This window comes from Clostridium sp. K04 (genome assembly GCF_019734375.1).
In the GTDB taxonomy this organism is placed as follows: Bacteria; Bacillota; Clostridia; order Clostridiales; family Clostridiaceae; genus Clostridium; species Clostridium saudiense.
This window is the reverse complement of the sequence record NZ_JAASHD010000015.1, coordinates 1-57671: the sequence shown is the minus strand read 5'-3', so window position 1 is coordinate 57671 and position 57671 is coordinate 1. Positions and strand designations below refer to the sequence as shown.

General features: G+C 27.2%; 61 protein-coding genes and 2 riboswitches (1 of these 63 running past the window's edge). Of the genes, 53 read left to right on the top strand and 8 right to left on the bottom strand.

Going from position 1 to position 57671, the window contains the following annotated elements:
• A protein-coding gene (locus tag HCG70_RS08110) for a TRAP transporter large permease subunit (RefSeq protein ID WP_042394943.1) crosses the window boundary here: on the bottom strand, positions 1–188 show its start. The gene continues 1210 nt to the left of window position 1, outside the view; 188 of the gene's 1398 nt are visible here — the first part of the coding sequence; its start codon is at positions 186–188; its stop codon lies beyond the left edge, outside the window.
• Positions 189–465: 277 nt separating this feature from the next.
• Between HCG70_RS08110 and HCG70_RS08105 the strand changes: the two genes are divergently transcribed.
• The 3 genes from HCG70_RS08105 to HCG70_RS08095 all read left to right on the top strand — a co-directional run bounded on the left by HCG70_RS08105 (position 466) and on the right by HCG70_RS08095 (position 2467).
• Positions 466–1602, top strand: a complete 1137-nt coding sequence (locus tag HCG70_RS08105) for an NAD/NADP octopine/nopaline dehydrogenase family protein (RefSeq protein ID WP_221697677.1) — start codon at positions 466–468, stop codon at positions 1600–1602.
• Positions 1603–1700: 98 nt separating this feature from the next.
• Positions 1701–2177, top strand: a complete 477-nt coding sequence (locus HCG70_RS08100; RefSeq protein WP_042394938.1) for a hypothetical protein — start codon at positions 1701–1703, stop codon at positions 2175–2177.
• Positions 2178–2311: 134 nt separating this feature from the next.
• Positions 2312–2467: a hypothetical protein gene (locus HCG70_RS08095; protein ID WP_156327858.1), complete on the top strand. Its 156-nt coding sequence runs from the start codon at positions 2312–2314 to the stop codon at positions 2465–2467.
• Between the two features lie 56 nt (positions 2468–2523).
• Here HCG70_RS08095 and HCG70_RS08090 read toward each other — a convergent pair whose 3' ends face one another.
• The gene (locus tag HCG70_RS08090; RefSeq protein ID WP_042394935.1) at positions 2524–3804 is read right to left on the bottom strand and encodes a dicarboxylate/amino acid:cation symporter; all 1281 of its coding nucleotides are present in this window, start codon (positions 3802–3804) and stop codon (positions 2524–2526) included.
• Positions 3805–4059: 255 nt separating this feature from the next.
• Here HCG70_RS08090 and HCG70_RS08085 point away from each other — a divergent pair, with 255 nt between their 5' ends.
• Positions 4060–4470, top strand: coding sequence for a hypothetical protein (locus tag HCG70_RS08085; RefSeq protein ID WP_055277119.1), 411 nt, complete (start codon positions 4060–4062; stop codon positions 4468–4470).
• A gap of 38 nt (positions 4471–4508) precedes the next feature.
• On the opposite strand, the gene HCG70_RS08080 is transcribed toward HCG70_RS08085, so the two are convergent.
• Positions 4509–5255, bottom strand: a complete 747-nt coding sequence (locus HCG70_RS08080; protein WP_042394931.1) for an FAD-binding oxidoreductase — start codon at positions 5253–5255, stop codon at positions 4509–4511.
• Positions 5256–5549: 294 nt separating this feature from the next.
• Between HCG70_RS08080 and HCG70_RS08075 the strand changes: the two genes are divergently transcribed.
• The 9 genes from HCG70_RS08075 to HCG70_RS08035 all read left to right on the top strand — a co-directional run bounded on the left by HCG70_RS08075 (position 5550) and on the right by HCG70_RS08035 (position 14006).
• Positions 5550–6347: a MerR family transcriptional regulator gene (locus HCG70_RS08075; protein ID WP_221697676.1), complete on the top strand. Its 798-nt coding sequence runs from the start codon at positions 5550–5552 to the stop codon at positions 6345–6347.
• Positions 6348–6409: 62 nt separating this feature from the next.
• On the top strand, positions 6410–7747 hold the full coding sequence (locus HCG70_RS08070) for an MATE family efflux transporter (protein ID WP_221697675.1): 1338 nt from the start codon (positions 6410–6412) through the stop codon (positions 7745–7747).
• Positions 7748–7881: 134 nt separating this feature from the next.
• On the top strand, positions 7882–8781 hold the full coding sequence (locus HCG70_RS08065; RefSeq protein WP_055292130.1) for a D-alanine--D-alanine ligase: 900 nt from the start codon (positions 7882–7884) through the stop codon (positions 8779–8781).
• Between the two features lie 13 nt (positions 8782–8794).
• On the top strand, positions 8795–10240 hold the full coding sequence (locus tag HCG70_RS08060) for a PLP-dependent aminotransferase family protein (RefSeq protein WP_154820538.1): 1446 nt from the start codon (positions 8795–8797) through the stop codon (positions 10238–10240).
• 31 nt (positions 10241–10271) lie between these two features.
• A complete protein-coding gene (locus HCG70_RS08055) occupies positions 10272–10772 on the top strand; it encodes a flavodoxin family protein (RefSeq protein WP_221697674.1) in 501 nt (166 codons plus the stop codon).
• Positions 10772–11413, top strand: a complete 642-nt coding sequence (locus HCG70_RS08050; RefSeq protein ID WP_055277129.1) for a hypothetical protein — start codon at positions 10772–10774, stop codon at positions 11411–11413. The genes HCG70_RS08055 and HCG70_RS08050 overlap by 1 nt, the downstream gene beginning before the upstream one ends.
• Before the next feature lie 127 nt (positions 11414–11540).
• Entirely contained in the window at positions 11541–12887 is a 1347-nt protein-coding gene (locus tag HCG70_RS08045; protein ID WP_042395193.1) for an MATE family efflux transporter, read from the top strand.
• A 238-nt stretch (positions 12888–13125) separates the two neighbouring features.
• Complete coding sequence (locus tag HCG70_RS08040; protein WP_042394920.1) at positions 13126–13449, top strand: hypothetical protein; 324 nt, start codon at positions 13126–13128, stop codon at positions 13447–13449.
• A gap of 200 nt (positions 13450–13649) precedes the next feature.
• Positions 13650–14006: a hypothetical protein gene (locus HCG70_RS08035; protein WP_042394917.1), complete on the top strand. Its 357-nt coding sequence runs from the start codon at positions 13650–13652 to the stop codon at positions 14004–14006.
• A gap of 231 nt (positions 14007–14237) precedes the next feature.
• Here the strand turns inward: HCG70_RS08035 and HCG70_RS08030 are convergent, their stop codons facing one another.
• Both HCG70_RS08030 and HCG70_RS08025 read right to left on the bottom strand, forming a co-directional pair.
• Positions 14238–14885 (bottom strand): HAD family hydrolase, encoded by a 648-nt coding sequence (locus tag HCG70_RS08030; protein WP_042394915.1) that lies wholly within the window; start codon positions 14883–14885, stop codon positions 14238–14240.
• A gap of 19 nt (positions 14886–14904) precedes the next feature.
• Positions 14905–15762 carry a choline/ethanolamine kinase family protein gene (locus tag HCG70_RS08025; protein WP_221697673.1) on the bottom strand — a complete coding sequence of 286 codons (858 nt, stop codon included), beginning with the start codon at positions 15760–15762 and terminating at the stop codon, positions 14905–14907.
• Positions 15763–15875: 113 nt separating this feature from the next.
• Between HCG70_RS08025 and cobT the strand changes: the two genes are divergently transcribed.
• From cobT to HCG70_RS07950, 15 genes are all read left to right on the top strand, one after another.
• Complete coding sequence (gene cobT / locus HCG70_RS08020) at positions 15876–16976, top strand: nicotinate-nucleotide--dimethylbenzimidazole phosphoribosyltransferase (protein WP_221697672.1); 1101 nt, start codon at positions 15876–15878, stop codon at positions 16974–16976.
• Positions 16977–16984: 8 nt separating this feature from the next.
• Positions 16985–17569: a bifunctional adenosylcobinamide kinase/adenosylcobinamide-phosphate guanylyltransferase gene (locus HCG70_RS08015; RefSeq protein ID WP_055277138.1), complete on the top strand. Its 585-nt coding sequence runs from the start codon at positions 16985–16987 to the stop codon at positions 17567–17569.
• Positions 17570–17600: 31 nt separating this feature from the next.
• Positions 17601–18386 (top strand): adenosylcobinamide-GDP ribazoletransferase, encoded by a 786-nt coding sequence (locus tag HCG70_RS08010; RefSeq protein WP_042394906.1) that lies wholly within the window; start codon positions 17601–17603, stop codon positions 18384–18386.
• Between the two features lie 46 nt (positions 18387–18432).
• Positions 18433–18810 carry a bifunctional adenosylcobinamide kinase/adenosylcobinamide-phosphate guanylyltransferase gene (locus HCG70_RS08005; protein WP_042394904.1) on the top strand — a complete coding sequence of 126 codons (378 nt, stop codon included), beginning with the start codon at positions 18433–18435 and terminating at the stop codon, positions 18808–18810.
• A gap of 265 nt (positions 18811–19075) precedes the next feature.
• A complete protein-coding gene (locus HCG70_RS08000) occupies positions 19076–19678 on the top strand; it encodes a histidine phosphatase family protein (RefSeq protein ID WP_042394899.1) in 603 nt (200 codons plus the stop codon).
• Positions 19679–19697: 19 nt separating this feature from the next.
• Positions 19698–20645 carry an adenosylcobinamide-phosphate synthase CbiB gene (cbiB, locus tag HCG70_RS07995; RefSeq protein ID WP_042394895.1) on the top strand — a complete coding sequence of 316 codons (948 nt, stop codon included), beginning with the start codon at positions 19698–19700 and terminating at the stop codon, positions 20643–20645.
• A 12-nt stretch (positions 20646–20657) separates the two neighbouring features.
• Positions 20658–21731 carry a threonine-phosphate decarboxylase CobD gene (gene cobD / locus HCG70_RS07990; protein WP_042394893.1) on the top strand — a complete coding sequence of 358 codons (1074 nt, stop codon included), beginning with the start codon at positions 20658–20660 and terminating at the stop codon, positions 21729–21731.
• Positions 21732–21755: 24 nt separating this feature from the next.
• Positions 21756–21937, top strand: a riboswitch (cobalamin riboswitch).
• Positions 21938–22255: 318 nt separating this feature from the next.
• On the top strand, positions 22256–23185 hold the full coding sequence (locus HCG70_RS07985; RefSeq protein ID WP_055292136.1) for an ABC transporter substrate-binding protein: 930 nt from the start codon (positions 22256–22258) through the stop codon (positions 23183–23185).
• The gene (locus HCG70_RS07980; RefSeq protein ID WP_042394888.1) at positions 23166–24197 is read left to right on the top strand and encodes an iron ABC transporter permease; all 1032 of its coding nucleotides are present in this window, start codon (positions 23166–23168) and stop codon (positions 24195–24197) included. The genes HCG70_RS07985 and HCG70_RS07980 overlap by 20 nt, the downstream gene beginning before the upstream one ends.
• A 12-nt stretch (positions 24198–24209) precedes the next feature.
• The gene (locus tag HCG70_RS07975; RefSeq protein ID WP_042394887.1) at positions 24210–24965 is read left to right on the top strand and encodes an ABC transporter ATP-binding protein; all 756 of its coding nucleotides are present in this window, start codon (positions 24210–24212) and stop codon (positions 24963–24965) included.
• A gap of 3 nt (positions 24966–24968) precedes the next feature.
• On the top strand, positions 24969–25631 hold the full coding sequence (locus HCG70_RS07970; RefSeq protein WP_042394884.1) for a diphthine--ammonia ligase: 663 nt from the start codon (positions 24969–24971) through the stop codon (positions 25629–25631).
• Entirely contained in the window at positions 25624–27099 is a 1476-nt protein-coding gene (locus HCG70_RS07965) for a cobyric acid synthase (RefSeq protein WP_042394882.1), read from the top strand. Before HCG70_RS07970 ends, HCG70_RS07965 begins: the two co-directional genes overlap by 8 nt.
• A gap of 403 nt (positions 27100–27502) precedes the next feature.
• Entirely contained in the window at positions 27503–28885 is a 1383-nt protein-coding gene (locus tag HCG70_RS07960; protein WP_055292138.1) for an ABC transporter substrate-binding protein, read from the top strand.
• An 89-nt stretch (positions 28886–28974) separates the two neighbouring features.
• The gene (locus tag HCG70_RS07955; RefSeq protein WP_042394879.1) at positions 28975–29817 is read left to right on the top strand and encodes a carbohydrate ABC transporter permease; all 843 of its coding nucleotides are present in this window, start codon (positions 28975–28977) and stop codon (positions 29815–29817) included.
• Positions 29817–30692: a carbohydrate ABC transporter permease gene (locus HCG70_RS07950; RefSeq protein ID WP_042394878.1), complete on the top strand. Its 876-nt coding sequence runs from the start codon at positions 29817–29819 to the stop codon at positions 30690–30692. Before HCG70_RS07955 ends, HCG70_RS07950 begins: the two co-directional genes overlap by 1 nt.
• Before the next feature lie 48 nt (positions 30693–30740).
• Here the strand turns inward: HCG70_RS07950 and HCG70_RS07945 are convergent, their stop codons facing one another.
• Positions 30741–32117, bottom strand: a complete 1377-nt coding sequence (locus HCG70_RS07945; RefSeq protein ID WP_042394876.1) for a GntP family permease — start codon at positions 32115–32117, stop codon at positions 30741–30743.
• Between the two features lie 223 nt (positions 32118–32340).
• On the opposite strand from HCG70_RS07945, the gene HCG70_RS07940 reads away from it, so the two are divergent.
• The 3 genes from HCG70_RS07940 to HCG70_RS07930 all read left to right on the top strand — a co-directional run bounded on the left by HCG70_RS07940 (position 32341) and on the right by HCG70_RS07930 (position 34479).
• The gene (locus tag HCG70_RS07940; RefSeq protein ID WP_172676168.1) at positions 32341–32478 is read left to right on the top strand and encodes a hypothetical protein; all 138 of its coding nucleotides are present in this window, start codon (positions 32341–32343) and stop codon (positions 32476–32478) included.
• A gap of 208 nt (positions 32479–32686) precedes the next feature.
• A complete protein-coding gene (locus HCG70_RS07935) occupies positions 32687–33085 on the top strand; it encodes a GntR family transcriptional regulator (protein ID WP_042394874.1) in 399 nt (132 codons plus the stop codon).
• 2 nt (positions 33086–33087) lie between these two features.
• Positions 33088–34479, top strand: coding sequence for a PH domain-containing protein (locus tag HCG70_RS07930; RefSeq protein WP_042394870.1), 1392 nt, complete (start codon positions 33088–33090; stop codon positions 34477–34479).
• 193 nt (positions 34480–34672) lie between these two features.
• Here the strand turns inward: HCG70_RS07930 and uvsE are convergent, their stop codons facing one another.
• Entirely contained in the window at positions 34673–35635 is a 963-nt protein-coding gene (gene uvsE / locus HCG70_RS07925) for a UV DNA damage repair endonuclease UvsE (protein WP_042394867.1), read from the bottom strand.
• Positions 35636–35894: 259 nt separating this feature from the next.
• Here uvsE and HCG70_RS07920 point away from each other — a divergent pair, with 259 nt between their 5' ends.
• The 21 genes from HCG70_RS07920 (at position 35895) to HCG70_RS07820 (ending at position 56426) form a co-directional block, all read left to right on the top strand.
• Positions 35895–36461 carry a zinc dependent phospholipase C family protein gene (locus HCG70_RS07920; protein ID WP_042394864.1) on the top strand — a complete coding sequence of 189 codons (567 nt, stop codon included), beginning with the start codon at positions 35895–35897 and terminating at the stop codon, positions 36459–36461.
• A gap of 145 nt (positions 36462–36606) precedes the next feature.
• Positions 36607–38562, top strand: coding sequence for a translation factor GTPase family protein (locus tag HCG70_RS07915; RefSeq protein ID WP_221697671.1), 1956 nt, complete (start codon positions 36607–36609; stop codon positions 38560–38562).
• Between the two features lie 13 nt (positions 38563–38575).
• Entirely contained in the window at positions 38576–39406 is an 831-nt protein-coding gene (gene nudC, locus HCG70_RS07910) for an NAD(+) diphosphatase (RefSeq protein WP_221697670.1), read from the top strand.
• A gap of 139 nt (positions 39407–39545) precedes the next feature.
• Positions 39546–39725 carry a bacterioferritin-associated ferredoxin gene (locus tag HCG70_RS07905; protein ID WP_042394858.1) on the top strand — a complete coding sequence of 60 codons (180 nt, stop codon included), beginning with the start codon at positions 39546–39548 and terminating at the stop codon, positions 39723–39725.
• A gap of 18 nt (positions 39726–39743) precedes the next feature.
• On the top strand, positions 39744–40307 hold the full coding sequence (locus HCG70_RS07900; protein WP_221697669.1) for a hypothetical protein: 564 nt from the start codon (positions 39744–39746) through the stop codon (positions 40305–40307).
• A 173-nt stretch (positions 40308–40480) separates the two neighbouring features.
• Positions 40481–41347, top strand: coding sequence for an SDR family oxidoreductase (locus HCG70_RS07895; RefSeq protein ID WP_042394852.1), 867 nt, complete (start codon positions 40481–40483; stop codon positions 41345–41347).
• 271 nt (positions 41348–41618) lie between these two features.
• Positions 41619–43706: a molybdopterin oxidoreductase family protein gene (locus HCG70_RS07890; RefSeq protein ID WP_055277156.1), complete on the top strand. Its 2088-nt coding sequence runs from the start codon at positions 41619–41621 to the stop codon at positions 43704–43706.
• Between the two features lie 13 nt (positions 43707–43719).
• On the top strand, positions 43720–44127 hold the full coding sequence (locus HCG70_RS07885) for a 4Fe-4S dicluster domain-containing protein (RefSeq protein ID WP_042394846.1): 408 nt from the start codon (positions 43720–43722) through the stop codon (positions 44125–44127).
• On the top strand, positions 44127–45353 hold the full coding sequence (locus HCG70_RS07880; protein ID WP_055277158.1) for an NAD(P)/FAD-dependent oxidoreductase: 1227 nt from the start codon (positions 44127–44129) through the stop codon (positions 45351–45353). Before HCG70_RS07885 ends, HCG70_RS07880 begins: the two co-directional genes overlap by 1 nt.
• A 283-nt stretch (positions 45354–45636) precedes the next feature.
• Positions 45637–46149, top strand: a complete 513-nt coding sequence (gene mobB / locus HCG70_RS07875) for a molybdopterin-guanine dinucleotide biosynthesis protein B (RefSeq protein ID WP_042394839.1) — start codon at positions 45637–45639, stop codon at positions 46147–46149.
• Positions 46143–46282: riboswitch (molybdenum cofactor riboswitch) on the top strand. Its footprint overlaps the gene before it by 7 nt.
• Positions 46283–46400: 118 nt before the next feature.
• The gene (gene glp, locus HCG70_RS07870) at positions 46401–47606 is read left to right on the top strand and encodes a gephyrin-like molybdotransferase Glp (protein ID WP_221697668.1); all 1206 of its coding nucleotides are present in this window, start codon (positions 46401–46403) and stop codon (positions 47604–47606) included.
• Positions 47607–47619: 13 nt separating this feature from the next.
• Positions 47620–48195, top strand: a complete 576-nt coding sequence (locus tag HCG70_RS07865; RefSeq protein WP_042394817.1) for a molybdenum cofactor guanylyltransferase — start codon at positions 47620–47622, stop codon at positions 48193–48195.
• Positions 48195–48686, top strand: coding sequence for a molybdenum cofactor biosynthesis protein B (locus HCG70_RS07860; protein WP_042394814.1), 492 nt, complete (start codon positions 48195–48197; stop codon positions 48684–48686). The genes HCG70_RS07865 and HCG70_RS07860 overlap by 1 nt, the downstream gene beginning before the upstream one ends.
• A gap of 16 nt (positions 48687–48702) precedes the next feature.
• Positions 48703–49719, top strand: coding sequence for a molybdopterin-binding protein (locus HCG70_RS07855; RefSeq protein WP_042394812.1), 1017 nt, complete (start codon positions 48703–48705; stop codon positions 49717–49719).
• Positions 49720–49741: 22 nt separating this feature from the next.
• Entirely contained in the window at positions 49742–50218 is a 477-nt protein-coding gene (gene moaC / locus HCG70_RS07850; RefSeq protein WP_154820543.1) for a cyclic pyranopterin monophosphate synthase MoaC, read from the top strand.
• A gap of 18 nt (positions 50219–50236) precedes the next feature.
• Positions 50237–51208, top strand: coding sequence for a GTP 3',8-cyclase MoaA (gene moaA, locus HCG70_RS07845; RefSeq protein ID WP_042394809.1), 972 nt, complete (start codon positions 50237–50239; stop codon positions 51206–51208).
• 3 nt (positions 51209–51211) lie between these two features.
• The gene (locus HCG70_RS07840; RefSeq protein WP_042394806.1) at positions 51212–51670 is read left to right on the top strand and encodes an MOSC domain-containing protein; all 459 of its coding nucleotides are present in this window, start codon (positions 51212–51214) and stop codon (positions 51668–51670) included.
• 308 nt (positions 51671–51978) lie between these two features.
• Positions 51979–52929, top strand: coding sequence for a TDT family transporter (locus HCG70_RS07835; RefSeq protein WP_042394804.1), 951 nt, complete (start codon positions 51979–51981; stop codon positions 52927–52929).
• Positions 52930–53399: 470 nt separating this feature from the next.
• Entirely contained in the window at positions 53400–53660 is a 261-nt protein-coding gene (locus HCG70_RS07830) for a metal-sensing transcriptional repressor (protein WP_042394801.1), read from the top strand.
• An 18-nt stretch (positions 53661–53678) separates the two neighbouring features.
• Positions 53679–56105 carry a heavy metal translocating P-type ATPase gene (locus HCG70_RS07825; RefSeq protein WP_221697667.1) on the top strand — a complete coding sequence of 809 codons (2427 nt, stop codon included), beginning with the start codon at positions 53679–53681 and terminating at the stop codon, positions 56103–56105.
• 111 nt (positions 56106–56216) lie between these two features.
• Positions 56217–56426, top strand: a complete 210-nt coding sequence (locus tag HCG70_RS07820) for a heavy-metal-associated domain-containing protein (RefSeq protein WP_042394795.1) — start codon at positions 56217–56219, stop codon at positions 56424–56426.
• 186 nt (positions 56427–56612) lie between these two features.
• Here HCG70_RS07820 and HCG70_RS07815 read toward each other — a convergent pair whose 3' ends face one another.
• Positions 56613–57176 (bottom strand): serine/threonine protein kinase, encoded by a 564-nt coding sequence (locus HCG70_RS07815; RefSeq protein WP_042394792.1) that lies wholly within the window; start codon positions 57174–57176, stop codon positions 56613–56615.
• Positions 57177–57354: 178 nt separating this feature from the next.
• On the opposite strand from HCG70_RS07815, the gene HCG70_RS07810 reads away from it, so the two are divergent.
• Positions 57355–57609: a hypothetical protein gene (locus HCG70_RS07810; RefSeq protein WP_221697666.1), complete on the top strand. Its 255-nt coding sequence runs from the start codon at positions 57355–57357 to the stop codon at positions 57607–57609.
• The last annotated feature ends 62 nt before the right edge of the window (positions 57610–57671 follow it).

The following is a 57671-nucleotide window of genomic DNA, read 5'->3' as shown; positions in this document are numbered from 1 at the left end:
TCTGTTATAGCATATAAGAATCCATTAAACACGGAAATTATAGATAGTGGTATAGATTTACTGCTATATAGAGCTATTGATAAAACACCAAAGACACAAACTATAGTTATGTCCTTTTTTCTGAAAATCGATATTAGTATTAAAATTGTAAAAAATATATAAATGAAATGTATAGTTGATAAAGTCATATAATATACCTATATTTATTGTTATATTACAAGATATGAGTTTTTTCTACCTTGTGTGATTTTAAATAATAAATATAAATTATAATTAATTAAAATATTATTATGTGATAGTATAAAATGATTGTATGTGAAATTATATAACGCCAATATTGGATATTATTATATTTTATTATAATTAACAAGTAAAAGTTTACAGAAAATATACAAGTTATTAATGTAAAAGATGATAATATATAATTATAAAAGACTTAAGATAAATAAAAGTAGGAGGATAAAAATGAATATTTGTATTATAGGTGCAGGAAATATAGGAACATATTTAGCTGCATATATTTCAATGAAACATGAAAATAAGGTTTGGTTGCATACTTCTAAACCAGAAGCATTTAATGATACTATTGCTTTAATTGAAGAGGAAAAAAATATAACACATCATATAACTTTACATTGTATAACAAGTAGTTATGAGGAGGCTGTTAGTAATGCTGACTACATATTAATTACATATCCTTCATTTATGATGGAAAAGACAATAGAATCAATACTTCCTTATTTAAAGAAAGGCGCAGTTGTTGGTGCAATTCCAGGCTTTGGTGGAAAAGAGTATTTAATAGATAAGCTTTTAGATAAAGGATGTATATTCTTTGGAACTCAAAGAGTACCGTCCATTATTAGACTTGAAAAGTATGGCGAAAGTGTTTTGTTAAAGCAAAAAAATCCATTTATGAAAATTAGAGTTATACCAGGAGAATATTCTGAAAGGGTTGCTAAAGATATGAGTAATTTTATAGATATTCCATGTATTCCGTTAAATTCATATTTAGCAATAACATTATCACCTTCTAATCCTACTATGCATCCTTCAAGATTATATGAATTATTCCATGATTATGTTGAGGGAGAACATATTTATGAAAGAAATCCATATTTTTATGAGGAGTGGGGAACTTTAGCATCTACAGAGTTATTAAAATTAGATGAGGAGTTAGAAGCAATTTTTAATGCATTTAACGAAAATGGTGATTTTGATCCTAGGGATATTGAAAAAATAAAGTCAAGATATAATATAAATACTGCAGAAGAATTAAGTGAAAAGATAAATACAGCTCCTGGATTTATAGGAATTGATTCTCCTATGGTTAAAATAGATGGGGGATATATTCCAGATAAATCTTCAAGATATTTTATTGAAGATATAAAATTTGGTTTATGTATTTTAAAATCATTTGCAGAGATATTAAATGTTGATACACCTGAAATAGATAAGATAGCAACATGGGGACAAAAGTTTTTGGAAAAAGAGTATATAGTAGATGGTAAGCTTAAAGGAAAAGATATTAATGAATTAACAATACCACAAAATATGGGAATTAATACTAAAGAGGAATTAATTAATTATTATAAAGGACTATAATAGTTATTAATATTATATCTATATTAAGTATTAATGTAGTGATAAATTTGATATAATTAAATTATGGTATATTACTTAGGGATAATGGGAGGAGAAATATGGATGAAATTTTTGAGCAATTAATTGAATGTGATAAGGGAAAAGGAAGAGTTAAGATATTACAAGGATTAGCTATGATATTAGTAGTATTATCAGCATTCTTTTTATTATCATCATTAGTTATTGCAATTGTTATGTTATTATTAGCTATAGGAGCTTTTATTTTAAGTTATTTAAGTTATGTTGAATATGAGTATGAGTTGTATAATAAAACTATTACTGTAACTAAAATTTATAATGAAAGTAAAAGAAAAATAGTTGCTAATATTTCAATGGAAGATGTAAGAAAAGTTTATGAAAGTACTAATAATACCAATAATAAAAATAAAGTTTCTTATTATAATTCTAAAGTTAGTGGGTTAAACATTTTTACATTTGAAATGAATGATAATAGAATAATAGAGTTAGCTTTGAATGAAAAGCTAAAAAGAAGAATTTCTACAGTTTTTGCATTGAAAATAGTAAGACAGTTTTAGTAGATAATTTAAGCTTCTATATATTACTCTAATTTAATATAGAGTAAATATAGAAGTTTTTTTATTGTTAATTTATAAATAAGAAGCATATAGGAATAATAATAACATAATAAGATTATAAGAGGTGTATTTTTATGAATAATAAAAATGATATTAACAATAAAAATAGTGAAGGTTTAATTGATGGAGTTATAATTTGTGAAGAAGAGGAGAAAAAGTTAATTCATGGAGATAACCCTAAAGAAAAAAGAGGAATTGAAAATATATTTAACTTTCCAAACTTAAATTAATAGTTATAAAATAATTACCCACTTTAATTTATATCAAGTGGGTAATTATTTTTATATTAAATTGCTTTATTAAGTTCAATTACATCTGAATAGAAGGTCTCTTCATTAAATTCACCTTCTTGTTTTGCAACAATAGTAGTACAAATAGCATCTCCTGTAACATTAACAGCAGTTCTTGTCATATCAAGAATTCTATCAATTCCCATGATTATTCCTATACCTTCTACAGGAAGTCCTACTGAATTAAGAACCATTGATAATGTAATAAGTCCAACTCCTGGTACTCCTGCAGTTCCTATAGAAGCTAGTGTTGCTGTTAATATAACTGTAAGATAAGCATTTAAACCAAGTTCAATTCCAAAAGCTTGAGATATAAATACAACTGCGACCCCTTGCATTATTGCAGTACCATCCATATTTATTGTAGCACCTAATGGAACTGTAAAAGATGATATCTTTTCAGAAACCCCCATTTCATTATCAAGAGTTTCGATGCTAAGAGGTATAGTTGCATTAGAAGATGATGTAGAAAAAGCAAAACTCATTACAGGGAAAAACTTTTTTAAGAATGTTAAAGGATTTAATTTTGTAAACACCTTTAACATTGACATATAAGTTATTAAGCATTGTAATACTAATGCTAACATTACTGCAAATATATATTTTAGCATTGGAGCAAAGGCACTCCAACCAATGTTAGAGAATGTTGTAGCTATTAAACAAAATACTCCAACTGGAGCAGCTTTCATCACTATCATAGTCATTTTCATCATTATTTCGTTAAATTCACTAAAGAAATTTGCAACAGTTTTAGCCTTTTCATTAAGCATAGCAAGTATGATTCCAACTAGAATTGAAAAGAATATAATTTGCAACATATTTCCATTTGCTAATGCCGAAATCGGATTTGTTGGAATTATATCTAAAAGAACATCTGATACAGAAGTTGCTTCACTTACTGTAGTTTCAGCAATTTCAATATTGCTCATATCAAGGCCTATTCCAGGATTAATTAATTTACCTACACCTATAGCTAAACTAATAGCAATAGCAGTTGTAACAAGATAAAAAACTATAGTTTTTACACCGACACGTCCTAATTTTTTAGTATCTCCTATTGCCATACTTCCACAAACTAAAGAGCAAAATACCAGTGGCACAACTAACATCTGCATTGCTCTTAAGAATCCTTTTCCTATGACTTTAAAAACACCATTAATTAGTATATCATCTCTTATTATTCCAGGTGGAACTATACCATAAAGAATTATACCGCAAATTGCTCCAAGTATCAGTCCAATAAAAATTTTTGTTGTTAAACCTAATTTTTTTTTCATATTAGCCCCCTTATTTTTTGGAAAAAATGAATTATTTTTTTAAAAAACTTGCATTTTAAATAAATTTTACCATATAAAATAAAATCATACAATATGATTTTATAAGGAAAATGGGAATTTTTTTTAGAAAAATAGTGAAAAAGTTTAATAAATGATGAATAAAATTAAATTAATCCTTCATTTTACTGAATATAAAGTGAAAGGATAAATGAATAAATTTTTATAAATGGTCAAAGATAAAAAATGGTGATGTTTATGTTTAATTTAATTTATATATTATTAGGAATTTACTTAATAAAAATTATAAGTATAAGAATAGTAAGGGATTATAAAAAAATAAGAGGTAAAGAGAAGGGTGAATTATTTAGTTTTAGAAAATCTATTGTAGGTAAAATAAAAGAAGCCTTTAGTGAAGGAAACAATATATTTATTTATAGAAATAGTAAAAATAATAATAAAGAAGTTAATAATATACATGAAGAAGATTGGAATTTAAAACGTCAAGATGCATTAGAAAAAGCCAAGTATAAATGTGAAGAATGTGGTAACATAGCCAACCTCGGTGTATATGAAAATAATGTTAATAGTAGTAATGATGAGTTAATTGTCTTATGTAAAAAATGTTATGAAAAGAATATTAATGCAGTAAAGCTACATTATGAATAAAGAGTTATAGTCTCCTTTAGAGGCTATAACTCTAATAATTATTTGCTAAAAAGCTCATAATTAATTTTAGAACTATCTACTCCCAGTTCAAGCAAAGTACTTTCTACAGCCTTCATGAATACAGGAGGACCGCAAAGATAGAAATCTGAATCTAAGTTAACATTATCTTTTAAATAATTCTTATTAACATATCCAGTAAAGTTATAATCTATTCCTTCTTTGTCACTATCTAAAGGATTTGAATAAAATACAGTATTTTTAATACCTTTAATTTTAGCAATAGATTCTATATCATTCTTAAATGGATGCAAACTAGAGTTTTGAACGGCTTGAATAAAATGAATATTATTCCTAGTTGAAGATTCTTCATATAGCATTGCTAAAAGAGGGGTAACACCTATTCCACCAGAAATTAAAACAATATCATTCTTTTTATCTTTTACAGTAAATACACCCATTGGGATCATAGCTTCAATAGAATCACCTATATTAAGATTCTCATGTAAATAAGTACTGATTAAACCACCATCAATTTTCTTTACACTTATTCTATAGGTATCATCATTAGGAAACATTGAAAGACTATAAGTTCTCATTATATCTTTATATTTAGGATTATCTGTTTTTATTTTAAAGGGTAAAAATTGTCCTGCTTTTGGTTTAACAAGTTTACCACCATCTTTTGCTTTAAAATAAAAAGAAATTATTGTAGGACAAACTTCAACTTTATCAACTAAAATCAACTCTCTAAAATCATTCCAAGACCCATTAATTATATTACTCATAAATATCCTCCTATAATTTTATTATTAACTAATAATTATTATTATCTAATAAAAAGAAAAGTAAGTCAATATATATTAAGTATATTTTTCCAAAAACACTTTTATTATAAATAAAGTAGAGAATAATTTTATGATGGTAATTGCTATTTATAATTTATTTTGATTTTTGAATGTGTTAAGGTGAATTTAAATTATATATGAGAAGAGATGTTTTAAAAATAGACAATAATAAATTAATATATTAGTATAAATTTTAAGAGTTATAATAAATAAACAAGATGGAGAAATAAAGAAGTGAAAAATAGATTTTTAATAGGGGAAGTATCAGAATATTTAGGAGTTTCAAGAGATACATTAAGATATTATGATAAAGATAATATTTTAAAGCCTTCAATCATAGGGAAAAATGGTTATCGTTATTATACAATAGAAGATATTATTAAATTAAGCTATGTTATTGCTTTTAGAGAAATTAATATATCTATAAAAGAAATTAAAGATATTATTAATAACTGTACTCTTGAACAATTAAAAAAAGTTCTTCAAGATAAAGAGTATGATATAGATAATAAAATTTTAGAGCTAAAAAAGTTAAAGAAAACTGTTAGTAACTTTAAATATGATATAGAGAAGACTATAAAATTATTAAATAAAATAGAAATTGTTAATTCACCTATTATATTCTATGAAGAACTAGCAGATGGAATGGATTTAAAGACTTATAAGATAATGGATAAGTTTAATAGTTATGAATACTTAAATGAAGTTACATTTTCATCTGTAATAAAAAAGGAGTTTTTTAAGATAAATAAAGTTGAAAATAATATAGTTTATGCTATTAGCGGAATAGTTTATAAGAGTGACTATATAGGAAACTTGATAGATTATAAATGTTTCAAATATGATAAATGTATTCATAGTATATTTAAAATTAATATTGATATTACAGAGGAAAGTATAATGTATCTTAAAAAATATATAGATGGTAATAATATAGAAATTATAGGCGATAGTGTAGCAAGATTTATAACTTTTGAAAATAAGAATGATAAAACTACTGATTACATTGAAATATGGATTCCTATTAAATAAAAATATATTGACCTTGGAGTTACTCTAAGGTTTATTATTTTTTAGGAAAGGAAGTGAGTACTATGGATTTATCATTAGGAAAAGAAAATATAGGGAAGCTATTTGTAAAATATTCAATACCATCGGTTATTGCTATGATAGTATTTTCAGTATATATAGTTGTAGATGGCATATTTGTTGGAAATGTAGTAGGTTCTAAAGGATTGTCAGCAGTTAATATAGCAATGCCGTTCTTCGGAGTAGCAATGGCAATTGGGATAATGGTTGCTATTGGGGGAGGGACTATTACTAGTATTGAGCTTGGTAAAGAAAATAAAAAAGAAGCAAGAAAGACTTTTAGCTTAGCATTTTACACACTAACAGTGATAACATTATTTTTATCGGTGTTTACCATTATTTTTGCACCGACTATAGCAAAAATTTTGGGGGCTAGTGATGATTTGGTGCCATTAGTTGTACAATATTTACGAGCATTATGTTTATTTTTGACTACATTTGTAGGGAGTTCTTATTTAAGTAGTGGACTTAGAGTTATGGGAAAACCAAATCATGCTATGATAGCAGATATTATTAGTTCACTACTAAATATACTATTAGATTATATATTTATAGTGAAGTTTGGTTTAGGATTAGTTGGTGCAGGCATAGCATCAGGAATTGCATTTACAATTGGATTTTTATTTGCTTTAAGTCACTATTTAAAAAAGGACTCTATATTAAAATTTTGCAAAGTTGAATTTGATTTTAAGAAAATAGTAAGAATATTTTATAATGGATCATCAGAAGGTATAACACAGTTTGCAGTTGCTTTTTCAACTTTTATATTTAATATTGTATTAATGATTAGAATTGGAGAAATGGGTGTATCTGCTTTTTCAATAATTCTCTATATAGCTTCTTTAGTCATAGCTATATTTTCAGGAATATGTAATGGGATTAGCCCTATAATTAGTTTTAATTATGGTGCAAATAATAAAGATCGAATAAATAAAATTTTAAAAATAGCAATATCAACAATAATCATAATTGGAATTTCAAGTACTATACTTATGATATTTGGAGGAGAAACTCTTATTAAAATGTTTAGTAAAGGTGATGCGGAATTAATTAGAATTACTGCAGAAGCTACTAAATTATATTCTGTTGCTTTTGTTTTTAATGGGTTAAATATTTTGACATCAGCTTACTTTACAGCACTTGAGGATGCAAAGACATCAGCTATTATATCCGTATTAAGAGGAGTAATTTTAATATTAATATTTATAATAATTCTACCTATAATTTTGGGGGATATTGGAATATGGTTAACTGTTCCAGCAAGTGAATTGGTAACAGTATTTATAGCTATTAATTATATGAAGAAAGCAGATTTGAAAATTCAGAAAATGAAAATAGCATAATTATCATAGTTGAAAGTTGAATATAATCATAAAAAAGTACCACAGGTTAATGAATTTAGTGTTAATGTGGTGCTTTTTTATTTTATATATAATTAATAAAATAAAGTAAAGATTAAAAATTAGGAGTGATATTGATGAAAATTGGGGTAATAATGGGTGGAGTATCATCAGAAAGAGAAATAAGTTTGAAATCAGGGGAACAAGTAATAAAACATTTAAATAAAGATAAATATGAAAAAATAATTCCTATAACAATAAATTCAAAGCAAGAGGTTATAGAAAAAATAAAGGGAATTGATTTTGCTTTTATTGCTCTACATGGAAAATTTGGAGAAGATGGAACTATCCAAGGTGCTCTTGAAACTATGGGAATACCATATAGTGGATGTAAGGTGTTGCCAAGTGCTATATGTATGAATAAAGGATTAACTAAAAGTCTAGTAAAAACTGTTGATGTTGATACTGCAAAATGGATTATAGTTAAATCTGTTGAAGAAATAGATTATAAAAAAATAAAAGAATTACAGTATCCTGTATTTATTAAACCTAATAAAGGTGGTTCAAGTGTTGCTACTTTCTTTATTAGAAATGAAAATGAAGTAGAAGAAGCAGTAAGAGAAGGATTAAAGTATGATAATGAAGTAATGATAGAAGAGTATATAAATGGCGAAGAGATAACTTCATTTGTATTAAATGGAGAAGTTTTTCCTACGGTTATGATAAAATCACAAAATGGTGAATTCTTTGATTATAAATCTAAATATGAGGAAAATGGAGCAAAAGAAGAAGTAGTTTTACTAGAAGAAAAGCTACAAGAGAAAATTAATAATATATCAAAGAAAGTTTGGGATATTTTGGGTTGCAATAGTTATGCACGAATTGATATGATAATAAGAGATGAAGTACCTTATTTACTAGAAGTAAATACTCTTCCAGGAATGACAACTCAAAGTCTTATTCCTAAAAGTGCAAAGGTGCGAGGATTAGAATTTAGTGACCTATTAGATAAGATAATAGAGTATTCACTATTTTAGGAGTTGAAAGTTAATGATATTTTCTAAAATTGATTTTAATGATGAAGAACCGTTATATGTACAAATAGAAAATTATATAAAGAACATGATTACTAGTAATCTTCTTGTTTCAAATGGAAAGCTCCCTGCTACCAGGGAGCTTTCTAAATTACTTGGTGTTAGTAGAAACTCTGTAATAACTGCATATGAAAATCTTGAAGAGGAAGGTATTTTATATACAGTAAAAGGAAGGGGGACCTTTGTTTCGCAGGTTAAATCAGTAAATGAAGATGGATGGAAAGTCGCTTGGAGTCAGAGAGCTAATGATTATGGGAAACTTGCAGAAAAATTAGATATTGTAAAAAGTGAAATACCTTGGGAGAAAAACTTAATATCTTTCAAAAGCATCTCACCTGATGGTGAATTATTTGATATGGAAGAGTTTAAAAAAGCATTTCTAAATAGAATTTCAATAGAAGGGCATAAAATATTAAATTATGGATATGCAAAGGGGTATAAGCCACTTATTGAATATTTTTTAAAGTACATGGAGGCAAAGGGAGTAGATACAACAAGCAAAGATATTATAATTACTAATGGATTTACAGAAGGGCTTGAAATGCTTCTAACTGCTTATACAAATAAAGGTGATAAAATTATTTGCGAAAATCCAACACATAATACAGCTATTAAAATTATGAAAGTTCATGGATTAGATGTTATAGGAGTTCCTATGACTGAAGATGGAATAGATCTTAATGAATTAGAAGAAAGCTTAAAAAATAATGATATAAAGTTCGGATATTTAATTCCTTCATATCATAATCCAACAGGAATTGTAATGAAGGGTGAAAAAAGATATTCTGTTTATAATTTATTCAAAAAGTATAATGTTCCTATAATTGAGGATGGATTTAATGAAGAACTTTTATATAATAGTACGCATGTATCTCCAATTGCTGCTCTTGATAATGGGGGAAGTGGTGTTATTTATATTGGGAGTTTTTCAAAAATATTATTTCCAGGAATAAGAGTAGGATGGATCCTTGCAGATAAAAATGTTATTGATATATTAGAAAGTGTAAAAAGGTGTAAAAATATTCATACATCATTTTTAGATCAAGGTATATTATATGAATATTTACGTTCAGGATCATTTGAAAGGCAAATTAAAAAAGTAAGAAAAGTATATAAGGAAAAATATGAGCTTGCTGTAGAATGTATTAATAAATACATTAATCCAACATTTATATGGGGTGAAGGCGGATTGCATATTTATATTGGAATAGAAGGAGTAGATTCTAGAAAGCTTTTAGATGAGTGTTATAAAAAGGGAGTTATATTTACTCCGGGCGATATATTTTCAGTTGATTATAGTTGTAAAAATACTTTAAGGCTAGGACTTTCTAGATTATCACTTAATGAAATAAAAGAAGGAATTAAGATTATTGGAGAAGTAAGTAAGGAATTACGAAAATAGTTTATTATTAAAAAGAGTGAGGATAAAAAATATGAAGTTAATAATTCATGATTTAAGTAAAGAAGATTTTAATAATATTTCAGAGAATTTAAATGAAGAGGATATTATAATTTGTAAAGGAAAAAGAATAAACAAGTGTATTAGGTGTTTTGGCTTTTGGATAAAAACTCCAGGAGAATGTGTTATAAAAGATGATTATAATAAAATGGGAGAAAAAATTGCTAGTTGTGATGAACTTATAATAATAAGTGAATGTAAGTATGGAATGTATAGTCCATTTATTAAAAATATACTTGATCGTAGTATAGGATATATACATCCTTATTTTACAATAAGAAATAATGAAATTCACCATAAAAGTAGGTATAAAAAGCAAATAAATATGAGAGTGTATTTTTATGGTGATAATATATCTCATGAAGAAAAGGAAATGGCTCAAGAATTAGTTAAAGGAAATGGCATAAATTTAAATACTAAAACTAGTGATACTATTTTTGTAAAAAATATATTGACAATAGGAGGTACTTTGTAATGAAAATAATGATGATAGATGGTAGTCCAAAGGTATCTAAAAGTAACTCTGAATATTTTCTAAATATATTAAGTGATTTTATTGAAAGCAAAGATATAGTTAAATATAAATTATCTAAAAAAGTAGATTATGAAGATATTATAAAGGAGATTAATACTATTGATACATTAGTATTTGCATTTCCATTATATGTAGATTCATTACCTTCTCATGTTTTAGAATTTTTGATTATGCTAGAAGAGAATTTTAAAGATAATCTAAAAGGAGTTAATGTATATGTTATTGCCAACTGCGGCTTTTATGAAGGTAAGCAAAATAAAATAGCACTTAATATAATGAAATGTTGGTGTAAAAAGATGAATATAAAATGGGCACAAGGAATTGGTATAGGGGCTGGAGAAATGATGGGAGGATTAAGGAATGTACCTATGGGTAAAGGTCCCAATACTAATTTAGGATTAGCATTAGATAATTTGGCTAAAAATATAAATGAAAATAAAAGTGGGGATGATATATTTACAACACCAAGTATGTTTCCAAGGTTTGCATTTAGACTTGCAGCAAATAGATTTTGGATAAGTAAAGCTAATAGAAATGGATTAAAGAAGCGAGATCTAAATAAGTGTATAGTAAAACAATAATAATATATAAGAGGTAAGGAAACTAGTCTTACCTCTTAAAATTTGTTTTGCAAAAGTATAATAAAGATGATATTCTATTTAATTGTGAAATAAGATGTTAGGGGGAGATGAGTGGATGAAAAACAATATGACAAATGATATGACTAAAGGTAATCCAACAAAATTAATCTTACTATTTTCAATACCTTTATTAATAGGAAATATATTTCAACAGTTTTATAGTATGGTTGATACTATAATAGTTGGTAGATTTGTTGGAGTAGATGCATTAGCAGCTGTTGGAGCAACTAGTTCAATGGTATTCTTAGTTAATGGATTTGCAACTGGATTATCTAGTGGGTTTGCAGTATTAGTTTCTCAGAGGTTTGGAGCTAAAGATGAAAAAGGCTTACGTAAAGCGGTTGCAAGTGCCATTACATTAACTGTAATTTCAGTAGTGGTAATTACAATAGTTAGCTTATTAGGAGCTATGCCTTTATTAAAATTAATGAATACACCTGAAAATATTATAGGTGATGCATATTTATATATAAAAATAATTTATGCAGGAGTTGTAGCAACGGTTGCATATAACTTAATTGCAAGTATATTAAGAGCATTAGGAGATAGTAAAACACCGTTATATTTCTTAATAGTTTCTTCAGTATTAAATGTAATTTTAGATTTAGTATTTATAATTAACTTTAATATGGGAGTTGCAGGTGCTGCATATGCAACAATTATTTCTCAAGGTGTATCGGCAATACTTTGTCTAATATATACATATAAGAGATTTACTATTTTAAGACTTAAGAAAGAAGATTTTAAAGTTAAGAAAAGATACTATCATAAACATTTAAAAATAGGAATTCCAATGGCGCTTCAATTTTCAATAACTGCAATTGGTATAATGACAGTACAAGGAGCATTAAATGTATTTGGTTCTACTATTATTGCTTCATATACTGCAGCTTCGAAAGCACTTCAACTTGTTATGCAGCCGGCAATTACTTTTGGTGTAACTATGGCTACGTATTGTGGTCAAAATCTTGGTGCTAAGGAGTATAATCGTATAAGAGAAGGCGTAAAGGCATGTACTAAAATTTCTATTATTACTAGTATTATTGCGGGAGCAGTATTAATATTCCTTGGTAAATATTTTGTTATGATGTTTATAAGTAATCCAGATGCAGAAATACTAAAATATGCTCAACAAGTGCTTGATATATCAGCAATATTCTTTATACCTCTTGGATTAATATTTATATATAGAAATGCACTTCAAGGAATAGGGGATTCATTCGTTCCAATGATGGCAGGAGCATATGAGCTTATTGCAAGAGCTGTAGTAGCATTTACATTACCAAGATATATAGAGTTTTTAGGAATATGCTTAGCGGATCCAGTAGCTTGGCTTGCAGCGGCAATTCCATTAGGTATAACTTATTTTAAGAGAATAAATCATTTATTAAAGCATGGAACTATAAAAGTTTAATATGTAGTTAAAAAATGTTACAATACTTTATTTAGTGTTGTGACATTTTTTTTATTAATTTATCACATATTATTATGATTAGGTATTTAATAAATATAAATTTATCTAAAAGGAGTTTTTAAGCGAAGGAGAATATACATAAGTAATGAGTTTAGGTTAAATTATATAAAATTGTAGCAATCTCTATGTTTTTAGCGTATTATGAAGCGTTAGATAACTTTTTGAGAGGAAAAGAAAATTGAGTACATTTGGATCAACATCTAATTTAAACGATATATTAAATGACTTAAATGATGGTGAGTTAGAAGAACTTTGTGAAAATTATTGCGGTAGCAATAGCGATACAGAAGGAACAAATGAATTTTTGGCTTGTCAATTATTAAATTTACTACAGTGTTATGGACAAAGATTTATGAATTTAGTATTATTTCTAATATTCTTATATGCTTGGAATAACCAAATGACTAATTGTTATTTTATGAACTCAAATTGTCAACTAACAAATGCTATCAGTGATTTGTTAGAAGATTGTTTGGACAAAAATTGTAATAATAAGAAGTAGTAAGAGAAAGAATAGCAGAAATGTTATTCTTTTTTGATGAGTAATAATACATAGTAATATAAAATGTATTTCAATAATAATTTGTAACATTAATGTAATTTATACTTAGAGGTTTGATTATATATTTAATAAGGAGTTAAAATTTTAAGGTTTAGTTTAAGAATATAATTTGGAAAATATAATTTATTAGGGGTGGGAATTTGGCAAAACATGATTTTGGAATCATTGAAAGATTTGAAGATGATAAATTGTATAGTGATTATGAACCTGAAAAGTATAATTGTATTTCTGTTAGTGATGATTTAATAGAAGAAATGATAACAGAATACTTGGAGGAATTGGGAAATTTAAAAACTTATTTTCATATGAAAAAACATCCTGCACTAGGACTAGATTATTGTGGAACTACAATTATACCACCAGGTTCATTAAAAGAATTTAGAAAAATAATTACTACTGCAAATAAGCAATTTAAATCAAATGAACTTGAAAAATTAATTATAAAAATTAATCTTGCAATAAAACAAAATAAGCATTTAATTCATTATGGTATATGATAATAAAGGAGATTTAGAAATAGATTTCCTTTATTTTTTTGCGATATTTTAAATATAAAATTCTAAAGCATAATTTAAAATATATTTTAAAAAAGATAAGCAGCAAAATAATTAATGAGTTAGAAGAAATAAGTAATGATATTTAAAGGTGTTTGGTAAGGAATAAAGTTATAAAATGAGATAATAAGAGAATTTGTTTTATACAAATTCTTTTATATTTTTAAATATATACTAAATTAATTTAAATATACAAGATAATAGTTCAGAGGAACTTTCTACTATGAAGTCAGCTCCTGATTCTTCTAATTCTCCATCTTCTGCATATCCAAATGTAACTCCAATACTTTTAATTCCTGCTTCTTTAGCTCCAATTATATCGTGCATGCGGTCTCCAATCATAATTGATTCATTAGGTATAGCATTTAGCTTATTAAGCACTTCAAGAATTACTTCAGATTTTTTTGATCTTGTTCCATCTAATTCACTTCCTAAAATTAAATCAAAATATTTATCTAAATTATACTTTTCACAAATAGGAATAGCAAAATGAGTTGGCTTACTAGTAGCAATAGCTAGTACAAATCCAGCTTCTTTTAATTTAGATAAAACTTCTTCAATACCTTCAATTGCACTATTTTCAAATAAACCAATAGTAGAATAACGTTCTCTATAATACTTTATTGCAAGCTCAGCCTTTTCTTTATCAAAGTCATAAAAGTCCATAAATGAATTTAATAAAGGTGGACCTATAAATTTAAGAAGATTTTCACAGTTTTCTTCAATTCCCAACTTGCTAAGAGCATATTGTACACTTTTAGTAATACCTTCTTTAGGATCAGTTATTGTTCCATCTAAATCAAATAATAAGTATTTTATCACAGTTTAAACCTCTCTTTTATTAAAAATTTCGTATAGAGTTATAATCGAGCAAATCATTAAATATCATTTTAGCACCAGCTAAATAATCATAGTCAGAACTAGAATCAGAAGATTTAAGCAATGACCAAGTGGCATTATAAAATTTCACTACGAAAAGGTAATCTAATAATTTTTCATAATGTTGTTCAGTATATTCATTAAAATATAGTTCTAATAAGTTTTTCCTAGATCTTTCATTAAAAAACCAAGATATTGTTGCTAAATCAAAAAATACATCACCCATAGAAGAGTATTCATAATCTACAAAATATATATTATCTTCAGTTAAAATAATATTTGAAGCATTTAGGTCATTATGGCAAAGACCTATTAAAGGATTTTTACTAAGCTTTACTTCTAGATTATTTAAATGGTTTAGTAGTGTATCTATAGATTTTGGTAAGGGAAGATTCAAATCATTGCATAGATTGATTCTTTTTCTTATATGATTAAAAGGGTTAAAATATTTTTGGCATTTTAAATTATGAAAACTGTTTAAAGCAACAGAAAGTTTATGTAGAAATTTAGTTGAAGAAAAATCATTTAAGGAGGGCATGGTACCATTAATCCAACTGCTAATCATATTACCAGTTTCAGTAGAAAAGTAATATAAATGTGGAGCTAAATTTATTTCTATAGCTTTATTTATTATTGATAATTCACTTTTTCTATCGGTATGTAAATAATTATGAGTGCAAATTTTTACAAAATAATTATTGTTATTATAAGAAACTTTATAATTTTCGCTACTAAGTCCGCCTATTTTTTTTATAGATGATATGTTTAATTTATTCCATTTCATTTCATTTTGTAAAAAGTTAATTATAGTATTGTTCATATTGTTCTCCTAAATGAAAAGTTGTTTAATATATGATTGTTGACATTTAAACAAATAATAAAGTATTATAACAAAAAAAGAGGATGTTTTAAATAAATAATTGGGGTGAAACAATGAGAAACGAAAAATTAGAGCTTAAAAAAATTATTAATGATATAACAGGATTAAATGAAGATGCTATAGAAGAAGCTAGGTTAAGAGTTAATTCGCTTGCAAAACCTTTAGGGAGCTTAGGTAAATTAGAGGATATAGCAATAAAGCTTGCTGGAATTACAGGTAAGATAAAAAATTCTATAAATAAAAAATGTATTATTATAATGTCATCAGACAATGGGGTTGTAGAAGAAGGAGTTGCTTCAGCACCTCAAAGTGTAACACTAGCACAAACAATTAACTTTTCAAGGGGAGTAACAGGAGTTGCTGTACTAGCTAAAGAAAATAATTGTGATTTAAAAGTTGTTGATATAGGAGTAAATACAGATATAAAAATTCCAGGGGCTATAGATAGGAAAATAAGAAAAGGAACTTATAACATAGTTAAGAGACAAGCTATGAGTTATGATGAATGTATAAGAGCAATAAATATAGGAATTGAAATGGCTAGGAGTGCTTATGAAGATGGATATAACATATTAGGTGTTGGAGAAATGGGTATAGGAAATACAACAACAAGTAGTTCTGTTCTTGTAAGCTTAACTGAATGTAGTATTGAAGAAGCTGTTGGTAAAGGCGCAGGAATAACGAAGGAGGCTTTTGAAAAGAAAAAATGGGTAGTATCAGAAGCGATTAAAGTTAATAATCCAGATAAAAAAGATCCAATTGATGTAGTTTCTAAAGTTGGAGGTTTTGATATAGCTGGAATGATGGGAGTGTTTTTAGGAGCGGCTTATTATAAAATACCTATAGTGATAGATGGATTTATATCGGTAGTTGCAGCATTAGCAGCAGTAAGAATAAATCCATTAGTTAAAGAGTATTTAATAACATCACACTGCTCTAAAGAAATAGGTTATAATATTGCAATGAAAGAATTGGAATTACAGCCAATGCTTGATTTAGATATGAGATTAGGGGAAGGTAGCGGGTGTCCTATAGCATTTTCGGTAATTGAATTTAGTTGTGCAATGATGAATAATATGGCAACATTTGATGAAGCTGAAATAAATGATGATTATTTAGATGAAGTTAGAGGAGAAGAAAACTATATAGTTTAGGAGATAAGATGATTGTTTTAGTAGTTGGTGGAGCTAAAAGTGGAAAATCCATGTTTGCGCAAAATTTATCAAAATCGTTAAATGAAAGCTTAAAAAATCCTATAAATGGCCAGTTAGATGGAGAGATAGAAAGGGAAGTAGGCAAATTATATTATGTTGCAACAATGAATCCATATGACTTAGAAGATTTAAAAAGAATAGAAAATCATTTAAGGGAAAGAGAAGGATATGGATTTAATACAATAGAAGAAACATTAAATATGAGCAAAGTTTCAAGTCTTATAAAAGAGGAAGATACTGTTTTAATAGATAGTATAACATCACTTGTTACAAACTATATGTTTAGAGGAAAAGAATTTTACAAAGATGTTAGTGATGATATTTTATCAGGAATATTAGAAATTATTAATAATTCTAAAAATGTAGTTATAGTATCAGACTATTTATTTAGTGATAGCATTCAATATGATTGTTATACAGAAAATTTCAGAAAAGAAATAGGAGTTGTAAATAGAAAACTAGCAAAGATAGCTGATACAGTAGTTGAATGTTCTTATGGAAATATAATTTACCATAAGGGTAAAGTTATATAATAGAGGCACAGCTAAATCCAAAGGAGGAAAAATGAAAAAATATTTTAAGGGATTTTTAATGGCAATAAGCATGTTTACTATTATTCCATTACCTAAATATGAATGGGATGATGAAGGTGGAAAAAATATAATGAAGTTTTATCCTGTTATAGGATTGATTGTAGGAGTAATTTGGTATGGAGTTTTTAGAATACTAAATTTATTAGGTGCCAGCATCATGGTAACTACTGCAGTTACGTTAATAACACCATTTATTTTAACTGGAATGCTTCATTTAGATGGATATATGGATGTTTGTGATGCACTTCTTTCTAGAAGAGATAAGCAAGAAAAGTTAAGAATATTAAAAGATCCTCATACTGGGGCATTTGCAGTTATATCTGTAATTATGTTATTTATACTAAACTTTTCTACACTTCATACAGTAATAAGTAATAATATTAATGAGAGTACTATTAATAATTTTAATGGTAGTTCTGTAGGATTAATTTTAATACCTATTATATCTAGAAGTTTAATGGGATATTTATTATTGTCAAAAGAATCCATGAAGGCAAGTTCATTAGGTGCATTTTTCAAACAAGGAACAGGAAAAGTAGATAAAGTAGTATTGCTATCTGGTTTAATAATAGCAAGCTTAATTTCAGTATTCATTTTTGGTATATATGGATTAATAATGATTTTAGGAATGATTTTAATAAGTGTCTTTTTAGTTAATAATGCAGCTAAGGAATTTGATGGAATGTCTGGAGATAGTGCTGGATATGGACTTGTTATTGCAGAAGCTATTGGAGTTTTAGTTTTAAGTTTTATTTAATATTATATATTCATAATAAAACAAATTTGGTTTTAAGGAGAAAATTATGATATTAGTTTTTGGTGGAGCATATAACGGGAAAAAAGATTTTATCAAAGAAAAGTTTAATATTAATGAGGAGGATATATTTTATTGTAGTGATGGTGAAATAGATTTTTCTAAAAAGGTTATTTGCGGACTTCATAAATTTACATATAATAATACATTAAAAAATAAAAGTTCACTTGAATATATAAAAGAAAATATAAATTTATTTAAAGATAAAATAATAATTTCTGATGAAATATCAAGTGGAATAGTTCCATTAAAAAAAGAAGATAGAATGTGGAGAGAAGAAACAGGAAGATGTCTTCAATATTTATCAAAAGAATCTTCCTGCGTATATAGAGTTTTTTGTGGTATATCAACAATAATTAAAAGTTAAGAATTAAGTTTATATGCTAAGTTTAGCCAACAAAATTATTTGTTGGTTTTTCTTTTTTTAAGATGGCCATACTGTAAGTAGCATATATGATACATCAAATTTTTCTGTAAGTAAATTAGAAGAATATTATGAAAATGCTATAAAAATTACTTGTAGTAATACTTAAAACAAGCATACTTAAATTTAATAATTAACAAAACTTAGTTGTAGAAAAGATTTAAAAATGATATTCTCGTAAGAGATAATTATAAGGAGAAAAAGATGTATGAAAAAGCTGAAGGTTTATTTAATTAGACATGGAAAAACAGAAGCTAATGAAAAGCATCTGTATTGTGGAAAGACTGATATATCATTAAGTGAAAGAGGAAAAAAAGAATTATATGATATTAAAAGTACAGTAAAGTATCCAGAGTGTATTAGTTTTTTTAGTAGCGGAGCAAAAAGAGCAAATGAAACATTAGAAATTTTATATCCAGAAAAAACATATAGCGAAATTAATGAATTTTGGGAGTATAACTTTGGAGATTTTGAAATGAAAAGTTATGATATGCTTAAAGAAAATAAAGAGTATATTAAGTGGATTACAGATAAAGATGGACAAGTATTATGTCCTAATGGAGAAAGTAAGAGTCAATATAAAAAAAGAATAAAAGAAGCATTTAATAGGTTTATAGATGGGTGTTATAAAGAGAACATGAGTGAAGTAGTTTTAGTTTCTCATGGGGGAACAATAGGAACTATACTAGAAATATTTTATGATAGCAGTAAAAGCTTTTATGAGTATCAACCGGAGTGTGGAAGAGGTTATGAAATTATTTTAGAAAAGATAGATAATAATATTAAATTTGAAGAGATAAACAAAATATAGTTATAGAAAGGTTAGAAAAATGATTGAAATAATATTAGGATTTTTATTAGATTTAATAGTAGGTGATCCACAAAATCCTATACATCCAATTAGAATAATAGGATCGTTATGTAAGACAGTGGAAAAGTTTTTTAGAAGTATATTAAAGAGATACTTAAAAGTCGCAGGCTTATTAACTTGGATACTTGTGGTTTTTATAGTATTTATATTTAATTATTTATTACTTAAAGTTACATATAGAATTAATCCAAGTGTAACAATGATATTAGGATCTGTAATGATTTATTTTTGTATATCAACAAAGGCTCTTAAGATTGAAGGTTTGAAAGTTGTTAAATATGTAATTAAGGATGATATTGAAGGAGCAAGAAAGCAGTTATCATATATAGTAGGAAGAGATACAAAGAATTTAGATAAAGAATCAATATTAAAAGCTGTTGTAGAAACAGTAGCTGAAAATATGTCAGATGGGGTTATAGCACCTCTTTTTTATGCAGGTATAGGAGGGGCTCCGTTAGCATTTCTATACAAAGCAGTAAATACTATGGATTCTATGTTTGGATATAAAAATGACAAATATATTGAATTTGGATATTTTCCAGCAAAACTTGATGATGTATTTAATTATATTCCTGCAAGGTTAAGTGGGTATTTTATTGTAGTAGTATCTTTTATTTTAGGTTTAGATTATAAAAATAGCTTTAAAATTTATAAAAGGGATAAAAATAATCACAGCAGCCCTAATAGTGCGCATCCAGAAGCTGCTGTGGCAGGAGCTTTAAATGTTCAATTAGGAGGTCCAAACTATTATTTTGGAAAGCTCGTGGAAAAACAAACTATAGGTGATGATAGAGAAAAAATAGATATTAATAAGGTAAATAACACAAACAATATATTATATTGTAGTGCTGTTTTAGGGTGTATTATGGCATTAATTATTAATTGGAGTATAAATGTTATTTTTTAAGGAGGAAAGGTTATGGCAGTTCATGGTGGAAATACTGAAGAAATTGCAAGAAAATATAAGTTAAATCCAAGTGAAATTATAGATTTTTCAGCCAATATAAATCCATTAGGGATAAGTGAAAATGTTAAAAAGGCAATGATAGATGCAATTGATAAAGTAGTTAAATATCCAGATATAACTTATTTTGATTTAAAGAACTCTATTGGAGAGTTTGAAAAAATAAATACAAGAAATATTACATTAGGGAATGGAGCTGCAGAAGTAATATTTAATATAGTACGCGCTTTGAAACCTAAAAAAGCATTATTGCCAGCTCCAACTTTCTCAGAGTATGAAGAAGCAATTTTAAGTATTGATGGTGAGATAGAATATTATAACTTAAAGGAATCTAAGAATTTTAATTTAGATAATGAATTTATAGGGAATATAAAAAATAATATAGATATAGTTTTTATTTGTAATCCCAATAATCCAACTGGAGTTTTGACAACAAATGAATTTATCAAAAAAGTATTAAATAAGTCAATACTTACAAATACAATAGTTGTTATTGATGAATCTTTTTTAGATTTTGTTAAAGATAATAAGGAATATTCAAGTAATAAATTATTAAATGATTATGAAAACCTAATAATTGTAAAATCATTAACTAAATTTTTTGCAATTCCAGGGGCTAGGATAGGGTATGGATTGTGTTCAAATAAGGAAATAATGGATAAAATAAATAAGATTTTAGTGCCGTGGAGTATAAACGTTATAGCAGCTGAAGGTATAACTAAAGGACTAACAGAAAAGCAGTATATTAAAAAAAGTATAGAATATATAGAAGATGAGAAAGAATATTTATATAGTGCTTTAAAGCAAATAAAATATTTATATGTTTTTGAACCAAGTGTGAATTTCATAATGTTTAAAATATTAACTAATTTAGATTTAAAAGGTGAATTGATTAAAAGAAAAATATTAGTTAGAAGCTGTGATAATTATATAGGACTAGATAATAGTTTTTATAGAGTTGCAGTAAGAACAAGAGAAGAAAATAATAAATTGATTGCTGAATTAAAGCATATTTTATTTGACAAATAAAATTCATAAAGATATAATCATTATGAATTTTAAACCATAATAGGTGTTTTTTTAAACTTAATAGGGAATTAGGTTGAAGTCCTAAACTACCCCAGTAACCGTAAGACTGACGAAATTCATGTATAGCCACTGTATAAAAATACGGGAAGGTATGGAGAGTAGGATGAAGTTAAGTCGGGAGACCTGCCTACTATGATGATAATATTATCTTCTGAGGGTGAGATAATAGATACGAATAATAGATAATATAATTAATATGATTTGTTTTTAGATTTTAAGTGTTAGAGAATAAACTTAATAAATTATAATATTAAGTTTATTTTATGAATATTTAATGTTAAGAAATATTAAGAAATTATCAAAGTTATTATGTATTTTAGAGCGCTCTCAAATATGAAAGCGCTTTTTTTAGTTAGAAAAAATTAATAGGGTTAAAATTAGTAAAAAATATATATGAAAAGCCTAATTAATATATTACTAACTAAATTACACCACTCTAAAGTATACATTTAGGAGGAATAGTAATGCAAAAAATGAGAAAGGTTTTATCATTAGCTTTTACATTTATAATGGCTATGATGATATTTGTAGGATGTTCAAGTAAGCCTACAACGATGACAGATAGAGAAGGAAATGAATTTAATGTTCCTAGTGAAATTAATAGTATTATTTCTACAGCACCATCTAATACAGAAGTATTAGTAGAATTAGGTTTAGCAGATAAATTAGTAGCTGTAGATAAATACTCAGCTGATGTTGAAGGAGTAAGTGAAGATTTACCTAAAATAGATTTTAGAAATCCAGATGCGGAAACAATAATTTCTTTAAATCCTGATATAGTTATAGCATCAGGTCATAATAAATCTGGAGATGAAGATCCATTTGCTTTAATAAAAGAGGCTGGTATTACAGTTGTATATATTCCAAGTAGTTATAGTATTGATGGAATATATGGTGATATAGAGTTTATTGCAAGTTTAACAGGTACTGAAAAAAAAGGTGAAGAAATAATTAATTCTATGAAAGAAGAAGTTGCTAAGATAAAGGCAATTGGAGATACTATAGCAGATAAAAAGAAAGTTTATTTTGAAATTGGGGCTGGAGCAGGGCTTTATACATTTGGAAATGATACATTCTTAAATGAGCTTATAGAAACAGTAGGAGCTACTAATATTTTTGGAGAAGAAAATTCATGGATAACAGTAACACCAGAAGCTGTTATAGATGCTAATCCTGATGTTATTTTAGCAAATACTCCAGGAACTAATGAAGCAGGTTTAACTGCTGTGGAAGATATAAAAAGCAGAGAAGGCTGGGACACAATAACTGCTGTACAAAATGGAGATGTATATCAAATAGATAAAAACTCATCTTCAAGAGCATCACAAAATGTTATAAAAGCTTTAAAGGAAATAGCAAAAGCTATTTATCCAGATGAGTATAAAGACCTATAAAAATAAAATATTATTAATTTTATCAATTCCGTTGGTATTATTAGCTATATGTATTGGAACTTCCTTAGGAAGTTCCAATATTAGCATATTGGATACTTTTTCTATATTAGCTAATAAGTTTTTTAGTGTCCCATTGCTTGATGGAATTGAACCTAAGCAAGTATCTATAATATGGAATTTAAGGTTACCAAGAGTATTACTTGCATTTATGGTTGGTGGTTCTCTTGCTGCTAGTGGCGCAATAGTACAATCAGTTTTGAAAAATCAATTAGCTTCACCATATACTTTAGGATTATCATCTGGTGCTTCATTAGGTGTAGGTATTATTATAGTAACAGGAATATCAATTCCGTTTTTGGGAAGATTAACTATGCCAGTAGTAGGATTTGCTTGCAGTTTAATTACTATGATAATAGTATTAAAGTTTTCAGAAAAAGTAGATAGAGGAATGTCTAATACAACAATAATACTTGCAGGTATGGTGTTATCACTATTTTTTAGTGCTACATTAACTACTATTTCAGCTTTAGCATCAGATAAGATGGAAAGTATAACAATGTGGTCTATGGGATCATTTTCTATGAGAGGATGGAGTTATGTTAAAGCAGGTATACCTTTTTTTATTATAGGAATTTTAGGTGTATCTTTTTATTTTAAAGAAATGGATGTATTAACATTTGGAGAAGAAGCAGCAAAAACTATAGGAGTAGATACAAATAAAGTTAAAAGAAGGTTATTTTTATTTGTTGCAATACTTACAGGTAGCGCAGTTGCACTTAGTGGAACTATAGGGTTTATAGATTTAATTGCACCACATGTTGTTAGAAAAATATTTGGTTCAAAGCATGCTTATGTTATACCAATGTCTGTTGTTTTTGGTGGATGTATGATGATAATGACGGATTTAGTATCAAGAACTATTGTAGCTCCATCAGAATTACCAGTTGGTGCAATAACAGCATTAATTGGCGGACCATTTTTTGCTTATATATATTTTAAAAAGTCAAAGTAGGTGGGTATTTTAATGCTAGAAGTTAATAAAGTTAGATGTGGATATGACAATAAAGAAATTGTTAAAGGGGTAAGCTTTAGCGTTGAGAGAGGTAAAAATCTTTGCATAGTTGGTCCTAATGGCTGTGGGAAAAGTACACTTTTAAAATCAATAGCAAATTTATTAGAGTATAAAGGAAATATAACATTAGACTCTAAAGAAATAAGCCAATTAAATAGAAAAGATTTAGCAAAAAATGTTGCATTAATGTCACAAGCTAGTAATATATATTTTCCATATACAGTTTATGAAACAGTAGCTTTAGGAAGATATGCTCATTTAAAAGGAGTATTTTCAAAGATAAATAAAAAAGATGAAGAAATAATTCTTAAAAGTATTGAAAATGTAGGGTTAATTGATATTAAAGATAAACTTATAAGTCAATTATCAGGAGGACAACTGCAAAGAGTATATTTAGCTAGGGCTTTTGCACAAGATCCAGATATAATTTTATTAGATGAACCTACTAATCATTTAGATTTAAAATGTCAAATAGAAATATTAGATTATTTAAATAAATGGACGAAGGAAAATAATAAAATTATTGTTGCTGTATTACATGATTTAAATCTAGTTCAAGCTTTTGGAGAAAAGGTAGTAATGATGAATGATGGAAAAATTATAGGGTCAGGAAATCCAAAAGATGTATTAACTGAAGAAAGACTACAAGAAGTTTATGGAATTGATGTAAAAGGCTTTATGCTCGAGGTTTTAGAAAAATGGAGGTAGTATATGAAAAATTTTGTAATGTCATATAGTTGTGGAAAAGATAGCACTTTAGCATTGTATAGAATGATAAAGGCTAGCAATACTCCAGCAGCTTTACTTATAACAGTAAATAAGGGTGAAAATAGGTCATGGTTTCATGGAGTTCCTAGAGAGTTAATAGTTGATATTTCTAAATCACTAAATATACCATTAATATTAGTAGAAACAAGTGGTGATGATTACGAAATTAAATTTACTGAAAAATTATTGAAAGCTAAAGAAAATTTTAAAATAGATTCTTGTGTTTTTGGTGATATAGATTTAGAACCACATAGAGAATGGTGTACATCAAGGTGTAATGAAGCTGGAATAGAGGCAATTTTCCCTTTATGGCAAGAAAATAGAGAAGAACTAGTATACGAGTTTATAGATAGTGGATTTAAAACAGTTATAAAGAATGTAAAGCTTGAGTGTATGGGAGAAGATTTCCTAGGGAAAGTTTTAACAAAAGAAGTAGTTGAAGAAATAAAGAAAACAGGTTCAGATGCTTGTGGAGAAAATGGAGAATACCATACTTTTGTATATGATGGACCAATATTTAAGTATCCAATAAAATTTAAAAGCTTAAATATTATAAAAAATGAAACACATGGTTTTTTAGATGTAAAGGAAAGTGAAAATGAATAAGATAATGGTTTTAGGAACAGCATCTGGAGTAGGTAAAAGTACCGTAGCAACAGCTTTATGTAGATATTACAGAAATAAAGGGTTTAAAGTAGCTCCATTTAAAGCATTAAATATATCATTAAATTCATATGTAACTGAAGATGGATTAGAAATGGGAAGGGCACAGGTTGTTCAAGCAGAGGCTTGTGAATTAAAGCCTATGGCATATATGAATCCTGTTTTATTAAAGCCAAGTGGAAATAATAAAACACAAGTAATTGTAAATGGTAAAGTTCATTCAATGATGAATTCTTATAAATATAAAGAATTAAATAAGGAATTAAAAAAAGTAGTTAAAGAGACTTTTGATAAATTTTCAAAAGACTATGAGGTTATGATATTAGAGGGATCAGGAAGTTGTGCCGAAATAAATTTAAGAGAAACTGATATAGCAAATATGTCTATGGCAAAATCTGCTGATGCAGATGTAATTTTAGTAGCTGATATTGATAGAGGGGGAGTATTTGCTTCTGTAGTTGGAACTTTAATGTTACTTGAAGAAAATGAGAGAAAAAGAGTAAAGGGTGTTATTATCAATAAATTTAGAGGTAATGTCGATTACTTTAAAGATGCAATGACACAGTTAGAAGAAATAATTAATATACCTGTATTAGGAGTATTACCTTATTTTAAATTAGATATTGAAGATGAAGATAGTGTTACTGAAAGAATAAAAAATAATAAAATAGAAGATTTAGATATAGCAATTATAAGATTACCTCATATGTCTAATTTTACTGATTTTAATAGTTTAGAAATATTAGATGGTGTTAGTGTTAGATATGTAGAAAATATAAGCGATATTAGTGAACCAGATTTAGTAATTATTCCAGGAACTAAAAATACAATAAATGATTTAAGAGTAATTAAGAAAAATGGACTTTTCAATAAAATTATTGAGCTTAAGAATAAAGGAACGATGATATTAGGAATTTGTGGAGGGTATCAAATGTTAGGAGATAACATAATGGATACACAAGGAGTAGAGGGTGAAATAACAACAGAAGAAGGTTTTGGATTTTTAAGCATTGATACTATCTTTAATAATGAAAAAATAACTCAACAAACAAAGGGATATATAAAAAATTCTTGTGATGTATTAAGTAAATGTGTTGGAATAAATGTATATGGTTATGAAATACATAATGGTATAACAAAGGTTAAAGATAAAGGACAAGTATTCATTGAAAATGAACATGGACATATACAAGGTTCATTTAAAGATAATGTTTTAGGAACGTATTTACATGGGATTTTCGATGAGGGAGATTTTCTTAATACATTTATAAATTCATTAAGAATAAATAAAGGAATTAATATTTTAGATAAAGAACTAATTGATTATAAACAATATAAATTAAATCAATATGATGAATTAGCAAAACTTTTTGAGGAAAATATAAATTTAAATAGAATATTCAATATGTAATAAATAAAGAGTAATTTAAAATTTCAAATTACTCTTTATTTATGGAAGTTTAATAAAGAAAATATCTATGTAAATATTAATATAGACTTAAAATAAATATGAAATAGTTAAAATTTAAAACTTTATTTACTAATAGTTTAAATTATTTGAATAAAAAGGTGTAGATTAATAAAAAAGGAAAAATACATTGATTTAAACAATAATTTACAGTAAAATAAAATTATAAGATGATTTGAATTAATATAAAATAAATGGATTTTTTTAATGCAAAAAGGAAACGGTTCCAGCAACTATTCTAAGTTAAATTTAGGAAGAAATATTTTTTTAAAATGTTATATAAAGATTTACAATATATCTGTAAGTCATTTATATATAAAGTATATTTAAGGGGAGAGGGAAGTTTATGAAGATTAAAAAATTATTAGCTATTGCTGTTGCAACAACATTAGTTGCAGGTGCATTTGTAGGATGTGGAAGTAAGGGGGAAAGTACTGGTGATGCTACAAGTGATTCTAAATCATCAGGAGAGGAAATTTATTTTTTAAATTTCAAACCGGAAATTGCAGATGTATATAAAAAGATAGCTGAAGAGTATGAAGCAGAAACTGGAGTAAAGGTAAAAGTTGAAACTGCAGCTAGTGGTACTTATGAACAAACGTTAAAATCTGAAATTGCAAAGAAAGATGCTCCAACAATATTCCAAATTAATGGACCAGTTGGATATCAATCTTGGAAAGACTATTGTTTAGATCTAAAAGATACAGAACTATATAGTCATTTACTTGATAAAACTTTAGCAGTAACAGATGGTGATGGCGTTTATGGTATTCCTTATGCTGTTGAGGGATATGGAATTATTTATAATGATGAAATAATGCAAAAATATTTTGCTTTATCAAATAAGGCAACTGATGTTACATCTATAGATGACATTAATAATTTTGATAAATTGAAGGCTGTTGTAGAAGATATGGAAGCTAATAAAGATGAATTAGGAATTCAAGGGGTGTTTGCATCTACTTCAATGGCATCAGGTAATGCGTGGAGATGGGAAACTCACTTAGCTGATTTACCACTATATTATGAATTTAAAGACGATGCTGGGGAAAATGGAGATGTTCTTCAAACAGGATTAGATGCCAAGGAAATTGATTTTAAGTATAATGAGAACTTTAAAAATATATATGACTTGTATACTAATAACTCAGTTTCAGAGAAGGGGGTATTAGGTAATAAGAGTGTTGATGATGCTATGGCTGAATTTGCATTAGGTGATTGTGCTATGGTTCAAAATGGTAATTGGGCTTGGTCACAAATCAGCGATATCGATGGTAATACAGTTAAAGAGGAAAATATTAAGTTTATGCCTATATATACTGGTATTGATGGAGAAGAAAATCAAGGTCTTTGTATTGGTACTGAAAACTATTTAGCAATAAATAGTCAAGTTTCAGAAGAAAAGCAACAAGCATCAATTGATTTTATAAATTGGTTATTTACAAGTGATACTGGAAAAGCTTATGTTTCAGGAGATTTAGGCTTTATAGCTCCATTTGATACATTTGATGATGACGAAAAGTCAGCAGATCCATTATCTAAGGAAGTTTTAAATTGGATGAGTAAAGATAATGTAAATACTGTTCCTTGGATATTCCAAGCATTCCCAAGTCAAAACTTTAAAGATACATTTGCTGGTGCTTTACTAGAATATGTACAAGGTACTCAAGATTGGGATTATGTAGTTACTACAGTTAAGGATTCTTGGAAGGCTGAAAAGGCTCAATAATTTTTAAATAAGGCAGCATATAATATGTGCTGCCTTTATTAAAGAATAGTATTAATATTTAAGCATAAAAATTTAAGGGGGATGAGACTATGCAAAAAGGGTTAAAGAAGTATTTTTGGTTATTTGCATTACCTACATTAGTAGCTTTTGGTATAGCTTTTTTGGTCCCATTTATAATGGGGATTTACTTATCATTTACCAAATTTACTACTGTTACTAATGCAACTTTTATAGGATTAGATAACTATAAAAAAGTATTTTCTACACCAGAATTTATGAATGCATTAATTTTTACAACTAAATTTGTTGTTGTGTCAGTTATAACTGTAAATGTATGTGCTTTTGCACTTGCATATCTTTTAACTAGAAAATTAAAAGGAACTAACATATTTAGAACTGTTTTCTTTATGCCGAATCTTATAGGTGGTATAGTTTTAGGTTATATATGGTTAATTATTATTAATGGAATATTAAATTATTTTGGTGTAAATTTAACTATGGATCCTAAGTATGGATTTTGGGGATTAGTTATCTTACTAAATTGGCAACAAATAGGATATATGATGATAATATATATTGCAGGTATACAAAACATACCGGGTGAACTTATGGAAAGTGCTAAAATTGATGGTGCTTCTAAATGGATGACATTAAGAAAGATAACTATACCGCTAGTTATGCCATCAATTACCATTTGCCTTTTCTTAACAATGTCAAATGCATTTAAATTGTTTGATCAAAACTTAGCGTTAACTGATGGTGCACCAGGTAATAAAACGGCAATGCTTGCATTAGATATTTATAAGACATTCTATGGAAGAGTAGGATGGGAAGGTGTTGGTCAAGCTAAAGCTGTAATCTTCTTCTTAATTGTAGCAGTAATAATGTTACTTCAATTAAGTATAACTAGAAAGAAGGAGGTTGAAAATTAATGGAAGCTAAATTGAAAAATGATACAGAACTTAATTTAAAGTATGAACCTAAGAAAAAGAATAATGTACTTTTATATTTAATATTGATTATATTATCTATTGTATTTTTAGCACCTATTTTTATAGTTTTATATAATTCATTTAAGGGTAAATTATATATTAGTAGATCTCCATTTGCTTTACCAAACTCAACTAGTTTTTCAGGACTTGCTAACTATGTTAATGGTATAGATAAGACTGGCTTTATTTCAGCCTTTGGATATTCTTTATTTATAACTGTTGGATCAACAGCTGTAATTATATTATTTACATCAATGACTGCTTGGTATATTACAAGAGTAAAATCAAAATTTACAAGTTGTTTATATTATTTATTTGTATTATCTATGATAGTTCCTTTCCAAATGGTTATGTTTCCAATGAGTAAAGTTGCAAACATGTTAAGCTTAGATAATCCTCTTGGGATAATAATAATATATTTGGGATTTGGATCAGGGTTATCTGTCTTTATGTTTAGTGGGTTTGTTAAATCAATTCCAATAGATATAGAAGAAGCCGCAATGATTGATGGATGTTCACCGGTAAAAACATTCTTTTTAATTGTTTTACCGTTATTAAAGCCTATTGCAATAACAATAGCTATATTAAATGTAATGTGGATATGGAATGACTACTTATTGCCATATTTATTGTTAGGAACAGAATATAAGACTATTCCAATTGCAGTACAATATCTACGTGGAGGATATGGCGCAGTTGATATGGGAGCGATGATGGCTATATTAGTTCTAGCAATTATACCAATTGTAATTTTCTATTTAACATGTCAAAAACATATAATTGAAGGTATAGCAGCAGGAGCTGTTAAGGGATAAAAATATATGTATAATATAAAACCTCAAGATTATTCTTGAGGTTTTATATTATACAAAGCTTAAAGATACTAATATAACAATTATTATAGTTGTTAATATTGGAATGATAACTGAAGTAACAAATATATCTTTATAACTCTGCTTATGTGTCAAACCACAAATTGCAAGGGTGGTTATAACAGCACCATTATGTGGTAGAGTATCTAAACCGCCAGAGGATAACGCAGCAATTCTGTGTAGTATTTCCGGGGAAATTGATAAAGTTTGACTCATCTCTATAAATGTTGGTGCAAGAGCAGATAAACTTATACCTAATCCACCTGAAGCAGAAGCTGTAAGACCACAAATAACATTAACAGATATTGCTTCAGAAATAATTGGGTTAGAAGAAATATTCATTATGCTAGTTTGAATATTTGTGAAAATTGGCAATGCTTTAATTATGCTACCATATCCAACTATTGCACTTGAGTTAAGTAGAGGTAGAAAGGAATTCTTTACCCCTTCATTAAGAGATGCATTTAAATTTTTAAATTTCTTAAAATTAAGTAAAATTATATATATGATTGCTAAAACAATTGAAATTATTACACTCCATGTACCAGATACCTTATCTAAAGTAACACCATATTTATCTAAATAACTTCCATCAGTATTAGGAAAATAAAATTTAGATAATGTGAAATTAGTTATAAATATAATTAATATGGGCATTATTGACAAAATAATATTAGGTAAATTTTCATTTGAATCAATTTTATGAGTATCTTTATAATTTCCATATCCTTCACCATTGATCTTTGCTTTTTTAGCTCTTCTTGTAAGCCATAGCATACCAAAAGTAAACATTATTATACTTGCTATGATTCCAAGAATTGGTGCAGCAAAAGTATCTGTTCCAAAATAACTCATAGGAATTACATTTTGAATTTCAGGAGAACCAGGCAGAGCAGTCATTGTAAAGGTGAATGCTCCTAGTGCAATAGTTCCAGGTATAAGTCTTTTAGGAATATCAGCTTCTTTAAATAAAATATTTGCAAGCGGATATAAAATAAATGCAACAACAAAAAGTGATACTCCTCCGTAAGTTAAAAAGGCGCCAGATAAAACTATTGCAAGTATTGCTTTATCCTTGCCTAATTTATTTGTTATAAATGAGGCAATAGATCTACCATATCCAGCTTCATCCATTAACTTTGCAAAAATTGCACCTGTTAAAAATAGTGGAAAATAGCTTTTTACAAATCCAGCAAATCCACTCATATAAACTTCAGTATAATTAACCATTAAATGACCATTAAGACCAATAGAAATTAAAATAGTTAATAACCCTATAATAGGTGCAGTTATTATTGTTGAATATCCCTTATATGCTAAATACATAATTAGAGATAATGAAATTATTAAACTAATTAAGCTTATCATTTGTTTTCTCCTTACTTTTTTACTAATTTTATTATATGTACTAATTAAGAAAAGTATTATATAATGAATATCAATAGATAATAATTATTATATAATAAAAATATAATTAGTAAATAAATATTTTTATAAAGGAAACTTACTACTTACATTCGTTTGTAGAAGTAAGTTCAATTATCTAAATTAAAATTTATAATTTTACTTATAATGGAAAGGAATAAAAGAAATGAATAAAAAAGAATTAAAAGAAAAAAAGCAAATTGAAATAGAAGCACCTAAAAAAATAAAATATCAATGTTTACATACTGAAGAAGCGCGAGAATGTACATGTATCAGAAGTAAGGGCTTAGTATTAAAAAAATAATTTTAAAAGCAACATTAATTATTTTTATAACTTAATTAATGTTGCTTTTTTTTATTTAGAAGCTAAGAATATGTTATATATGGGGGTGCCCATTGTTAGAGTAAGTGTTATAACAGCTAGTCATCAGATAAATTTTTAAATTTAATATTGTTTATTTGTATAGTTTGTATTATAATTAATAATACAAACTATACAAAGGGGATAAATTATGATTATTAAATTAGATATGACTAGCAATATTCCTATTTATGTACAATTAAGAAATGAAATTGTAATGGGAATTGGAAGAGGAGAATTAAAAAAGGGGGAAGGTTTGCCAACAGTTAGACAAATGGCAGAAGATATAGGGGTTAATAATATGACTGTTAATAAGGCATATACAATACTAAAAAACGAAGGATATATAGAAATAGATAGACGTCATGGAGCTAAGGTTAGTCCATCATTAGATACAAGCAAAGAATTTAAGGAAAAATTAGAAGGTGAACTAGAGCTTATAATTGCTGAATCTGGTATAAAGGGAATTGAATATAAAGAATTCATGAAAATGTGTGAAGATATTTATAAAAATATGAATGGCTTAAATATAGCATGGAATGAGGGGTAAATATGGGGGTTTTTAATATTATTTGGGGGAGTATACCTGTAGTTGTTTTGTTATCAATGTATTTTAATTGTAGATATATGATTAAGGGAGATAAAAATATTTTAATTGGAGTAACTATTCCATTTTTAGAACTTAAAAATGAAAAAGTATTAGACATAGTAAAAGAGTTTAAGAAAGAAAATATAAAAGGTTTTATTATTGCAGCTATTTTATTTATTCCATCTTTTTTCTTTAAATTAAATTCAAATCAAATATTATACTTTTTTTTATGGTTAATTGGAGTATATATTTTTACTAGAAGTTTATTTATTAAATATAATAAAAGGTTAATGGATTTAAAACGAGAAAATAATTGGTTATTACCAAGCAAAAGATTAGTAACTATAGATACTGAAGTTACTCGTTTAAAAGATAAAATGCCAGTATCTGTTCTTTGGTTTATTCCAAGTTTTATAATCTCATTATTTCCAATAATAATTGTATTTAATAATATAAAAGAGTATGGAGTTTCACTTGGAATTGCAGCAAGTAATGCATTAATAGGTAATATAATTTTCTTAGTTATGTATAAGGTATATTCTAAGGGGAAAACGGAAGTTATAAGTGAAGATACAAATGCTAATATAGCATATAATACAGTATTTAAAAGAACATGGACAATGGGAACTATAATAGCGGCTACAATCCAAAGTATTGGTATGTCATTTATGTTTTCACTTTTCTTAAATAATAATAATAGTAAAATATTATTTATTTTATCTGTAATAATACCTTCAAGTATTATTCTTTTTGGCATATTTTATATAAATAATAAAATAAAAGAAGAACAAGGAAAAATATTAAATACTTGTACAAATCCTATTTATACTGATAATGATGAGTTTTGGAGCAAAGGTGTATATAACAATCCTAATGATAGAAGTGTAACTGTTGAAGATAGGGCAGGCTATGGAATAACTTATAATTTAGGAACTAAAAAGGGAAGAAGAATTTATTATGGTAGTTTAATATTCGCTGGAATACTTGTAATAGGGATAACAGGAAGCTTGATAAGAATTGATCATTCTAGTTTTACTTTAAATATTAAGAATAATTTTGTAAAAATAAATGCTCCAACTTATGGAACTGAGTTTAATATTGATGATATTGAAGAAATAACAATGCTAGATAGGCTACCTTCAGGAATAAGAACTAATGGGGTTGGTGCTTCAACATATAATCTTGGTAATTTTAGTATAGATGGTTATGGAAAGTGTAAATTATATCTTTACTTTGAAAATCCAAATTGTATTAGCATTAAGTTAAAAGATGGTAGATATATTTTCTTTAATAGTAAGAGTAATGATGAAACATTAAGATATTATGCTGAATTACAAAAATTATTAGAAAAATAGAGGAGAGCTTTTATATAATATATAAGAAAATAATATAAAGTTTGTCCTAAAAATAAAAAATAGTAGCTAATCCATTAAATTGGATGCTACTATTTTTTGAATGCTATATGTCGAATAAACTAAAGTTGTATGGTGTAAAATATATTGCAGTATGTTTTACATCATTTTTTATTATGTACTATTTTTCACATATTTATACAATAAAAGTGCTTTCATCGACCCATTTATATTCAGGTTTCAATTCTTTTATATCACTTGCAAGTTTAAAGAGAGCTAAATCTTTTTCTTTACATTCTAGCATAATATCAATATCAGTATTAAATAATTTTATATTTTCTAAGAAGTTTATAAAATCATGTGGATTAATAAAATCAGAATGTTTTCTATCGTTCTCCCCATTTTTAGGAGAGGAAAAGTGAAGTTTAGGGGGAAGCTTTTCATTTTTCCAAGTATCAAATATTTTAGGAATTAAGTCATATATATTATCATTAGCATTATTACAATTATGATGATGAACATCTAAAACCATGGGTAAATTTAATTCATTACATAAATTTAATGTTTCGCGTGCTGTATATGTTTTATCATCATTTTCAATAATTATTTTTGATTTGACTTCTTTAGGAAAAGTATTGAAATTAGTAATAAATCTTTCTAATCCCGCTTCTTTGCCATTTGTAGCTCCACCAACATGGATTACCATTTTACCTAAATCATATTTAAAATCATCAAACCATTCAGCTTGTCTCAATAGATTTATTTTTGTGTTTTCAACTACTTTAGGATTAATACTATTTATTACATTAAATTCATCAGGATGTGTATCGACCCTCATATTAGATTCATTTATAAGCTTTCCTACATATTCAAAATCCTGCTTTAAAAATTCTCTATGCCCCCAATATCCAACTTCAGGATGAGTTACTAATGGGATTAGTGCTGATGTAATCCTATAAAAGTGAATGTTGTTTTCAATATTATATTTTATTATTTTTTCTAAATCATGTAAGTTTGATGCAGCAACAGTTTGTAATTTTTCTAATTTTTTTGATGGAAGAACAATTTTATTATAATTTGAAAATGTTACTGTGCTAGAAGAAGTTACCTTTTTTCCTAATTTCTTTGAAATTGCAACGTATCCTAATCTAATTTTCATAATTAGCCTCCAATAATTAAGGTAATTAATAATTCTTATTTATTATGTGCAAAATAAAATAGTCATATGTTAAGAAATTAATCATAAATATTTAAATGTAATATTTATTTTCATAGCTAATATTGGTTGTAATTTATAAAATATTACACAGCAGCCAGAATAAATACAAAAAATTTACAATCACAATTTAGATTTATGATGTATAATAATATTATCGGGATTATATATAATATTAATTCCTGATAGGGGGAGAACTCTTATGTTAATAAACACACATTTAGCCATTGGCTCATATTGTTATAAAATTTGTAATGAAAAATATAATTTAAATTTAGATAAAAAGAGATTCTTACTTGGATGTATAGAACCAGACCTACACAAAAGAAAAAATAAGATTAAACACACATATAGTGTTTCAAAAGATAAGATGCTTGAATATAAAAAATACATTGAAAACAATGATCTTGATATTAATGAAGTATCTTTTATTGTAGGTAAAATTGCTCACTATATAGCAGATTGCTTTTGTAAATATCATTTAGAAGAGTATTACGGAAAGGATATGAAGGATCATTTCGTATATGAATTATTATTGCACAGAACATTAAAAAAGGCATTAAAAGAAAAGGATGAAATTTTTAATGAAATATTAAATAATATTAATGAATCAAGAGATTATTTAGAGGAATTAAGAATTAATAGAAAAGAATATCTTGATTTAGAAGAAGATTGTTTAAATGATGTTTATTTTACAATTAAAACAACTTGTCAGTTACTATATTTAACACAAAAATATTTTATAAAGATAGCAGAATCATATATTTAATAAGGCGAATTATGCACATTAAAGGTAAATAATATTACTTTTAATGTGCATTTTTTATAATTAAAACATTTTAAAAATGGCAAAAAATTCTTAAGGTGATATAATTAAAAATATAAATTTTCACATAATTAGCAAAGGAGATTATATGAAGAAAACAATAGGAGTACTAGCTCATGTAGATGCTGGAAAAACTACATTTTCTGAGCAAGTTCTTTATCATACAAAAAGTATAAAAACAAGAGGAAGAGTAGACCATAAAAATTCCTTTTTGGATAGTCATGACATAGAGAAAAAAAGAGGGATTACAGTATTTTCAGATCAAGCAGTATTCGATATAAATGACTCAACATATTATTTAATAGATACCCCAGGGCATATAGATTTTTCTTGTGAAATGGAAAGAGCTATAAGAATAATGGATTATGCAATTGTCATAGTAAGTGCAGTTGAAGGGGTACAAGGACATACGGAAACAGTTTGGAATTTACTAAGAAAGTATAAGGTTCCTACATTTTTCTTTATTAATAAATTAGATAGAACGGGTGCAGATTTAAAAAGAGTATTACAAGAAATTAATAATAATCTTTCTAAGGATGTTTGTTTTATAACGGATTTAGAAGAAATGAATGAGGAAGTAATAGAATTCATAGCTGAAAAAGATGAACTTCTTTTAGAAAAATATTTAAATGATGAATATGAAAATAATTTATGGGGAAATAAATTAAGGGATTTAATAAGAGAAAATAAAATATATCCATGTTTTAGTGGTTCTGCACTTCAAGATGAAGGTATAAGAGAATTTTTAAATGTATTAGAAGAATTGACATCTACTAATTATGATTCAAGTTGTGAATTCTCAGGGATAGTAAATAAAATACGATATGATAGTAATGGAACGAGAATTACATTTATTAAAGCATTAAGTGGTAAACTAAAAGTAAGAGATGAAATAGAAATTTCTAAAGCAGATACAAATATAAAAGAAAAGATAAGTAGTATTAGAATTTATAATGGAAATAAATTTATTACTGTAGATGAAGTTGAAGCAGGTGATGTTTTTGCAGTAACTGGTTTATCAACAGTAAATGCTGGAGATGGAATAGGTATTTTAAATAATAAAGTAAATTTTAATATGATTCCAACTTTAATGTCTAGCGTTATATATGATGAATCATATAATGAAAAAGAAGTCTTAAAGTATTTTAAGATATTAGAAGCTGAAGACCCTGCATTAAATGTGTTATGGAATGAAACGCATAAAGAAATTCAAGTTCATATTATGGGTAAGATTCAATTAGAGGTTTTAAAAGAAATTGTATATGAAAGATTTAATTTAAAAGTAGACTTTGGGCCTTGTGAAATAATGTATAAGGAAACTATAACAAATGAAGTAAGAGGTTATGGGCATTTTGAACCATTAAAGCATTATGCAGAAGTTCATTTAAAACTTGAGGCTCAGGCTAGGGGAACAGGAATTGTGTTTGAAAATAAGTGTCATGCTGATGACTTAACAACAGGACAGCAAAATTTAATTAAAACTCATATTTTTGAAAGAAATCATCACGGACTATTAACAGGTTCTGATATTACGGATATTAAAGTTACACTTTTAACAGGAAGAGCTCATAACAAACATACAGAAGGAGGAGATTTTAGAGAGGCAACATATAGGGCATTAAGGCAAGGTTTAGAAAAAGCTCATAATATATTATTAGAGCCATTTTATAGATTTACAATAGATGTAGAATTAGATTATATGGGAAGAGTTTTATCAGATATACAAAAGCTAAGTGGTAAATTTAATACTCCTGAAACTAATTTAAATAAGGTTAGAATAATGGGAAGAGGACCCGTATCAACATTTATGGATTATAGCATGGAGCTTATTGCATTTACAAAAGGAAAAGGTAATATAAGTTTAATGTTTGATGGATATGATATATGTCATAATACTGATGAAATTGTGGAAAAAATAGGATATAATAAAAATGCAGATATAGAGTATTCTTCAAACTCAGTATTTTGCTCTAAAGGACAAGGATTTATTGTACCTTGGAATGAAGCTGAGAAATATATGCATTGTGAAATATTAGAAGAATAAGATTGGAGGAATTATGATTAATACTGATGACTATATGAAATTTGTATCAGATCCTTTATTTCTAGAGGAAAATAAAGAGGGGGATTTATGGTTTTTATTTCAAGATAAAATGCTCTTAGTTAAAGAGGATATGGGAAAGATTAATATTCCGACATTTAAGGATGTAAAGCAATTAATAGATGGATTAGAAATAAAATATCACCTTGGAAAGCTAAAAGATAAACATTGCTTTTGTGGTGAAATTAATTCTGCGGTGAAAGTATCTGGAGAGTTAAAGTTTATTACATTAAGAGAAAGTGCTGCAATTATTGATAAAGAAAGTGTATCAGTATCAGGAAAGGCTGCTCAGATAATTCATTTCCATAAGACGAATAAATATTGCGGAATATGTGGTGGAAAAAATGAGTTTGCTAATAATGAATTTGCAATGAAGTGTAAAGAGTGTGGATATACATGTTATCCTAAGGTTTGTCCTGCAATTATAGTAGGAATTACCAAGGGGGATAAAATATTATTAGCAAATAATAAAAACTTTCCTGAAGGATTACATAGTACTATTGCAGGGTTTGTAGATGTAAATGAAACATTAGAAGATTGTGTAAGACGTGAAATATTAGAAGAGGTTAATATAAAAGTAAAAAATATTAAATATTTTGATAGTCAACCTTGGCCATATCCAAATTCTATAATGATTGGATTTACAGCTGAATATGAAAGTGGAGAAATCAAAGTTGATGGAGAGGAAATACTTCATGCTGATTGGTATAGTAAAGATAACCTTCCTATATTACCTGATAAAACAACAATAGCAAGAAGAATAATTGATTCAATAATATGTAAGTAATCAATTATTAATAAATTAATTTTTTTCATAAGTAAATTAGTTTAAATTAATAAGTTAGAATAATAGATTTCATGTATGTTAAAACTATAAATATACATACAACTATAGATATAAATAGTAATATTATGGAGGAATATATATGGATAAAACTAAAAAAATTTGTTATTGTTTTAATGTTTCTGTTGAAGATATCGAAAGAGCAATAGAAAATGGAGCTGATACTTTTGAAAAAGTTCAAAGTGTAACTAACTGTGGAAAGGGATGTGGTTCTTGCTTAGCTGAAGCTAAAGCTGTTGTTGATGAATTATTAAAAAAATAAACAGTTTAGGGAGGAATTATGAGTAGGTTGGAATCTTTTATTAAAAATTTGTGTGGTAAATTTAATAACCAGGCACAAATAAAAAAAGAAGAAAGTGAAGGTGAAATCATACATCCTAAGGCTAAACATATAAATGCGGTATGTAATCAAAAAATTAAAAATTTACCCCAAAATTTTAAGGGGTATTTTGTAATAGAAGAAAGCTATTATGAAACTGAAAAAGGTAAAAAAATATTACCGCATTTATTTTTATTTACATTAGATAAAGAAAATAATGTTGTATTAACTTCCTATGAATTACCGAAAGGAATATCTAAAGAAGAATTTAGAAATGACAATGGTTCTTTAATTATGGATTATAGTACTTTAGTTAAGTCTGAAAAGTTCAATCCTATGATTTATAAAGAGGAAAATGGATCTTTTTATGGAGAAAGTATAAGTGATTTTGGAAATGGTACTATTTTTACATTAAAAGAAAGAACAGAACATGGAAAGTTGTATGTAAGTGAAATTTTTGAGAAAAATGGAAAAGTAATATTTGGATTTAAGGATCCTATAATCTATGATAAAGTATTTGGTTAATATAGAGATAAAATTGAATGGAATTGCTAATGCAATTCCATTTTTTATAAAGTGAAATTTATTTAATAAAAAATAAACTATTAATTAACAGATAAGATTTTTATAAAAAAGAATTATAAATCATAAAGTAACTAATAATAAATTATGACAAGGATTTTTTAAGGAGTGATTATATGAACTTTCCAACAAGTTTTCCAGCACAACATCAAAATATTCATCCAGGTTTTGAAAGTGAAATGAATCCAGTACCTATATACTATGATGAAAAGTATATAAAAAGTGGAGATTTACTAAAAGATAAAGTTGCAATAATAACTGGTGGAGATAGTGGAATAGGTAGAGCAGTAGCTATTGCTTATGCATATCAAGGAGCTGATATTGTTATAGTTTATTACAATGAAAAAAAAGATGCTGAAGATACTAAAAAATTAATAGAAGCTACAGGAAGAAAGTGTAGTATTTATTCAGGAGATATTTCAGACGTTACTTTTTGTAGTTCAGTAATAGAGAATGTAATTAAAGAACATGGAAAAATAGATATATTAGTAAATAATGCAGCAGTTCAATATGAATGTAAAGATTTTAAACAAATTTCAGATTCTCAATTTGATAAAACTATGAAAACTAATATTTATGGAACTTTTTATATGTCAAGAGAAGCGTTAAAACATATGAAATCAGGTTCATGCATTATAAATACAGCATCAGTTACAGCTTTTGCAGGAAATGAAAAACTTATAGATTATTCAATGACTAAAGGTGCTATTGTAACATTAACAAGATCTTTATCAACATCATTAGCAAAAAATAAAAGTGGTATAAGGGTAAATGCAGTAGCTCCAGGACCTATATGGACACCACTTATTCCATCAAGCTTTGAAAAGGGAGAAATTCCACAGTTTGGATCAAATACTCCTATGGGTAGAGCAGGTCAACCTGTTGAATGTGCTGGTGCATATGTATTTTTAGCATCTGAAGCAGCTTCATATATTACAGGTCAAACTATTCACATAAATGGAGGCGAAATAGTAAATAGTTAAATTTAAATTAACATTATGATGAATATTTTACTAGTAAAATTGAATTAGTGTAAAAGTTTAAATAAGCTATTAGGTTATTTATAAAAAAATCTAATGGCTTATTTTTACTTTTATTAAATAAAAAAGAGATTTTAGCAATAATATTGTTAAATAAATGACAAATAATTTGTGATTATAATCACAGTTGCATATAACCTTTAGTGATAAAATGAATCTGAAATAATACTGAATATAGAGTTTATTAAAATCACGAATTGGAGATGGGAGTAATATGAAGAAGATTCAATCAACATGTAATTTATGTGCATTAGCATGTAATGTAGATTTTTATGTAGAAAATGGTAAGATAGCTAAGGTTTCTCCTACTGTTGATTACCCTGTAAATAAAGGTTTTTGTTGTATAAAAGGATTAAACTTAGATAAGCAACAAACAAAAATTAAAGCAAGAAAAAGCCCACTTTTAAGAGATGAAAATGGAGAAATGAAAGAAATTTCATGGGAAGAAGGCTTTAAAACATTTGCTAAAAAAATGACAAGCATTCAAGAAAAATACGGTAAAGAAAGTGTTGCCTTCATTAGTACAGGACAAATGCCAACAGAAGATATGGCTTTATTAGGACATGTAGGAAGAAACTACATGGGCATTAATGGTGATGGTAATACAAGATTATGTATGGCTACATCAGTAGTTGCTCATAAACAAAGTTTTGGATTTGATGCTCCACCATATACATTAAATGATGCAGAACTTTCAGATACAATAATTTTAATTGGAGCAAATCCAGTTATAGCTCATCCAGTATTCTGGGGAAGAATTAGAGAAAATAAAGAAGCTAAAATAATAACAATAGATCCAAGAAAATCAGAAACTGCTATGAATTCTGATATATGGATAGATATTAAACCAAAGGCTGACTTAGTATTAATGTATACTTTAGCTAATGTTTTAATAGAAAAAGGATATATTGATGTTAACTACATAGAAAATCATACAGAAGGATATGAAGATTTCAAGAATCATGTAGCTAAATTCACTTTAGATAAAGTTGAAGCTGAAACAGGAATAAGTGCGGAAAGAGTTTTAGAATTAGCTGAAATTATTCATGCAGGAGAAAGAGTTTCATTCTGGTGGACAATGGGAGTTAATCAAGGTTACCAAGCAGTTAGAACAGCTCAATCTATAATTAATTTAGCATTAATAACAGGAAACATGGGTAGACCAGGTACAGGTGCAAACTCTTTAACTGGACAATGTAATGCTATGGGTTCAAGAGCATTTAGTAATACAGCAGGACTTTATGGTGGTGGAGATTTCGATAATCCAGTACGTAGAAAAGCAGTTGCTGAAGCTTTAGGTGTAGATGAAAGTGTACTTGCTACAAAACCAACAATTCCTTACAATGCAATAATTGAAAAAGCAATTGCAGGAGAAATTAAGGGGTTATGGGTAATTTGTACAAACCCAAGACATTCATGGGCAAATAATGAAGAATTTGAAAAGTGCGTTAAAAATCTAGATTTCTTCGTAGTTCAAGATATATATGAAGATACTGATAGTGCTAAACTTTGTGATTTATACTTACCTTCTGTTCCAGCAATCAAAAAAGAAGGGGTATTAATAAATACTGAAAGAAGATTATCAAAGGTTAATCCTGTAATTGAAAAAGAAGAAGGAGAATTATCAGATTTCGAAATCTTCTATAACATTGGTAAGGAACTTGGAATGGGAGATTTATTAAAAGGATGGGAAACTCCAAGAAGTGCTTTTGAATTATTAAAGAAATGTTCTAAGGGAATGCCTTGTGATATTACAGGTGTAACTTATGAAATGTTAGAAGGACCAAATATGGAAGGTTCAAGAGGAGTTCAATGGCCATTTAGAGCTGGAGAAACTTTAGTGGAAGATGAAAGAAGATTATATGAAGATGGTAATTACTATACTCCATCAAAGAAAGCTAAATTCCACTTTGAAGATATAGCAGAAAACCCAACACAAACAAGTGCAGAATTTCCATATATATTTAACTCAGGAAGAGGAACAGTAGGGCAATGGCATACTCAAGTTAGATCAAGAGAAATTGCTGAGTCAGAAAGAATTTACTCTAAGGAATCATATGCATTTATGCATCCAGAGTTAGCAAAAGAATTAAATATAGAAGAAAATGAAAGAGTTTCAATAGCTTCTCAAAATGGAGTAACTAAAGACTTTACTATAAAGATATCTGATCATGTAAAGAAGGATCATTTATATGCACCAATTCATTATATTGAAACAAATGCACTTACTCCTTCAGTTTATGATCCATATTCAAAGGAACCATCATTTAAAACAGTTGCAGTAAATATCATTAAAAAATAGAGGGTGACTAAAGATGAAAAGAATTAAGATAGATAGAGATAAATGTGTTGGCTGTTTAACTTGTACAACAGCATGTATTGTAGCTCACGAGTCAGAGGATACAAGAAGTAGAATAACAATAGATAGTAAAGGTAAATATGCTCCAATATTCTGTAGACATTGTGATAGACCAGAATGTGTTTATACTTGTATGACAGGTGCTATGAGTAAGAATAAAGAAACTGGATTAGTAGAATATAATAAAGATCACTGTGCTAGTTGTTACATGTGTATAATGGCATGTCCTTATGGAGTATTAAAAGCTGATAGCAGAATGCATAAAGAAATAATGAAATGTGATGCATGTAAGGAACATGGAACAGCACAATGTGTAGCTAAATGTCCTATGGGAGCAATTACTTTAGAGGAGGTAACTGAATAATGAGATATGTAGTTATAGGAGCCTCTGCAGCAGGTATAAGTGGAGCTAAAACTTTAAGAGAATTAGATAAAAATGCTGAAATAGTATTAATATCTAAAGATGAAAATGTATATTCAAGATGCATACTTCATCATTACATTTCAAGTCATAGAGATGTAGATGCCTTAAACTTTACAGGTAAAGAGTTTTTTGAAGAAAACAATATTACTTGGATGAAAGGTTTAGAAGTTAAAGCATTAAATGATAAAGAACAAACTTTAGAGCTATCAAATGGTGAGACTTTAAGTTATGATAAATTATTAGTCTGTAGTGGAGCATCTGCATTTATACCTCCAGTACCAGGACTTAGAGAAGGTAATAATGTAGTTGGGCTAAGAAACTTAGATGATGCTATATTAATAAAAGAACAAGCTAAAAAAGTTAAGAATGTAGTAGTTTTAGGTGCTGGTCTTGTTGGAATAGATGCAGTTAGTGGATTACTTGGACAAGGATTAAATATATCTTTAGTTGAAATGAGTAATAAGATACTTCCATTACAATTAGACAAGCATGCTTCAGATGTATATGAAAAGAAATTCATTGAAGAAGGTGTTTCTTTAAAGTTAGATGTTAAAGCAGAAAAGTTACTTTTAGATGAAAATAACAATCCAAAAGCTTTAGTATTAAATACTGGTGAAGAAGTTCCATGTGAATTAGTAATAGTTGCTACAGGGGTTAGATCTAATGTTGCATTTATGGAAAATAGTAATGTTGAATGTGATAGATTTGGATTAATAATTGATGCAAAAGGGCAAACTAATATAGAAAATATATATGGAGCTGGAGATGTAACGGGAAGAAATCCAATATGGCCAACAGCTGTTAAAGAAGGTATAATAGCAGCACATAATATGTTAGGAAAAGAAATGGTAATGACTGATTTCTTTGGAAGCAAAAACACAATGAACTTTGTAGGTATAGCTACAATGTCTCTTGGTATGGTAGAACCAGCTGATGAAACTTATATAGTTGAAACTAAAGTTGAAGATAATAACTATAAAAAGATAATCCATAAAGATGGAAAAATCTATGGTGCAATAATTCAAGGAGACCTTTCTTATGCTGGAGTTTTAACTCAGCTTATTAAGGAAAATATAGATGTATCAAAAGTTACAAAGAGTTTATTTGATATAGATTATGCTGATTTCTTTAACATAGAAAAAAACTTTGAGTTTAGTTATAAGTAAGAGCCCAAATTTTAATTTGGTTGCTCGAACTTACTCCTCCGAACGCATGTGAGGAGTGAGTTTCATTTATAAGAGCCCAAATTTTAATTTGGTAATTTGGCAAGTTAATATATAATAAAAAGAGTTAGAGGGAAAGGGGAGAGTTTTAATATATATTAAATAATCTTTTGCCTCTAACTTATTAAATTTAAATAAAATATATTTACAAAAATGTTAATAAGATTTAAAATCAAAGCAGATTTTTAAAATATAAAGATAAAATAAAGACTAAGGGATGAAGTAAATGTCAAAGGTAATAAATATTGTAGGTTATAGCTCAAATGTTGGAAAGACATTTCTAATGGAGTCTTTAATAAAAGAACTAAAAAATAGAGGGTATAGTATAGCAACTATAAAACATGATGTTCATGGATTTGATATAGATAAAAAAGGAAAAGATACATATAAACATAGAGAAGCAGGCTCGGAAACAGTTGTAATTTCATCAAAAAATAGATTTGCTATGATTAAAGAATTACACGAAGAGATTGAACTTAGTGATATAATTAAAATGTTAATGGATAAAGATATAATTTTAGTTGAAGGATATAAAAATAGTAACTTAAGAAAAATCGAAGTTTATAGAGATGGAGTAAGTGATAGGATTATAACTCAAAAAGAAAAGTTAATAGCTATTGCAAGCGATACTCATTTAGATATAGATAATAACATAAATGTTGTAAATAAAGACGATGTAGAAAAACTTGTAGATTTAATTGAAAAAGAAGAAGAATTTAAGTTTGAAAATTATCAATAATATATTTTCTAGAGCTAAGTATCCTAAGGAGTAAATCTAAGGAACTTAAGCCGAAATTTGAAATAAAATTTAAGGGTAATATTTGAAAAGATATTATCTCCACGTTTTGGGAAGGAAAATAAGTTTTGTTTAAATATATAGTTTTATTTTTAGTTATATATAACTAAAAATAATTTTGTTATATTTGAGGCTTATTACTCATACCTAAAATATGAAGTAGTAAGTCTTTTATATTTTAAGGAGGATATCAAATGAAGTCATTTATATCATTGGAAGAGGCAATAGATATATTAGATGAAAATGTTAAAGCCATAGGAACAGAAGAGATTGACTTAATAAATGCAACAGGAAGAGTTTTAGCAGAGGACATATATTCGCTAATTGATAATCCACCATTTAATAAGTCAGCAATGGATGGATATGCAATATTAGCAGAAAATAGTGGTTCTAATGATAAAATAAAAATCATTGATAAGGTCTTTGCTGGTGAAGTAAGTAATTATGAAGTAACTAATAAAACTGCAATAAGAATAATGACTGGTGCTCCTATTCCAAATGGAGCAAATGCAGTAATAAAGCAAGAAGATACTATCAAAAATGATGAGGAGCATATAACATTAACTAAAAAAATAAAAGCTAATGATAATATTTGTTTTAAAGGTGAAGATATTAAAAAAGGATCTCTATTAGTAAATAAAAATAAAAAGATAGATTTTGCAGATATAGGTATTATTGCAAGCAGTGGTATTTCAAAGATAAAGGTATATAAAAATCCTAAAATTGCACTTTTATGTACTGGTGATGAAGTTATAGATGTAAATAGTGATTTAACGGAAGGTAAAATTTTCAATAGTAATAAATATACTATAATGGCTAGAGTTTCTGAGTTAGGATATAATATTTTAGAAGTAAAGCATGTAAGAGATATTGAAGGAGATATAGAGAGATATATAGAGAATATATCTCAAAATGTTGACTTAATAATTACAACTGGTGGAGTATCTGTAGGTGAAAAAGATTTATTAAATCATGCAATAGACAATATAGGTGGGAAACGATTATTTTGGAAGGTTAAAATGAAACCAGGTTCAGCAGTGCTTTGTAGTATTGTAAATAATGCTCTTGTGGTTAGTTTGTCAGGAAATCCAACTGCGGCACTAACAGCATTTGAGTTGTTTGTTAAGACATCAATAGAAAAATTAAGTGGAATTGAAAAAATAGAAGTTAAAAGAGAAAAAGCAACTTTATGTGATAATTTCAATAAAAAAAGCCCTCAGAGAAGATTTATTAGAGGTAGAGTTGTAATAGAAGAGGGAAAACAAAAGGTATATATAACACAAGTGAAAAGTGGAAATGGAATATTAAGTTCTAATTTAAATTCTAATTGTATGATTGAAGTAGAGGGTGGAAGCGAAGCTCTTCATAGTGGTGAAACAGTTGATATCATTAAATTTTAGGAGATAGATGCTTATGATAAACAAGACATTGGCTATTTTAGCTGGTGGTAAAAGTAGTAGAATGAACTATAATAATAAGGCGTTATTAAATTATAAGGAACGTAAATTTATAGAGCATATAATTGATGCAGGCAAAGGTTATAAAGAAATAATAATAATTGCAAATAAAAAAGAAGAATATGAAGGATTTAATTTAAGAGTAATTGAAGATATATATAAGGGGAATGGTCCTTTGAGCGGAATACATTCAGCTCTTATGAATTCAACTACAGATAAAGTTTTATGTATAGCATGTGATATGCCACTTATAACTAGTGAAACTTTAAATATATTAGGAAATTATAATGAAGAATATGAAGTGTTAATACCGGAGGTTTCTGGAAGGCTACAGCCATTATGTGCAGTATATTCAAAAAAGAGCATTCCTAGTATTGAAAATGCAATAAAAAATAATAATAATAAACTTCAATTATTGATAAAATCTTTAAATTATAAAGTTATAGATGGAAATCAAGAAAAAAAATTTATTGAAAAAGATTTTTTAAATATAAATACGGAAAAAGAATATAAAGAATTGGAGGAATTATAATGTATACAGTTGGTATAATTACAAGTAGTGATAAAGGTTATGCTGGAGAAAGAGAAGATAAAAGTGGGGCTGTAGTAAAAGAGTTAGTTGAAGCTGCGGGATTTACTGTAGTAAAACAAGTCATATTACCTGATGAAAAAGAAATGTTAGAAAATGAATTTAAAGTTATGAGTGATGAGCTTAAAGTTAATTTAATATTAAGTACAGGTGGAACTGGATTTTCTAAAAGGGATATAACACCAGAAGCTACTAAAGCAATAATTGATAGAGAAGCACCTGGAATATGCGAAGCAATAAGAATGTATAGTATGCAAATTACTAAAAGAGCTATGCTTTCAAGGGCTGTGTCTGGTATAAGAAAAGATACATTAATTGTTAATTTACCAGGAAGTCCAAAGGCTTGCAAGGAAGCATTAGATTATGCATTAGATGACATTAAACACGGAATTGATATATTATTAGGAACTTCAAAAGAATGTGCTAGAAAGTAATAGGGGGAAAATTAATATGAAAATGATAAAAGTAGAAGATGCAGTAGGAACTATACTTTCTCATGATGTAACTCAAATAATTCCTGGTGAATTTAAAGGAAGATTATTTAAAAAAGGTCATATAATTAAAGAAGAAGATATAGAAAAATTACTATCTATTGGGAAAGAGCATGTTTATGTTTGGGAACCTACAGAAGGTCAGCTTCATGAAAATGATGCAGCAACAAGAATTTCAAATTTAGTTGTGGGAGAAGGAATTAAGATTTCAGATGAAATTAAAGAAGGAAAAGTAGATTTCTTTGCTGACAGAGATGGAGTATTAAAAATAGATAAAGCTAATTTATTCAAATTAAATTCGGTTGGTGAAATTATAGTTTCTACGTTGCATAATAATACTCCAATTAAAAAAGGGGAAAAAGTTGGAGCAACAAGGGTTATTCCATTAATAATAGATGAGGAAAAAATTATTACTGCTGAAAATCTAATTAGAGAAAAGATAATTAGTGTAGCAGAAATAAAACCTAAAAAGTGTTTATTAATAACTACTGGTAATGAAGTATATAAAGGCAGAATTAAGGATGCCTTTTTACCAGTAATAAAGCAAAAATTAGGGTATTATGGTAGTGAAGTAATACGTCAAGTAATATTACCAGATGAAAAGGAAAGAATTATTGAAGAAATTCAAAAAGGTTTAAGTGAAAAAGTAGATATGATAATTTGTACAGGAGGAATGTCTGTAGACCCTGATGATGTTACACCTACAGCAATTAAGGAATGTGGTGGTGAATTAGTAACATATGGATCTCCAGTATTACCAGGAGCTATGTTCTTATTAGCTTATTATGGTGATACACCAATTTTAGGAGTACCAAGCTGTGCAATGTACTCTAAAAGAACAGTACTTGATTTAGTATTACCAAGAGTTTTAAGTGATGAAAAATTAACAATTGATGATATAGTCGAATATGGACATGGTGGATTATGCTTAGATTGTAATGTATGTACATTCCCACATTGTTCATTTGGAAAATAATTTTAGAAAGTAGGCTTGTATTATGGATAATAAATTGACGCACTTTGATAATAGTGGAAATGCTAGAATGGTTGACGTATCAGAAAAAAATGAAACAGCTAGAGTTGCAGTTGCTGTTTCAAAAATAAAAGTTAGTAGAGAGACATTAGAGTTAATAGAAAATGGGAAAATTGGTAAAGGCGATGTATTAGGAGTAGCTAGAATAGCAGGAATAATGGCTAGTAAACAAACATCAAATTTAATTCCAATGTGCCATCCATTAATGATTACAAGTTGTAATGTGGATTTTGAGATAAATAAAGAAGAGAGTTCCATTGAAATTACAGCAACAGTAAAAATAGTTGATAAAACAGGGGTTGAAATGGAGGCTTTAACAGCTGCAACAGTAAGTGCATTAACAATTTATGATATGTGTAAAGCAATTGATAAAAGAATGGTTATCGAAGGAACTCATTTGCTTAAAAAAACAGGAGGAAAGAGTGGGGAGTTTAACTTTTAACTTACCCTTTGAATTAATATGAAAGATAAGTTTGAAAGAGAGATTGATTACTTAAGGGTATCGGTAACTGATAATTGTAATTTAAGATGTGTTTATTGTATGAAGGAGAAGGAAAATAACTTCTTAAAAAATGATGAAAAGTTAACTGATGATGAAATATATAAAATTGTAAAAGAAAGCGCTAAACTTGGAATAAAAAAAATTAGAATAACTGGTGGAGAACCATTAGTTAGAGCAGGAATAGTAAATCTTATAGGGAGAATAAATAATATTCCAGGTATTGAAGAAATTTATCTAACTACAAATGGAATATTACTAGCTGATAAACTTGAAGAATTGAAGTTAAATGGATTGAAGGGAGTAAATATCAGTTTAGATTCATTAAAAGAAGAAAGATTTAGCAAATTAACTAGATTAGGTAAGTTAGAGAATGTTTTAGTAGCCATAGATAAGGCAATAGAGCTAGGGATAAAAGTAAAATTAAATACTGTTATAGTTAATGATGTTAATAAAGACGAAATAATTGATTTTGTAAATCTTACTAAAGAAAAACCTATAGATATACGTTTTATTGAATTAATGCCAATTGGAATTGCAATTAATTATAAAGGTGTTACAAATGAAGAAGTACTAAAGGTTATAGAAGACAATTATACTGATTATGAAAAAGTAGTAAGAAGTAAAAGTGGCGGACCAGCTACATATATTAAGTTAAAAGGCGCAAAAGGTAAAGTTGGTTTTATAAGTGCATTAAGCAATTGTTTTTGCGAAGATTGCAATAGAATAAGATTAACTCCAGAAGGTTTTTTAAAGCAATGTCTTCACTTTGATTATGGGGTAGATTTAAAATCTAAGCTTAGAAAAGGAATTAGTGACGAAAATTTAAGAGAAATTATACAAGAAAATATATATGACAAACCAGAAAAACATTTATTTTTAGAAAAAAGTGAGCATAAAGAATTAAAGTTTATGAATCAAATTGGAGGATAAGAAATGGGAAAAGTAATTGCTATTTGTACAAGTAAACATAAGGGAACATTAAAAAATGAAGTTTCAGAAGCAAATTTTATAGAAGAGTTTGGAATTGAAGGAGATGCTCATGCTGGAAAATGGCATAGACAAGTAAGTCTTTTAGCTTTAGAAAAAATAGAAGATTTCAGAAATAAAGGTGGAAATGTTGATTTTGGTGCCTTTGGAGAAAATTTAGTTATTGAAGGATTTGAATTAAATAAGCTTCCAGTTGGACAAAGATTAACTGTAGGAGATGATGTTCTTTTAGAAGTAACTCAAATAGGAAAAGAATGTCATGATAAATGTGCAATATACTATCAAGTAGGAGAGTGTATAATGCCTAAGAATGGAATTTTTACAAGAGTATTAAAAGGTGGAAAAGTTAAAGTAGGAGATAAATGTGAACTAGTTGATACTGGGAAAAAGATATTGAGCTTATAATATAACTTCTACAAAATATAAAATGAAAAAAGAATTGTAGTATTACAGTTCTTTTTTTTATTAATATTATTTTATATTTTTAGTTTAATAAAATATCTTAAAAAAATAATTAAAAAATTAACAATATTGTGATAAAAATCACATACTTGAATGATTTCTATAAGTATAATAACTATTGTTGAGGAGTGATTAAGTAAATTTGTTGAATGAAAAGTGAAAAAATTAACAAATGAATTTAATTCAACTCTATTACACAAGATATATATAGAACTTATTTATTAGTTTATTTTTAAATTTTAGGAGGAATCATGAATAATAAGTCACTAATACAAAAGATTAAAAACTTACCAGTTCCAATTTTACCAACCATGGTAGGGGCATCAACTTTAGCTAATGTATACTCAGGTATGGGATATACATGGGTAAGACATTTAACTATATGGGCAGCAATTGCTGTTTTAATAGCATATATAGTTAAAATGGTTGCTCACTTTGATACTGTAAAAAATGAATATTCAAATACAGTTCCAGCATCACTTTATGCAGGATTTACAATGATAACTATGATTATTGGTAGTTATATTTATACTTATAATGCGGCTTTTGGTAAGGCACTTTGGTTTATAGGTTTAATATTACATGCAATTCACATTCTAATATTTACATATAGAAACGTAGTAAAAGGTGTTAATATGCAAACTTTCGTTCCAAGTTGGTTTGTTACATATAATGGTATAATGGTTTCTACAGTAGTTGGTGGAGTTATGAATGAACCTTTAATAGGTAAAATAGTTGTATACTATGGTATTGCAGTATTTACTATAATAATTCCATTTATGATTTATAGATTAGCAAAATATGAAATCAAAGATCCAATGTATCATACTCAAGCAATTGTACTTGCACCATCAAGTCTTTGTTTAGTAAGTTACCTTAATTTTATTCAAACACCAAATAAATTTATAGTTTATTATTTATACTTTGCAGTAATTTGTGCATTAATATTCATAATAAGCAAATTACCAAAATTCTTCTCATATATTTTCCATCCAGGATTTGCAGGACTTACGTTCCCTATGGCTATAGGAATTGTAGCTTCAACAAAGATGTCTGCTTACTTAATAGGTCAAGGATATGAAACTTTTGGTTATATTGTAAATCAAATAGCTGGAATTCAAATATACATAACAACTGGTATAATATCAGTAGTATTATTTAAATTCTTTATGATGTTAGTAGATAGTTATAAAAATAAATAAAATTTTATAATTTAATAAAATATGCTCCTTATATAGTGTCTAATTTAAATGATGAAACTATATGATGAGCATATTAATTTTATATTTGAAGATTTAATTTTAAAAATGTTTAGTTGGTTTATCAATTTCATAAGGTGTTTTTTCATTTGCCTTATTTTTCACTTTTTCTGCATAATCCTTACAGCTAGGATCAGATTTTGAACAACATTTACTCATTTCATTCACCTCTTTTAACTGAAGTATTAAATTAGTTATTAATTTTGCATCTATAAAAGATTTTCCACTAATAACACATAAATAGTTTAACCTAATAAATTAAAAAATATATCTGATAAATATAGGGATAAGTAGCAATAAAATTTTGTATAAAGAATAAGAAATAATAAAAAATATTAATATTGACATAGAAATAAAAAGTATTATAATTAAAACATACCCCCCTGGGGTGGGGGGTAATATGGAGGAGAACTATGGAAGAAAGAAAAAAAGCAATTCAAAATTTAAAAATAGCAAAAGGACAAATTGAAGGAATAATAAAAATGATTGAAGATGAAAGATACTGTATTGACGTTTCTAATCAAATAATTGCAGTTCAATCATTATTAAAAAAGGCAAATATGCAAATTTTAAAAAGACATTTAGATCATTGTGTTAAAGATGCGATAATAAATAATAATGGCGATGAAAAGATAGATGAAATAATGAATCTTTTTGAGAAGATATCTAAATAAGGAAAGGAGAGAAATTAAATGGATAAAAAATATAAAATTGGTGGAATGACATGTTCTGCATGTGCAAATAGAGTAGAACGTGGAATTAAAAAAATGGAAGGCATGAAAGATGCTAGTGTTAATTTTACTACAGAAACATTAACAGTAAGTTTTGATGAGAATAAAGTAACATCAAATGAAATAGAAAAGAAAGTAGAAGTTCTTGGATATTCAGTAATTAAAAATATAAAAACCCATACTTATAGGGTTGAAGGAATGACATGTGCAGTATGTGCTGGTAGAGTTGAAAAAGTAACAAAAAAAATAGAAGGTGTTCAAGATTCGGTAGTTAATTTAACTACTGAAAAAATGAGTATTACAGTTGATGACGATATAGTAACTTACGGAGATATTAAAAGAGCTGTAGAAAAAGCTGGCTATAAGCTTGTAAGAGAAGAAGAAAAAGAAAATACAGAAAAAAAATTATCTGATAAAGATAAATTATTAAGAAGACTTATTTTTTCATGTATTTTTACAATTCCACTTTTAATAGTTACTATGGGACACATGGTGGGAATGCCATTGCCTAAGATAATAGACCCTATGGTTAATCCAATGAACTTTGCTGTATTTCAAATTATATTAACAGTTCCAGTTATGGCTATAGGATATAAATTCTATTTAATTGGATTTAAAAATTTGATAAAGTTAAGTCCAAATATGGATTCACTAATAGCTGTAGGAACAAGTGCAGCTTTTCTTTATAGTGTATTTGGAATGTATAAAATAGCTACTGGTGATACAAGCTATGCTATGCATTTATATTTCGAAGCAGCAGTTACAATATTAACACTTATAACACTTGGAAAATATTTAGAAGCAATATCAAAAGGAAAAACATCTGAAGCAATTAAAAAATTAATGGGATTAGCACCAAAAACAGCAACTATTATTAGAGAAGGTAACGAAATAGTAATTCCAATAGATGAAGTTGTAGTTGGAGATATAATATTAGTTAAGCCAGGAGAAAAGTTACCAGTTGATGGTGAAGTTATTGAAGGTTCAACAGCAATAGATGAATCAATGCTTACTGGAGAAAGTATACCAGTTGAAAAAATAGTTGGAAGTAATGTAATAGGTGCAAGTATTAACAAAACAGGCTTTATTAAATATAAGGCTACAAAGGTGGGGAGAGATACAGCATTATCTCAAATAATTAAATTGGTTGAAGATGCACAAGGATCAAAAGCACCAATTGCAAAGATGGCAGATGTTATTTCAGCATACTTTGTTCCGATAGTAATCGGGCTTGCTATTTTTTCAGCAATTGCATGGTTAATAGCTGGAGAAACACCGGTATTTGCATTAACAATATTTATATCAGTACTAGTAATTGCGTGCCCTTGTGCTTTGGGATTAGCAACACCTACAGCAATAATGGTTGGTACAGGTAAAGGTGCAGAAAATGGAGTATTAATTAAAGGTGGAGAAGCATTAGAAATTACTCATAAAATTAATACTATAGTATTTGATAAAACAGGTACAATAACAGAAGGAAAACCAGTTGTTACTGATATAGTATCTAGAGGGAAAGAAAATAATATATTATTAGCTTTAGCTGCAAGTGCAGAAAAGGGATCTGAACATCCATTAGGTGAAGCTATAGTAAGAGCAGCAATAGAAAAAAATATTGAATTAAAATCATTAGAAAATTTCAATGCAATACCTGGTCATGGAATAGAGGTAGTAATAGAAAATGAATCAATTTTATTAGGAAACTTAAAATTGATGAAGGAAAGGTCAATAGACATAGGTGAATTAAGGGTTGAAGCAGATAGATTAGCAAATGAGGGTAAAACCCCTATGTTTATTGCAATAAATAATTCATTAGAAGGAATTATTGCAGTTGCTGATACAGTAAAGCCAAGTAGTATTAATGCAATTAAAGAGCTTCATAACATGGGAATTAAAGTTGCAATGATTACAGGAGACAATAAAAAGACTGCTGAAGCTATTGCAAAGCAAGTAGGAATAGATATAGTTTTATCAGAAGTATTGCCTGAAGATAAAGCAAACGAAGTTAAAAAGTTACAAGGAAAAGATGATAAAGTTGCAATGGTAGGAGATGGAATCAATGATGCACCAGCATTAGCACAAGCAGATATAGGAATAGCAATTGGATCAGGAACAGATGTAGCAATTGAATCAGCAGATATAGTTCTTATGAGAAGCGATTTAATGGATGTTATAGTAGCTATTAAGTTAAGTAAAGCGACAATAAGAAATATAAAACAAAATTTATTCTGGGCATTTGGATATAATGTTTTGGGAATACCTGTAGCCATGGGGGTATTACACATATTTGGAGGACCATTACTTAATCCAATGATTGCCGCAGCAGCAATGAGTTTAAGTTCAGTTTCAGTATTAGCTAATGCTTTAAGACTTAAGAAGTTTAAGGCTTAAAATTTAATTATTAAAAAATAATTATTTTATAAATAATTTTATTTAATAAAATTAACAATATAAATATGAAATTTTTATATTTGGTTTTGATAATTTAAGGAGGAGATATTAATGTTAAAAAAGATATTTATTGAAGGTATGAGTTGTAATCATTGTGTAAATCATGTAAAAGAAGCTTTAGCAGAGCTAAAAGATTCAGGCAAAATTCAAGTAAATTTAGAAGAAAAGTATGCCATAGTTGAAACATCTTCTAACAATGATGAAATTAAAGAAAAGATTGAAGATCAAGGCTATGATGTAGTATCAATCGAAAGTATGTAGCTAAATTTAATACTAATTTAGTAAGAAAGAAATAAAAAATAAGCAGTAAATTGAAGTGGTAAGTTAAAAAATAAATATAGGTTTATTTAATTAAAACTATATTTTTAGAAAATCCATTAGGAGTTTCAATATTAACTTACCACTTATAATTTGTCATAAAAAATATTGTATAGTAATATTTTTTTATCAGTATCTTAGTACATGTCTGTAATTATTGGCTACATAATTATATCCGTCAATCCAATAATCTAATAAATCAGGTCTATAATTTAATAAATCTTGTAAAAACTTATCAAATACCTTTAACTTCAAAAGTAATTTAATTATGTCTTTAGGATAGGGGGTGTTTTTTACATAAGGTTTTCTTGGATCAATAACTTTAATTTTTTCGTTAGAATCAATAAAAATATGAGCATTTCTAACATTAAGTCTTTTAAACTTTAATCTTTTTAAATCTTCGAGTAAATCTATTATTTCTTTAGAAAGAGAATAGGATAAGCCTTTTTTTTGAATATATTCATAGAGATTTTCACCTTGGACATATTCTCTGACAACTATATTGCTCACTCTAATCAATACATTTGGAAAAAAAGGACTATCTTTTACATCATCAAGAATAGAAACCTCTTTTTTAGCAGCTTTTATTGTATTAAACTGCTTAATAGCAAAACCTTCTGGAGTAAGAAAAACACTTCCTTCAGCTCCGGATCCAAGTAAAATACAATCATTTAATTCTATGGTATAGTTCATAATATCACTTAAATTATTGCTTAGGATAGTATATGCAAACTACTGGAAAAATTCTAGCAATAATTTAATTAATGGTTCATAATATTAGAAATTAATTTCTAATATTATAGAAAATATGATATAATCATGTAAATATTGTGCTAAAAAATAATATTAAAAACAAATGTTAAGGGGATATATGAAAGAAAATAGTATTAGAGAATATGAAAAGAAAAGTAGAAGATATATTTTATATATGTTAATTGGAACGGTATTATTTTTATGTTTTTCCATTGTTGGTATAGAAATATTAGATATAAATAATCTAAAAAGCACTATAATTATACAAGATATTAATACAATTAATGTATTACTTGGATTAATAGCAATTCCATGTTGTTTGTTATATTATTATATGTACAAAAATAATGAGCTTTTTATTTGGAAATTATAATATATAATTATATTTATTGAATATATTTTTGTAAATTTTATAATTGAAAATATTGGATTAAG

Bases quoted from the DNA above. Each gene is read 5' to 3' on its own strand.
- HCG70_RS08065 (WP_055292130.1), top strand. From the start codon at position 7,882: ATGAAAATTGGGGTAATAATGGGTGGAGTATCATCAGAAAGAGAAATA.
- HCG70_RS07935 (WP_042394874.1), top strand. From the start codon at position 32,687: ATGATTATTAAATTAGATATGACTAGCAATATTCCTATTTATGTACAA.
- HCG70_RS07965 (WP_042394882.1), top strand. From the start codon at position 25,624: ATGAATAAGATAATGGTTTTAGGAACAGCATCTGGAGTAGGTAAAAGT.
- HCG70_RS07945 (WP_042394876.1), bottom strand. From the start codon at position 32,117: ATGATAAGCTTAATTAGTTTAATAATTTCATTATCTCTAATTATGTAT.
- HCG70_RS07885 (WP_042394846.1), top strand. From the start codon at position 43,720: ATGAAAAGAATTAAGATAGATAGAGATAAATGTGTTGGCTGTTTAACT.
- HCG70_RS07940 (WP_172676168.1), top strand. From the start codon at position 32,341: ATGAATAAAAAAGAATTAAAAGAAAAAAAGCAAATTGAAATAGAAGCA.
- HCG70_RS08005 (WP_042394904.1), top strand. From the start codon at position 18,433: ATGATATTAGTTTTTGGTGGAGCATATAACGGGAAAAAAGATTTTATC.
- HCG70_RS07985 (WP_055292136.1), top strand. From the start codon at position 22,256: ATGCAAAAAATGAGAAAGGTTTTATCATTAGCTTTTACATTTATAATG.
- HCG70_RS08070 (WP_221697675.1), top strand. From the start codon at position 6,410: ATGGATTTATCATTAGGAAAAGAAAATATAGGGAAGCTATTTGTAAAA.
- HCG70_RS08060 (WP_154820538.1), top strand. From the start codon at position 8,795: ATGATATTTTCTAAAATTGATTTTAATGATGAAGAACCGTTATATGTA.
- HCG70_RS08105 (WP_221697677.1), top strand. From the start codon at position 466: ATGAATATTTGTATTATAGGTGCAGGAAATATAGGAACATATTTAGCT.
- HCG70_RS08010 (WP_042394906.1), top strand. From the start codon at position 17,601: ATGAAAAAATATTTTAAGGGATTTTTAATGGCAATAAGCATGTTTACT.
- HCG70_RS08000 (WP_042394899.1), top strand. From the start codon at position 19,076: ATGAAAAAGCTGAAGGTTTATTTAATTAGACATGGAAAAACAGAAGCT.
- HCG70_RS07815 (WP_042394792.1), bottom strand. From the start codon at position 57,176: ATGAACTATACCATAGAATTAAATGATTGTATTTTACTTGGATCCGGA.
- HCG70_RS07920 (WP_042394864.1), top strand. From the start codon at position 35,895: ATGTTAATAAACACACATTTAGCCATTGGCTCATATTGTTATAAAATT.
- HCG70_RS07880 (WP_055277158.1), top strand. From the start codon at position 44,127: ATGAGATATGTAGTTATAGGAGCCTCTGCAGCAGGTATAAGTGGAGCT.
- HCG70_RS07860 (WP_042394814.1), top strand. From the start codon at position 48,195: ATGTATACAGTTGGTATAATTACAAGTAGTGATAAAGGTTATGCTGGA.
- mobB (WP_042394839.1), top strand. From the start codon at position 45,637: ATGTCAAAGGTAATAAATATTGTAGGTTATAGCTCAAATGTTGGAAAG.
- HCG70_RS08085 (WP_055277119.1), top strand. From the start codon at position 4,060: ATGTTTAATTTAATTTATATATTATTAGGAATTTACTTAATAAAAATT.
- HCG70_RS08095 (WP_156327858.1), top strand. From the start codon at position 2,312: ATGAATAATAAAAATGATATTAACAATAAAAATAGTGAAGGTTTAATT.
- HCG70_RS08055 (WP_221697674.1), top strand. From the start codon at position 10,272: ATGAAGTTAATAATTCATGATTTAAGTAAAGAAGATTTTAATAATATT.
- HCG70_RS07915 (WP_221697671.1), top strand. From the start codon at position 36,607: ATGAAGAAAACAATAGGAGTACTAGCTCATGTAGATGCTGGAAAAACT.
- HCG70_RS07810 (WP_221697666.1), top strand. From the start codon at position 57,355: ATGAAAGAAAATAGTATTAGAGAATATGAAAAGAAAAGTAGAAGATAT.
- HCG70_RS07825 (WP_221697667.1), top strand. From the start codon at position 53,679: ATGGATAAAAAATATAAAATTGGTGGAATGACATGTTCTGCATGTGCA.
- cobD (WP_042394893.1), top strand. From the start codon at position 20,658: ATGGCAGTTCATGGTGGAAATACTGAAGAAATTGCAAGAAAATATAAG.
- HCG70_RS08100 (WP_042394938.1), top strand. From the start codon at position 1,701: ATGGATGAAATTTTTGAGCAATTAATTGAATGTGATAAGGGAAAAGGA.
- HCG70_RS07970 (WP_042394884.1), top strand. From the start codon at position 24,969: ATGAAAAATTTTGTAATGTCATATAGTTGTGGAAAAGATAGCACTTTA.
- HCG70_RS07820 (WP_042394795.1), top strand. From the start codon at position 56,217: ATGTTAAAAAAGATATTTATTGAAGGTATGAGTTGTAATCATTGTGTA.
- cbiB (WP_042394895.1), top strand. From the start codon at position 19,698: ATGATTGAAATAATATTAGGATTTTTATTAGATTTAATAGTAGGTGAT.
- HCG70_RS07895 (WP_042394852.1), top strand. From the start codon at position 40,481: ATGAACTTTCCAACAAGTTTTCCAGCACAACATCAAAATATTCATCCA.
- HCG70_RS07865 (WP_042394817.1), top strand. From the start codon at position 47,620: ATGATAAACAAGACATTGGCTATTTTAGCTGGTGGTAAAAGTAGTAGA.
- HCG70_RS08025 (WP_221697673.1), bottom strand. From the start codon at position 15,762: ATGAACAATACTATAATTAACTTTTTACAAAATGAAATGAAATGGAAT.
- HCG70_RS07900 (WP_221697669.1), top strand. From the start codon at position 39,744: ATGAGTAGGTTGGAATCTTTTATTAAAAATTTGTGTGGTAAATTTAAT.
- nudC (WP_221697670.1), top strand. From the start codon at position 38,576: ATGATTAATACTGATGACTATATGAAATTTGTATCAGATCCTTTATTT.
- uvsE (WP_042394867.1), bottom strand. From the start codon at position 35,635: ATGAAAATTAGATTAGGATACGTTGCAATTTCAAAGAAATTAGGAAAA.
- HCG70_RS08015 (WP_055277138.1), top strand. From the start codon at position 16,985: ATGATTGTTTTAGTAGTTGGTGGAGCTAAAAGTGGAAAATCCATGTTT.
- HCG70_RS08090 (WP_042394935.1), bottom strand. From the start codon at position 3,804: ATGAAAAAAAAATTAGGTTTAACAACAAAAATTTTTATTGGACTGATA.
- HCG70_RS07855 (WP_042394812.1), top strand. From the start codon at position 48,703: ATGAAAATGATAAAAGTAGAAGATGCAGTAGGAACTATACTTTCTCAT.
- HCG70_RS07830 (WP_042394801.1), top strand. From the start codon at position 53,400: ATGGAAGAAAGAAAAAAAGCAATTCAAAATTTAAAAATAGCAAAAGGA.
- HCG70_RS08080 (WP_042394931.1), bottom strand. From the start codon at position 5,255: ATGAGTAATATAATTAATGGGTCTTGGAATGATTTTAGAGAGTTGATT.
- HCG70_RS08045 (WP_042395193.1), top strand. From the start codon at position 11,541: ATGACAAATGATATGACTAAAGGTAATCCAACAAAATTAATCTTACTA.
- HCG70_RS08050 (WP_055277129.1), top strand. From the start codon at position 10,772: ATGAAAATAATGATGATAGATGGTAGTCCAAAGGTATCTAAAAGTAAC.
- HCG70_RS07835 (WP_042394804.1), top strand. From the start codon at position 51,979: ATGAATAATAAGTCACTAATACAAAAGATTAAAAACTTACCAGTTCCA.
- HCG70_RS07890 (WP_055277156.1), top strand. From the start codon at position 41,619: ATGAAGAAGATTCAATCAACATGTAATTTATGTGCATTAGCATGTAAT.
- HCG70_RS07905 (WP_042394858.1), top strand. From the start codon at position 39,546: ATGGATAAAACTAAAAAAATTTGTTATTGTTTTAATGTTTCTGTTGAA.
- HCG70_RS07930 (WP_042394870.1), top strand. From the start codon at position 33,088: ATGGGGGTTTTTAATATTATTTGGGGGAGTATACCTGTAGTTGTTTTG.
- HCG70_RS07955 (WP_042394879.1), top strand. From the start codon at position 28,975: ATGCAAAAAGGGTTAAAGAAGTATTTTTGGTTATTTGCATTACCTACA.
- HCG70_RS07975 (WP_042394887.1), top strand. From the start codon at position 24,210: ATGCTAGAAGTTAATAAAGTTAGATGTGGATATGACAATAAAGAAATT.
- moaA (WP_042394809.1), top strand. From the start codon at position 50,237: ATGAAAGATAAGTTTGAAAGAGAGATTGATTACTTAAGGGTATCGGTA.
- HCG70_RS07950 (WP_042394878.1), top strand. From the start codon at position 29,817: ATGGAAGCTAAATTGAAAAATGATACAGAACTTAATTTAAAGTATGAA.
- HCG70_RS07840 (WP_042394806.1), top strand. From the start codon at position 51,212: ATGGGAAAAGTAATTGCTATTTGTACAAGTAAACATAAGGGAACATTA.
- HCG70_RS07980 (WP_042394888.1), top strand. From the start codon at position 23,166: ATGAGTATAAAGACCTATAAAAATAAAATATTATTAATTTTATCAATT.
- cobT (WP_221697672.1), top strand. From the start codon at position 15,876: ATGAGAAACGAAAAATTAGAGCTTAAAAAAATTATTAATGATATAACA.
- moaC (WP_154820543.1), top strand. From the start codon at position 49,742: ATGGATAATAAATTGACGCACTTTGATAATAGTGGAAATGCTAGAATG.
- HCG70_RS07960 (WP_055292138.1), top strand. From the start codon at position 27,503: ATGAAGATTAAAAAATTATTAGCTATTGCTGTTGCAACAACATTAGTT.
- glp (WP_221697668.1), top strand. From the start codon at position 46,401: ATGAAGTCATTTATATCATTGGAAGAGGCAATAGATATATTAGATGAA.